Below are 57,671 nucleotides of genomic sequence, written 5' to 3'. Positions count from 1 at the left end.
TTGCGGTCGGTCAAGTCCTCGCAGGCGATGTCGACGCTGACGGCGTCCGACACCCTGTCCGCCTTCTCCACGATTCGCGGCACCACGCCGACGGTCGTGCCGCCGTGGTCGTGCGCGGCGCGGCCGACGGCTTCCATCAGTCCCAGGTTGCACCCGCCATAGACGAGCGTGTGGCCGTTCTCGGCCATCCAGCGGCCCAACTCCTCGGCGGCACGGAAGTATGCCGCGTCAATCCGGTTGTTGGCCGAACAAAATACACCTATGTTCATACGCTGAAATGTTGCAAGGCATGAAACCACCGATGGGTTTCATGCCTCGTATAAGACTTGTTTCCGCTTTATTTCTGTTTGGGTTTGCGACGTGCCCAGCCCTCTTCGCTGAAGTCGGGCTCCTCGCCCTTGAGCTTCATCGGCTGGCCGCCGATGAGCGAACGCCAGTCGGTCTGGTCTTCAAAGTCGTCCTTCCGGCGGCTGCTCCGCTTGGTTTCGCGCTGACGGCGACCCTCCGCGGGCCTGCCACCACGCCGCTCCGCCGTGCGGCCGCCGCGTCCTTCGCTCCTGCCGCCACGGCCCTGACGACCGCGGCCGCCCTCGTCGGCGTCGTTGCAGCGCACCTCGCGGCCCTTGTATTCCAGCCCGTTGAGGGCCCTCATCACCTTCTGGGCGTCCTGTTCGGGCACTTCGATGTAGGAGAACTTCTGCAACAGGTCGATGTGGCCCACCTCCTGGCGGCCCTGTACGTTCCTGTTGAGGAACTGCATGATTTCGCCCGGATAGAAACCGTCGGTCTTTCCCAGGTTGATGAACAGCCGTCGATAGCCTGCCTCGGCCCCGCGCTTGCGGCGTCCGCCCGACGCGCGGCCCTCGCCGCGGCTTCCCGAGCCTTCACCCCTGCGACCGCTGACCGGCTTTTCGATGACCGGCGCGTGCTTGTAGTAGTTGAGGAACTTGCCGAAAGTCACCGTCACCATCTTCTTGATGATGTCTTCCTTGTCGATATACTCGAACTGGCGCATGATCTCGGGCATGTACTGCTCGATCTGTTCCTCATCCACGTCGGTCTTCATGATGTCGTCCATCACCTTGTAGAGCTGCTTCTTGCAGATTTCTTCCGGCTTGGGCAGCTCGCCGTCGACGAACTCCTTGCCGATCTGCTTCTCGATTTGGCGCACCTTGAACTTCTCTTTGGTGTGGATGATGGATATCGACGTGCCCTTCTTTCCGGCTCTTCCGGTGCGGCCCGAGCGGTGGGTGTAGCTCTCGATGTCGTCGGGCAGGCCGTAGTTGATGACGTGTGTCAGGTCGTCTACGTCGAGTCCGCGCGCAGCCACGTCGGTGGCGACGAGGAACTGCACCGTGTGCTTGCGGAACTTCTGCATCGTCAGGTCGCGCTGTTGCTGACTAAGGTCGCCATGCAAGGCCTCGGCGTTGTAGCCGTCCTTGATGAGTTTGTCGGCAATCTCCTGCGTTTCGATCTTCGTGCGGCAGAAGATGATGGCGAAAATGTGCGGATAGAAGTCGACGACGCGCTTCAACGCCAGGTACTTGTCCCTGGAATGCACCATATAATAGATGTGGTTCACGTGCTCCGCGCCCTCGTTGCGCGAGCCGACGACAATCTCCTTGTAGTCGTGCAGGTAGTTTTTGGCGATGCGTTCCACCTCTTTGCTCATCGTGGCGGAGAAGAGCAGCGTGTTGTGGTCGTCCGGCAACTGCTCGAAAATGGCGTTGATACTCTCCGAAAAGCCCATGTTGAGCATTTCGTCGGCCTCGTCGAGCACGATGTTGTTCACGTTGTCGAGCAACGCCACGCCCCTGTTGATGAGGTCGACAAGGCGTCCCGGCGTAGCCACGATGATCTGGACGCCGTGGCGCAGCGTGCGTATCTGGCTGCCGATGTCGGTTCCGCCGTACACGGCCGCCACGTGCATGCCGCTGATGTACTTGGCAAACGCATTGAGGTCGTCGCATATCTGCAGGCAAAGCTCACGCGTGGGGCTGAGGATGACGGCCTGCGTCACGCGGTTGTCGGCCACGGTCTTCTGCAACACGGGCAGTCCGTAGGCCGCCGTCTTGCCCGTACCGGTCTGTGCCAGTGCGATGACGTCGTTCTTGTTGCCGAGCAAATACGGGATTACTGCTTCCTGGACGGGCATGGGATGCTCGAATCCAAGTTCTTCGATGGCGCGGCGAATGGTCTCGCTGACGCCCAATTCTTCAAATGTCTTCAAATTGATGATGTAAATAAAGCTGGAAGGAATACAGCCCTCCCAGCCATATCATTTGGGCATGAAGACCTTCCAATTGTGAATAAAAGGGTCACGGACAATGCGCCGTGACGTTAAAATCGCTGCAAAGGTATGCTTTTTATGATGACCGCCAAGCCTTTCGCCCATCAATTTATTCTTTTTTAAGACTTATTCCCTTTGACATAAGGACATGAGGGCATGTCTTTCTTGCTTTGGATTTAAAGACATAAAGACATAAGGACATATTCTCAGGCTGCAATGACAAAGACATAAGGGCCGCAAGCGGCCGAGAAAGACATAAGATGAAGGCGAAACAACTTATAAAGGTAAAAAGGTAAAAAAATAAAAAGGTAAAAAGGACAATGCCAAAGGGCTGTGATGGGAACGCAAAAGACCAGCTTTCGCAAAACCAAAGGCCTGCTTTTAGCTTGTAAAAAGATGGCTTTTGCAGGCCGAAAAGGCTGCTTTTGAAAAGCCGACGTCGCCCGTTTTCCAAAGACTTGTCCGCTCGCAAGGTCTGCCACGGCCCGTCCAAAGAGAGGGAACATTACACGTACAAGGGCAAATACGATTGGCGTGCGCATTGATTTGAAAGCGCGCTTTCCAAAAACGCCATGGTTTAAATGTAAAAAGACCAAGACCTTCGGCCTAGCTCCCCACCACCCAAGCTTAGGCAGGGTAGCTCGTTTCGCTCGCAACTCCGCCCTCTAAAAAGACCAACCGCCAAGGCGGTAGTGCGCACAATACATGCTGTTGCATGCACAATGCACCATGGCTATGCTCCCATGAACCGACCTGACACAGTTTACTTTACACGCTCGTTAGGCACTCCCCTTGAATGTGAAATGTGAAGTGAGCAATGTAAAGTGTGATATGTGAAGCATTCAGCTGTCTTTTGCCTATTTCCATCCGTCAGGTAAGCCCTCCCTATGTGGGGAGGGGTTGGGAGAGGCCACTTCTCCCCCCTCCCTTTGGAGGGTTTGGGAGAGGCTGCTGGGATAGGTTGTTGGCCGTCGGAGAGCCTTTTTAAGCTTATTTGTGACATGTATCTCCATGAATATCTACTTTTTATGCGTATCTTTGCATGGCTTACTATCAAGATATATCAACAGAACCTAAACCTCATGATGATTCGAAAGATTAAATCATTCTTATTCGCAGCAACATTTTCGTCGCTGACAATGGCCGCCATGGCCGCCGGCGACGCAGTGCGTTATGTCAATCCGATGATCGGGTCGGGCGGCCACGGCCACGTGTTCGTGGGTGCCAACGTGCCTTTCGGCTACGTGCAGCTGGGCCCCACGCAGACGACCCGCGGCTGGGACTGGTGCTCGGGCTACCACTACAGCGACTCGCTGCTCGTGGGCTTCGGCCATCAGCACCTCAGCGGCACGGGTATCGGCGACCTGGGCGACGTGGCCATCGTGCCGATGGCCTGCAAGTGCCAGAAGGAACTGAAGTTTTCGCATGCTTCCGAGACTGTTCGACCGGGCTATTATGCCGTGAAACTGCAACGTCCCAACGTGTTCGTTGAGCTGACGGCCACCAAGCGTGCGGGTTTCCATCGCTATACGTTCGGTGCCAACATGAAGAAAGCATTTGTAGCCATCAACCTGAATCAAGGTATCGGTTGGGATAAGATGACCAATTGTAAGTATAATCAGGAGGGAACTACCATCGTTACAGGCCATCGCATGTCGACAGGATGGGCTAAGGATCAAAGAACTTTCTTCGTAGCGGAGTTCTCTAAACCCGTGACGATGGAAAAGAAGAGCAACGACAGCGTTGCTATTTTCTCGTTCGACAATAGCGACGGCAAGCCATTGATGGTGAGAGTGGGCATGTCGGCCGTCAGCGTAGACAACGCACGGCAGAACCTCCGGGCCGAAATCAAAGACTGGAACTTCAACGGCGTGGTGGCGCAAGCCGAACAGGCATGGGCCGATGCCTTGGGTAAGATTGAGGTATCGACCACGGACAAGCGCTTGAAAACCATTTTCTACACGGCACTCTATCACACGATGACCGCTCCGTCGGTATTCAACGATGTCAACGGCGAGTATCGTGGAGCTGACGGTAAGGTATATAAGGGTGACTTTACGAACTATACCACTTTCTCGTTGTGGGACACTTATCGTACCGCACAGCCGCTTATGTCGCTCATTCATCGCGATATCCTGCCCGATATTGCCACTACTTTCATCAATATTTATCGTCAACAGGGCAAGCTTCCCGTATGGCATCTGATGGGAAATGAGACCGATTGCATGATAGGAAACCCGGGAGTCATTGTGCTGGGCGACCTTGTGTTGAAGGGATATGTGAAAGACCGTGAGGCAGCGTTCGAAGCCATGAAGCAGTCGGCTATGCTCGACGAGCGTGGTATGAACTCGTTGAAGAAGAATGGCTACGTGGCTTACAACGAAGATCCTACTTCTGAGACCGTGGCCAAGACGCTGGAATACGCCATTGCCGACGCCGCCATCGCCAAGGTGGCCAAGCTGCTGGGCAAGAAAGGCGACTATGCCTACTTCCTGAAGCGCAGTCAGTCGTATAAAAAGCTCTTCGATACCGAAACACAGTTTATGCGTGGTCTGAGTTCGGACGGCAAATTCCGTGTGCCTTTCAATCCTTTCCATGCCGTACACCGGCAGGACGACTACACCGAGGGCAACGCCTGGCAGTACACGTGGCTCGTGCCGCACGACGTGCATGGGCTGGTGAACCTCTTCCCGAGCGAGAGCAGTTTCGTCAACAAGCTCGATTCGCTCTTCATCGTCGAGGGTGACCTGGGCGAGGACGCGTCGCCCGACATCTCGGGACTCATCGGACAGTATGCGCACGGCAACGAACCGAGTCACCATATATTATATATGTACAACTACGTGGGCCAGCCCTGGAAGGCAGCCCGGCTGTTGCGCCGCACGATGGACGAGATGTACACCGACCGGTTCGACGGCCTGAGCGGCAACGAGGACGTGGGCCAGATGTCGGCTTGGTACATCATGTCGGCCATGGGCTTGTATCAGGTCGACCCGTCAGGCAGCCGTCTCGTCTTCGGAAGCCCCATCCTCGACGAGGCCAAGCTCAATGTGGGCGACGGCAAGACCTTCCGCATCGTGGCCAAGAACAACGGCAAGGACAACCTCTACATACAGAGCGTCAGGCTGAACGGCAAGAACTATACGAAGTCGTACATCGAATACGCCGACGTCATCAAGGGCGGCACGCTCGAATTCACCATGGGCGCGCAGCCGTCGAAGTTCGGCACGGCGAAGAAGGACAGGCCGTGAGTGGTGTTGTGGGGTTGTTGAGATGACGGGGTGACGAGATGACGGGATGACGGGATGACAGGATGACAGGATGAATAGTTTGTCAGTCTGCGTGATAGACAAAGTAATCATTCATCCCGTCATCCTCACACCCCAACAACCCCAACAACCCAACACCCCAACACCCTCACCTAAAAACAACAACGATGAAAAACCATACAACCCATCTTGCGGCGGCAGGTATCGGCCTGTTGCTGCTGGCCATGCCCGGCAAGGTCGCGGCACAGGCCAACCATACGCAGAAGGAATTCGGCAAGGAATACATCGACGCCATCGCCGTGAGCACACCCTACGTGTCGAAACGGCCGGCCGAAGCCGACCGGTTGTTTCGCTCGGAGGTGATCGAGAAGTACATCAAGGACATGAAGAAGAAGCTCAAGGACACGCCCTACCTGGCCTGGATGTTCGAAAACTGCTATCCCAACACCCTCGACACCACCGTCCACTACACCGAAGACGAGCAGGGCGAGCCCGACACCTTCGTCTACACGGGCGACATCCACGCCATGTGGGGCCGTGATTCGGGAGCGCAGGTCTATCCCTACGTGAAGTTCGCGTCGAAGGACAAGCACCTGAAACGCATGCTCGCAGGCGTCATCCGCCGCCAGTTCAAGAACATCGTGTTCGACCCCTACGCCAACGCCTTCAACCGTTATCCCGACGCCAAGGGCTACTGGATGACCGACGACACCGACATGAAACCCGAACTGCACGAGCGCAAGTATGAAATCGACTCGCTCTGCTATCCCATCCGGCTGGCTTACGAGTACTGGAAGGAGACAGGCGACACGAGCATCTTCGGCGACCTGTGGCTCCAGACCATCGAAAGCGTGCTCCGCACCTTCAAGGAACAGCAGCGCAAGGACGGCCTCGGGCCCTACCATTTCACCCGTGTGACCGACCGACAGCTCGACACCGTGTGCAACCGCGGCTGGGGAGCGCCCTGCAAACCGGTGGGCCTCATCGCCTCGGTGTTCCGTCCTTCCGACGACGCCACGACCTATCTCTTCCTCGTTCCGTCGAATTTCATGGCCGTGACGAGCCTGCGGAAGTCGGCCGAGATTCTCACCGCCGTCAACCACCGTGCCGACCTGGCCGACCAATGCACCGCGTTGGCCGACGAAGTGCATGCCGCCCTGATGAAATATGCCATCCATCAGCACCCCAAGTACGGCCCCATCTACGCCTTCGAGGTGGACGGCTTCGGCAACCAGCTCATCATGGACGACGCCAACGTGCCCAGTCTGCTGGCCATGCCCTATCTGGGTGACGTCGATGTCAACGACCCCATCTATCAGAACACCCGCCGTTTCGTGTGGAGCGAGGACAATCCTTACTTCTTCCGTGGCAAGGCGGGCGAGGGAATCGGCGGCCCCCACGTGGGACTCGACATGCCCTGGCCCATGAGTATCATGATGCGGGCCTTCACGTCGCAGGACGACAACGAGATCAAGGAGTGCATCCAAATGCTCATGAACACCGACGCGGGCACGGGCGTGATTCACGAATCGTTCCACAAGGACGACGCCAACAACTACACCCGCCCCTGGTTCGCCTGGCAGAACACCCTCTTCGGCGAACTCATCGCGAAGCTCGTGAGCGAAGGTAAAGTTTTAAAAGTAAAAAAGTAAAAAGGTAAAAGGAGAAAGAGAAACAAGAAAAGTAAAGCAAGAAAGGAAAAAGCAAGAAAGCCCTCTTGGCCTTTTTACTTTTTCACCCTTTTACCTTTTTACCATTCAAAGCTATGTCATTCAAAAACAACCCTTCCCCCGTAGCGTGGGTGCCCACGCTCTATTTCGCCATGGGAATGCCCTTTGTGGTGCTCAACATGGTATGTACACTGATGTATAAAGGCATGGGCGTGAGCGACAGCCAGATTGCTTTCTGGACCAGTCTCATCATGCTTCCGTGGACGCTGAAGCCCCTCTGGAGCCCGTTCCTCGAAATGTACAAGACCAAGAAGTTCTTCGTGGTGCTGACGCAGTTGCTCTCGGGCGTGATGTTCGCCCTCGTGGCGTTCGCCCTCAACCTGCCTTCGTTCTTCGCGGTGACCATCGCCATGCTGGCCGTCATCGCCCTCAGCGGAGCCACCCACGACATCGCGGCCGACGGAACCTACATGAGCGTGCTCTCCAACGAGGAGCAAGCGAAGTGGATTGGCTGGCAAGGCGCCTTCTACAACATCGCCAAGATTGCCGCCACAGGTGGCCTGGTGTATCTCGCCGGCACCTTCATCGACGCCTTCGGAGTCACCCGCGCCTGGGCAATCATCATGCTCATCATCGCCGTCATCATGCTTCTGGTAGGCGCCTACCACTTCTTCATCCTGCCCTGCGCCGACAAACCGGCCCAGGAGGGCAAGACGTTGCGCGAGTCGCTGCGCGAACTGTGGGGCGTGTTTGTGGACTTCTTCCACAAGAAACACATCGTCTACTATCTCTTCTTCATCATCCTCTACCGCTTTGCGGAGGGCTTCGTGATGAAGATCGTGCCCCTTTTCCTCAAGGCGCCACGCGCCGAACAGGGGCTGGGGCTGAGCGAACAGGAAATCGGACTGCTCTACGGCACCTTCGGCGCGGCCGCCTTCGTCCTGGGAAGCATCCTGGCGGGCTACTACATCGCCCATCGTGGGCTGAAGAAGAGCCTCTTCTCGCTGGCGTTGGTGTTCAACCTGCCCTTCGTCGCCTACACGTTGCTGGCCCTCTACCAGCCCGAGAGCCTCGTGCTCATCGGCAGCGGTATCGTGCTGGAGTACTTCGGCTACGGCTTCGGCTTCGTCGGTCTGACGCTGTTCATGATGCAGCAGATTGCGCCGGGCAAGCACCAGATGAGCCACTACGCCTTCGCCTCGGGTATCATGAACCTCGGTGTCATGCTCCCGGGCATGGTCAGCGGTCTGGCGAGCGACCTCTTGGGCTATCGCCACTTCTTCGTCTTCGTGCTCATCTGCACCATCCCAGCCCTGCTCATCACATGGTTCGTACCGTTCACGTATGAGGACAAGAGGTGATGGGTTGATGGGGTGTTGAGTTGATGGGATGAATAGTTTGCTTTTCATTCCTCACTTCACATTCCACATTCCACATTCCACATTCTACATTTCACATTCAAAAAATACTTATGACCAAACTGATTATCTCGGGCAATCCGTTGCCCAACATGCCTTGGGAAGAGCGTCCCGAAGGCGAAAGAAACGTAATGTGGCGCTGCTCCGCGAACCCCATCATTCCGCGCGACCTGCTGCCGACGAGCAACAGTATCTTCAACAGTGCCGTGGTGCCGTTCGGCGAAGGCTATGCCGGCGTGTTCCGCTGCGACGACACCAACCGCCGCATGGTGCTCCACGTGGGCTTCAGCAAGAACGGCGTGGACTGGAACATCAACGAGGAACCGCTGCGCTTCGAGTGCGACAACGCCGAAATCGGGCAGTGGGTGTACGGCTACGACCCGCGCGTGTGCTTCATCGAAGACCGCTACTACGTGACCTGGTGCAACGGCTACTACGGTCCGACCATCGGCATTGCCTGGACCAAGGACTTCAAGACGTTCCACCAGCTCGAAAACGCCTTCCTGCCCTACAACCGCAACGGCGTGCTCTTCCCCAAGAAGATCAACGGCAACTTCGCCATGATGTCGCGCCCGTCCGACACGGGCCACACGCCTTTCGGCGACATCTTCTACAGCGAAAGCCCCGACATGGAGTTCTGGGGTCGCCATCGCCACGTGATGAGCCCTGCTGCCTTCGAGGTAAGCGCATGGCAGTGCATGAAGATCGGCGCCGGCCCCGTACCCGTGGAGACCAGCGAAGGCTGGCTGCTCTTCTACCACGGCGTGCTGCGCTCCTGCAACGGCTACGTCTACAGCTTCGGCTCGGCCCTGCTCGACCTCGAACAGCCCTGGAAGCCCATCTATCGCTCCGGCCCCTACCTCATTTCGCCGCAGAAGCAGTATGAGCTGACGGGCGACGTGCCCAACGTCTGCTTCCCCTGCGCCGAGGTTCACGACCCCGAGAGCGGCCGCATCGCCGTCTACTACGGTTGCGCCGACACCGTGACGGGCCTCGCCTTCGGCTATATCCCCGAAATCATCGAGTGGACGCGGAAGAACAGTATCATCTAAAAATGATATTGCGCGAAGAGCGATAGATATATCCTTTATATCCATCCCCAAAGAACATAAGGTTTACAACGAGGAGAAAGTCCAGTTGTAAACCTTATGCTTTATAGTCATTCATCCGTTATTGAAAAAAATGCCACGGCTCACAAAAGATGAATGACCTCACGGCAATCCCTTCTTTTTGTAAAACCGCTCTCTTTTCCTTTTCCATTGATAGAACCAACAACTTCCGTCAAGCTTTTTCTTAAACCAAAATCGGCTCATGGGATGATTCGAGATGAAGATTTGCAGGCTCAATGCACCACGACCATCGCCCCATGAGCCGATTCGAGATGAAGATTTGCAGGCGCAATGCCAATGGCGATTTGGGTTAAAAATACTAAGAAAGGGATGGTCTTTGCGCGCTTTTGGCCCATTTCTTTGAAAAAATCATTACTTTTGCTTGCATTCAAGCTTGTAAAACATTTAATACATCTCTTTTTAAATCCTTCTCTATGAAGCTTTCCAATCTTTTCCTTTCCCTTTCACTATTCCTCTCGCTGCCCGCCGCGGCCCAGCAGCCTGTCGACTACGTGGACCCGTTCATCGGCACCACCAACTTCAGCGTGTGCAATCCCGGTGCGGTGCTGCCCCACGGCCTGATGTCGGTGGTGCCGTTCAACGTGATGGGCTCCGACCTGAACCAATACGACAAGGACGGACGCTGGTGGTCGGCTCCCTACGAGTATCATAACAAGTTTTTCACCGGTTTTGCTCATGTTACGATGAGTGGCGTGGGCTGTCCCGAACTGGGTTCGTTGCTCACGATGGCCACCACAGGGCCGCTCGACGTGGACTATCACAACTATGGTTCGGAGTATCAGGACGAAAAAGCTACGCCCGGTTACTATGCTCTGACGCTGAAGAAATACGGCGTTCGGGCCGAAACATCGGCTACCCTGCGCTCGGGTATTGAGCGATATACCTTCCCGAAGGGCCGCGCCAACATTCTGCTCAACGTGGGAGATGGGCTCAGCAACGAATCGGGGGGAATGGTGAAGCGGGTGAGCGACACCGAAATAGAGGGCTACCGACTGCTCGGAACCTTCTGTTACAACGCCCAAGCGGTATTTCCTATCTACTTCGTCATGCGGGTGAGCAAGCGTCCGCAGACCACGGGTTACTGGAAAAAGCAACCGAAGTTTACGGGTGTAAAGAGCCAGTGGGACAAGGATAACGGCCGCTACAAACTCTATGAGAACTACAACCGCGAGCTGGCGGGCAACGAGGTGGGTTATTACTTCAGCTATGACTGCCGCGAAGGCGAACAAATTGAGGTGCGCATGGGCGTATCGTTCGTGTCGATGGCCAACGCCCGCGAGAATCTCGACGCCGAACAGCAGGGACTTTCCTTTGCCGACATCCGGCAGAAGGCCCGCGATACGTGGGAGAAAACGCTGAGCCGCGTCACCGTAGAGGGTGGAACGGAGGCTCAGAAGCGCGTGTTCTACACGGCATTGTACCACAGTCAGCTACACCCGAACATCTTGCAGGACGTGAACGGACAGTATCCCGAAATGGAAAACGGCCGCACGGGGCACACCAAGGGCAACCGCTACACGGTGTTCTCGCTCTGGGACACGTATCGCAACGTGGGTCAGCTCGAAACATTGCTCTATCCCGACCGCCAACTCGATATGGTGCGCTCGATGGTCGACATGTATAAGGAATGGGGATGGATGCCGAAATGGGAACTCTTCGGTCGCGAAACGTGGACGATGGAGGGCGATCCGGCCATTCCGTTCATTACCGACACGTATCTGAAAGGCCTCCGCGACTTCGACATCAACACCGCCTACGAGGCTTTCACACGCTCGGCCAATCTGCCCGGCAAGGATAATAAGATGCGACCCGACAACGACCCGTATCTCGCCAAGGGCTATGTGCCGATGGGTGTGTACGCGGCCGACGAGTCGGGTGACAACAGTGTGTCGCACGCGCTGGAATATTACATTGCCGACTATGCGCTTGGACGCCTCGCCCATGCCCTCGATAAGACGGCGGACGCCAAGAAATACTACGCCCGTTCGTTGGGTTACAAAAACTATTACAGCAAGGAGACGGGCACGCTGCGCCCCTTGATGAAGGACGGCAGTTTCCTCAAGCCGTTCGATCCCGAAGCGGGGGCCGACTTCTCCAACGCGCCGGGCTTCCACGAGGGGTCTGCCTGGAACTACACCTTCTACGTGCCGCACGACGTGAAGGGACTGGCACGCCTGATGGGCGGCGACCGCAAGTTTGTGGACAAGCTGCAGATGGTGTTCGACAAGGGACTCTACGACCCGGCCAACGAACCCGATATCGCTTATCCTTACCTCTTCAGCTACTTCAAAGGCGAGGAATGGCGCACACAGAAGGAAGTGAGTCGCCTCTTGGCCAAATACTTTACCGACAAGCCCGACGGCATTCCGGGCAACGACGACTGCGGTACGATGTCGGCCTGGGCCATCTTCTCGATGATGGGTCTTTATCCCGACTGCCCCGGTTCGCCCCATTACACGCTGACCACGCCTACCTTCGACCGGGTGACTTTGCATCTCGACAAGCGCTATTATCCACAGGGCGACCTTGTAATCGAGGCCCGTCGCTCGGCTCCCGACCGCTCTATCATCAAGAAAATGACTTTGGGTGGCAAGCCGCTCAAGAGCTATCGCGTCAATCACGACGAACTGGTCAAGGGGAGGAGGCTGGTGATAGAATGAAGCCTCCCCCGACCCAACCCAACAACCCAACAGCCTCCCCCGACCCCTCCAAAGGGAGGGGAGTGCCTAACGAGCGTGTAAAGTAAACTCTCGACACAGTTGAAATTACACTACCTCTCACTTTTCATTTCTCATTTCACATTCCACACTTCACATTGCACATTTCTCATTTCACATTGCTCACTTCCCACTTCCCCAAAGCTATCCCATTGAATGCCAAGAGCAGGCCTTTCATCGTGTGAAAGGCCTGCTCTTGCCGTCTAATATGCCCTCTTTTTCAATCCAATGGGCACTCTTCTTGAATGTGAAATGTGAAGTGTGCAATGTGAAGTGTGGAATGTGAAGTGAGAAGTGTGCTATGTGAAGCCTTCAACTTTCTTTTGCCTGTTTCCATCCGTTAGGTACTCCCCTCCCTTTGGAGGGGTCGGGGGAGGCCGCTGGGCTGTTGGTCGGGGTAGGTCTATATCTCCACCCTGTCCCTTCCCTCCTCGAAGTCGGCGATGGTGCCGACGATGGCTTCCGACACGGCGGGCGACACGTAGCTCACGGGCCGACCTGTCTGTATGGAGCGCAGGAAGGAGACGAGTTCGTAGCGCAGGCCCTCGCCGTCGAGCTGGTAGAAGTAGCGCTTGTTGTCGGCCGGGTCTTCGTAGCGCACCTCGAAGTAGTCGGTCTTCCACCACGGCGCCGGCACGTAGATGTAGCCCTTGGTGCCCGAGATGACCAGTTCGCCCTCGCTCTTGACGCCCCGTCCCACCTTCATCGAGGCCACGGCGTGCGGGTAGACGAACGAAATCTTGGTGAAGAGGTCGAAGTCGGGATTGTCTTCGGCCAGGTGCGTGGCGATGGTCTTCGCGCTGTAGTCCGTCCCCAAGAGCTGGTAGATGGGCAGCAGGGCCGTCGGCCCCCAGGCGCAAATGCTGTTCCACTCGGGCAGCAGCTTGTCGCCCAGCCTGTAGGCGTCGAAGTTGAAGAGGCTGGTGCAGGTGGCGTCCACCGAATAGATGTCGCCGATGATGCCGCTCTTGGCCAGCAGCCGCAGCCGGTAGTAGGCCAGCGAGTAGGCCGTCTTGATACTGTCCATGAGCACCAGTCCCTGCCGGCGCGCGATGTCGGTCAGCTCCCGCCACTGCTCCACGCGCATGGCGATGGGCGACTCGCAGAGGATGTGCTTGCCCCGGAGCAGCGCCTGCTTGATTTGGTCGTAGTGCAACCGCGGTTCGGAGATGATGTAGAGGGCGTCGCTCTTCTCCATGAGCGCGTCGAAGGACAGCGTGGCCTTGGAGAGCAGCCGCAGCTTGTCGGGCAGACAGCTGTCGTTGATGGTGTAGACGCCGCCGATTTCCATGCCGTTGACGAAGCCGCTCTCGTGTGCTATCTTGCCCAGGATGGGCGACTCGCCCACCAGGCCGAGGCGCAGGGACCGCTTCTCGGCACGTATCTCGGTGCTCGAAACGCCTTCGGTGCGCTCCAGGTAGACCACCTGGCAGTATTCCCGCAGGTAGTCGAACTTGCCTTTCCAGTCGGAACCGACGGTGAAGATGTCCACGTTGTAGCGTCGGATGTCGTCGATTTTCTGTCCTTCGTATTCCTCGATGATGATTTCGTCGGCCAGTCCGGTGGCCCTGACGGCCTCGACGCGTTCCATCAGCGTCTGCTGCACGTTGATTTTGCCGCGTTCGCGGTCGAAGGTGTCGGCCGTGACGCCTACGATGAGGTGGTCGCCCAGGGCCTTGGCGCGCTTGAGCAGCCGGATGTGGCCGTAGTGAAGCAGGTCGTAGGTGCCGTAAGTGATGACTTTGATCATGGTTGTGGGGTTGGGGTTGTGGGGTTGTTGAGTTGATAGGGTGGGGGGATGAATGGTTACTTTGTCTATCACGCAGACTGACAAACTATTCATCCCCCCACCCTCACAACCCAACAACCCCAAAAATCAAAGCACTGCGGAAAGCGCTTCGACCAATGTTGTATTGTCTTCGGGCGTCAGCGCGCCGAGATGTCCCACGCGGAACACCTTTTCGGCCATGTCGCCGCCATTGGGGCAAATCCATATCCCGTATTCGTCCTTCAGCTTCAGGAAGATGTCATAGGCCGAACCGTGGAGCGGATGCAGCGGCGTCACGGCGTTGGAAAGACTTTCGGAGACGATTTCCAGAGGGAGGCCCTTGATCTTCTGTCGGAAGTCGGCAGCCAGCCGCGCGACCCGTTCGTTCTCCTTCTCCACGCCGCCGGCCCGCTCTATCTCTTTCAGCCGCGCGTGAATCTGGCGCAACGTGCCCACGGCGGGGGTGAAGGGCGTCTGCCCGCGCTCGCCGTTCTTCAGGGCGTCGCGCAGGTTCAGATACATCGTGCGGCACTCGCTGGCGTTGGCGCGCGCGACGGCACGGGGCGCCATCACGACGACCGATATGCCCGGAGGACATGCCAGGGCCTTCTGCGAACCCGTGATCATGACGTCCACGCCGAGCGCGGCCATGTCGAAGGGGTCTGCCAGGAACGAACTGATGGAGTCGACGGCCAGGAAAAGGCCGTTGCGGCGGCAGAAATCGCTGATCAATTGGATGTCGTAGAGCACGCCCGTAGACGTCTCGTCCAGGTTGACGAGGAAGCCCGTGTAGTCCTGTCCCTCATAGGGAGCCAGCTGCTCGGACCGCAACTGCCGCCCCATCTCCAGCTTGATTTCGGCGAAGGGAACGCGGTGGATGTCCAGGAGCTGTACGAAGCGGTGGCCGAAGCTGCCGCCGTTGACGACGATCACCTTGTCGCGGTCGGAAAAAAGATTCATCACGACGGCCTCCATCGAAGCCGTCCCCGACCCTGTGATGAACACGGCGCGCGAGCCTTGCGGGGCCTTGACGAAGCGCAGCATGAGCCGCTCGTTCTCCAGCATGGTCTCTGAGAACTCCGCCGTGCGGAAGTAGGGCACCTGCTGGCCCCCCACGGCCCTCACCGCGTCGCTCGACATGACCGGGCCGACCGTGAAATTCAACATATTGTCTAATGTCATGATAACGAACAATGGTTTATCATCTACAAAGATAGCACGTTTCTTTTGATAAGCCATGGGAAAAACGTATCTTTGCGCAAAATAGCAATGAATTCATGCGAATCGTCCTGTTCTGTGAAAACAAATACGCCATCGACATCCTGAAGCCCATTCAGGACGAGGCCGACCGCGAAGGTGGCAACGAAGTGCTGTGGTATGTGCATCAAAAGAAGATTCCCGACTTCCCGCTGCGGGCCGAAGTGCGGTGGACGGGCCTGATGCAGGAGGTCTACGACTTCGGTCCCGAGGCCATCTTCGTGCCCGGCAACATCGTGCCCTACTATCTGCCGGGCGTCAAGATTCAGGTGTTCCACGGCTACGCGGCCGAAAAGAAGGACCATTGGGTCATCCGCCGCTACTTCGACACCTACTTCACGCAAGGCCCCTATTTCACCAGCCACTTCGAAGAGCTGGCCCGCCGCTACGGCGATTTCGAGGTGTTGGAGACCGGTTGGCCGCGCCAGGACTGGATATTCCGCCATCGCCACGACTACGACGACGAGCGCAGGCGGCTGCTCCTGTCGAGCGGCAAGGAGCGGATCGTCCTCTACGCGCCCACCTTCTCGCCCAAGCTGACGTCGTTGCCGCGCGTCAAGCAGGCCCTCGTCAGCCTGACCCGGGAGCGTAGCGTGCAGCTGCTCATCAAGCTCCACCCCCTGACGCGCCCCGAATGGGTGGAGGAATACCGCCGGCTGGCCCGCGAGCACGACGCCGTCACCTTCGTCGAAGATTTCAGTCTGTCGAAATACACGCTCATGGCCGACATGATGGTGAGCGACACTTCGTCCACCGTCTACGAGATGTTGCTGCTCGACAAGCCCGTCGTGACGCTCGACACCATCGCCCGCGACATCTACTGGAAGGACATCCACCGTCCCGAAGAGCTCACGGAGGCCTACGACAGCGTCTTCACCGACGACGACCTGCGACGCCGACGCCGGTGGATCGTCGCCAACTACGACCCCCATCTCGACGGACAGGTGGCCCACCGCATGCTCGAAGGGGCACGCGACTACATCCGCCGTCATGGCGTGCCCCGCCGCCGACGCCTCAACCTCTGGCGAAAGTACACCGGCATCAAGACTTTCGGCAGGATAAAAACCGACTGACGAGGGCTGTCCGCCCGGGCGGAAGGCGTGGACAAGTCCGACGGAGCCGACTTTCCAAACTGCTGTAAACAAGTCATTTACAACAAACCAACGTAGTAATCAAGTAGTCCTTTTTTATGTAGAAGTAGACGAATCGTAGGCTTTTAGTTGCAAGAAGACCCGTTTGGAGGATATATTTGCAACGAGAAACTTAATTCTAAAACCCAAATTGTAATGAAAAGACTACTTTTATCTCTTCTTGCAGCCATGACGATGCAATTGTCGTGGGCGCAAGCACAGACCGTAAAGGGAACCGTTGTCGACCCGGCGGGCTTCCCCGTGATTGGCGCCACCGTGCAGGTGGCAGGCGGCAAAAACGCCACGGTCACCGACTTGGATGGCAATTTCACGCTGTCGAACGTGCCATCGGGCTCAAATGTCAGCATTTCCTATATCGGCATGAAGACCAAAACCGTGAAGGCGGCCACCACCATGAACATCCGTTTGGAGGACGACACGAGGATGTTGGACGAAGTGGTGGCCATCGGCTACGGCACGGCCAAGGCCAAGGACCTCACGTCGCCCATCTCGGTGGTGCGTGGCGAAGAGCTGGCCAACGTTCCATCGGCGTCGCCCATGACCGCCATGCAGGGTAGGGTGGCCGGCGTCAATGTCGTCAGCCACGGCACACCAGGCTCAGGCCCCACCGTCAGAATCCGCGGCAACGGTTCGTTCAGCAATTCCAACCCCCTGTATGTGGTCGACGGCATGTTCTATGACAACATCAACTTCCTCAACACCAGCGACATCAAGGACATGAGCGTGCTGAAGGACGCTTCGGCGGCGGCCATCTACGGCGTCCGCGCCGCCAACGGCGTGGTCATCATCACCACCCGCAAAGGCACGCGCAACCAGTCGGCGCAAATCAGCTACGACGGCTACGTGGGCGTACAGAAAGCCACCAACGTGCTGAAGATGGCCAACTCCAATCAGTACGGTCAAATGCTGATGGAGGCCAACTACGACACCTACAGCCCCTTCTTCAAGAAGAGCATCGACCGCTTCGGAGGCAGCTATGCCGACGCCGACTTCCACAAATGGACCTACGGAAGCGACACCGACTGGTACAACGAGCTGCTGCGCGAGGCCCTGATGACCAACCACGCCCTGACCGTGAGCGGCGGCGGGCAGAAGGCGGCCTACTCCATAGGCATGAACTACCTCTACCAGAACGGTATCATGGATGTGGACAACAGCTACAAACGCCTCAATTTCCGAGGCGCACTCGACTATGAAGCCACCGACTGGCTCAAGGTGGGCTTCAACTTCGTCTATTCCAAGGCCAACCAGGTCAATCCCAACGGCAGCGCCTGGCAACAGGCCTTCAACGCCCCAGGCATTTATCCCATCTACGACGAGGGCAACACCGACGCCACTCCCGTGAAATACGGCGCTCCATCTTCAGTAGGATACACCAACAACTTCTACAACCCCATCGCGACGGCCCACTACTTCAACAGCAAGAACAAGTCCGACCAGCTGCTGGCCAACTTCTATGCCGACTTCCAGCTTGTTCCCGAAAAGCTTCGCCTGAAAACAGCGGTCAGCTACGACCACTCCACCATCGAGGGATTCACCTATATTCCCAAATACTACATCAGCACCCAGCTCCAGAACGCCACCAGCACGTTGCACAAGAGCGTCACCACCTATAATAATTACATCTGGGACAACACGCTCGACTACGACGATTCCTTCGGCCGGCACAACTTCGGCGCCATGGCCGGCTACTCCATGCGGCAGGAAAGCTATCGCATCCTTTCGGGTTCGGCCTCTAACGTCCCCGACGGAAAGGAGGAATACTACTACATCGGACAGGGCGACGACGAGAGCCGCAAGGCCGGCGACGGCGGTTCCACCTATCGGGGCATGAGCTATTTCGCCCGTCTCAACTACAATTACGCCAACAAGTACTACCTCATGTTCACCTTCCGTGCCGATGGTTCTTCGAAGTATCAGGAGCACTGGGGCTACTTCCCGTCGGTAGGCGCCTCGTGGGTGGTGAGCGAAGAGCCGTTCATGAAGCGCGTCAAGGCCATCGACTATCTGAAGCTGCGGGCAAGCTGGGGCAAGCTCGGCAACGACCACGTGGCCGCCAGTGCCGGTTTCGCCTCCATCGCCACAGGCAACGGGGCCTCGGGCGTCTACGGCAACGCCACAATCGCGGGCTACCAGAACACGTCTTACTTCAGTTGGCTGAAGTGGGAGCTGGTCGACGAGACCAACGTGGGCGTCAACCTGGGTCTGTTCGACAGCCGGTTGAGCCTCGACGCCGACTACTTCCACCGCATGACGCGCGACGCCGTCATCAGCACCGCGCTGCCTTTCGACAACAAGACGCTGGCCGGAAACTACGGAAAGATTCTCAATCAGGGATTCGACATCGCCTTGACCTGGGCCGACCGCATCGGCAGAGATTTCAAGTATCATGCAGGCACGAACCTATCGTTCCTCTGGAATGAAGTGAAGGGCCTCAGCGGGGCCGCAATGGTCAACAACGGCAAGGTCTACAACATCGTGGGCAAGGAGATGAACTCCTTCTACGGCTACAAGGTCATCGGCATTTACCAGAACGAAGCCCAGGTCAAGGCCGACCCGATAGCCGTGGCCAACGGCTGCCAGCCCGGCGACTTCATCTACGAAGACCTCAACCACAACGGAAAGCTCGACGGCGAAGACCGACAGACGCTCGGATCCTATCTGCCCAACTTCACCTACAGCGTGAACCTGGGCTTCGCCTACCGCAACTTCGACTTCGAACTATCCACCTACGGCCAGGCCGGCGCGCAGATATACAACCGCAAACGGGCGCTGCGCTATGCACAGAGCACCTACAACTTCGACCTCGAACAGTTTGAAAACCGCTGGACCGGCGAAGGCTCCACCAACACCCATCCTTCGGCCAAGGCCCTCACGCGGGGCTGGAACGTGAGCGACCAGCGCGTCAACTCCTACTTTGTGGAGAGCGCCGACTTCTTCCGCATCCAGAACGTGACCCTCGGCTACAGCTTCAAGAAGCTCCGTCTGGGCGGCTACACCCTGCCGAGCCTCAGGCTGAGCCTCACCGCCGACCGGCCGCTGACACTCTTCTCAGCCAACACCTTCACACCCGAAATCAGCGACCCCGACGGATGGGACACCAATGTCTATCCGCTCACGGCCACCTACACTTTCGGCATTCAAATCACTTTCTAACCTTTACTTTACAATACCGACGTTTTATGAAACTCAAACGATATATCTATGGCATTGCCCTTGCAGCCGCAACCCTCACGCTGACGGCCTGCAGCGATTTTCTCGATAAAGACCCGGAGAACAGCGTGCCCGAAAAGAGCGTCGACTATACGGCGCTGGAAAACATGTACATGCCCGTTTCGGGCGTCTACGCCAAAATCCGCACCGGTGCCATGCACTGGGTCATCCTGCCTTTGAGCATCGTGCGCGACGACGACATGTGGTCGGGGCGCACCGACGACCAGCAGCTGCTCGTCAACTTCGGCAATTATCAGTACGACAACACCTTCTGGGGACTCAACGAAATGTGGAACCAGTATTATGGTATCATCAAGGTGGCCAACGCCGCGCTCACATCGCTCGACGAATACGCCGCCAACACCAAGGATGCCTCGCTTCTGGCCACCAACCGCGCCTACCAAGGCGAAGTGCGCATTCTGCGGGCTTACGCCTATTACCGGCTGACGCAGGCCTTCGGCGACGTGACGATCCTCACTTCCAACAGCCAGACCGACCTCACCCGCTCGACCAAGGCCCTGGTGGAGGACTACATGCTCGACGATCTGCAGTTCGCCATGGACAACTGTAGGAAAGTGAGGCCCAACGAGATGGAGCACGTCGGCGCCGTCACAGCCTACACGGCCCGGATGATGGCCGCCAAGATATGGCTGAACCGTGGCGACTACGCGCAGGTGGAGAAACTGACCGACGACATCATCGGCAGCAAGAAGTTCACGCTTTATCCCGATTTCTACGAACTCTTCAAGATACCCGGCAAACTCTGCGACGAGAGCCTCTTCGAATGCCAGTGCACCGACTTCGGACAGGCCACGGGCGACATGGTCGACGCCGGCCAGTGGTTCGTGTTCCAAGGCCCCGGCTCCATGGGTGGCTGGAACTTCATCCGCTACTACGCCGCTTTCGAGCAGTGGGCCAAGCAGCGGGGCGAAACCGTCCGGGCCACGACGACCTTCCTTCAGGGCGGCGGCACCGTGACACCCAGCGGCGACAACATCAAGGACGGCACGAAGAACGATTTCTTCAACGGCAAGGTGTATACGCCGAAGAGCGAAGTCACGCCCGGAAGGGAGTGGAAATACGGCGCGGGCAACAATGTGCGCATCTTCCGCTATGCCGATGTGTTGCTCATGAACGCCGAGGCCAAAGTACGCCAAGGCAAGAACGGCGACGCGCCGTTCAATGAAGTGCGCCTGCGGGCCGCCATGCCGAGCGTCAGCGGCGTCACCGTCGACCAGATTCTCGACGAGCGTCGCATGGAGTTGGCCGGCGAATGGGGCGAACGCTATGCCGACCTCGTGCGCACCGGCAAGGCCGCCGGCGTGTTGGGCGCAGCCGGATGGACTGCCGACAAGACCTATTATCCGCTTCCGTTCACGCAACTCTCCAACGTTCCCGCACTGAAGAACGCCCCCATCCAGAAATGAACTTGAAATATGTATGCCTCGGCTGCCTGTTCATGCTGACAACGACAGCCTGTAAATCGGGCGGACGCAGCGTGGGCAGCCACGAGTCGACGACTTCGCGCCCCACTGCGTTCGACAACGACGACGCCCTGCTCGATTATATCGAGCAGGTGCACCTCAATTACATGTGGGACGGGGCCGAACCCATATCGGGACTGGCCCGCGAACGCATCCATCTCGATGGGGTCTATCCCGAAAACGACCGGGATGTCGTGACCACGGGAGGCAGTGGTTTCGGTATTGCGGGTCTGTTGGTGGGCATCGACCGTGGTTTCATCGACCGCAGGCAGGGTGTCAACCGCCTCACACGCATCGTCGACTGGCTGGCCCGGGCCGACCGCTTCCACGGCGTATGGCCCCACTGGCTCCATGGCCCGACGGGCAAAGTGAAGCCCTTCGGCCCCAAGGACGACGGCGGCGACCTCGTGGAGAGCTGTTTCCTCATGCAGGGACTGCTGTGCGTGCGGCAGTATTTCAAGGATGGCAATGCGGCCGAGAAGGCACTGGCCGAGAAGATAGACGAACTGTGGCGCGCGATGGAGTTCGACTGGTACACCCGAGGCGGACGTGAAGTGCTCTACTGGCACTGGTCGCCCAACTACGGATGGGAGATGGATTTCCCGCTCGAAGGCTACAACGAGTGCCTCATTGCCTATATCCTGGCTGCCGCCTCGCCCACCCACAGCATACCGGCCGACTGCTACCATAAAGGATGGGCACGCTCGGGGGCCATCAGAACGACGGCGGCGCCCTACGGCTACAATCTGGAACTGAAGCACAACGGGGCGGAAGCCACGGGAGGACCGCTCTTCTGGGCCCACTACTCCTGGATAGGGCTCGACCCCCGCAGGCTCGCCGACCGCTACGCCAACTACTGGGACGTGGTGCGCCATCACGCGCTGAGCGACTATGCCTATTGCGTGGCCAACCCCAAGCGATTCAAGGGCTACGGCAAAGACTGCTGGGGGCTGACCGCCAGCTATTCCGTCGGCGGCTACAGCGCCCACGCGCCCGCCAACGACTTGGGCGTCATCACGCCCACGGCCGCCCTCTCGTCGTTTCCCTACACACCCACGGAATCGATGGCCGCGCTCAAGGGCTTTTACAAGAAAGGCACTTGGATTTGGGGCAAGTATGGATTCTACGACGCCTTCTCCGAGACGGCCGGATGGACGGTGAAGCGTTATCTGGCCATCGACCAGTGCACCATCGCGCCCATGATCGAAAACCACCGCACCGGACTGCTGTGGCGGCTTTTCATGAGTTGCCCCGAAGTGAGGCGGGGACTCGACAAACTGGGAATCAACCATTGACAATCAAACCGGTCAGGCTCGTCCGACCGATTCTATCAATCAAAAAACTCTTTCAAAATGACAAATTGCAAAAAGCTGTGGGCCGCCCTGGCAATGGGCCTCGCGCTGTCGCCCGCCGTGGCGCAACAGGCCGGCCCGACTAAAATGAATCGCTTCATCGACAACCTCATGGGCCGCATGACCTTGCAGGAGAAGTTGGGACAACTCAACCTGCCCGTCAGCGGCGACATCGTCACCGGACAGGCCAAGAGCAGCGGCGTGGCCGAAAAGATACGCAGGGGGGCCGTCGGAGGACTCTTCAACCTCAAGGGCGTCGAACAGATACGCGAGATGCAGAAGGTGGCCGTCGAACAGAGCCGGCTCAGGATTCCGCTCATCTTCGGCATGGATGTCATCCACGGCTACGAGACGGTGTTCCCCATTCCGCTGGCCATTTCGTGCACATGGGACATGCAGGCGGTGGAGAACGCGGCCCGCGTGGCTGCCGTGGAGGCCAGCGCCGACGGCATTTGCTGGACTTTCTCGCCGATGGTCGACATCTGCCGCGACCCGCGGTGGGGCCGCATGGCCGAAGGCAACGGCGAAGACCCCTTTCTCGGTTCGGCCATCGCACGGGCCATGGTGAAGGGTTATCAGGGCGACGACCTAAGCCTGAAGAACACCGTCATGGCTTGCGTGAAGCACTTCGCGCTGTATGGCGGGGCTGAGGCCGGACGCGACTACAACACCGTCGACATGAGTCGCTGGCGCATGTTCAACGAATATTTTCCGCCTTATGAGGCTGCCGCTAAGGCCGGCGCAGGCTCGTTCATGACGTCCTTCAACGTGGTGGACGGCATTCCCGCCACGGCCAACCGCTGGTTGCTGACCGACGTGCTGCGCAACCGATGGGGCTGGGACGGCTTCGTCGTGACCGACTACACGGCCATCTCCGAGATGACGGCCCACGGCATGGGCGACTTGCAGCAGGTTTCGGCCCTCGCGCTCAACGCCGGCACCGACATGGACATGGTGGCCGACGGCTTCATCGGCACGCTTGAGAAGAACCTGAAGGAAGGAAAGGTGACGATGGCGTCCATCGACAGGGCCTGTCGCCGCGTCCTGGAGGCCAAATACAAGCTGGGACTCTTCGACGACCCCTACCGCTATCTCGACAAGAAGCGGCCCGCGAAGGACATCTACACGCCCCAGCACCGGGCCGACGCACGCCGCGTGGCCGCCGAGAGTTTCGTATTGTTGAAGAACGACGACCTGACGCTGCCCCTCCGCAGACAAGGTAGGATAGCCCTCGTCGGCCCGTTGGGCGACACCCCCGCCAACATGCCGGGCACTTGGAGCGTGGCCGTGGCCTTCGACAAGTGCAAGAGCCTCTTCCAGGCCATGAAGGACGCCGTGAAGGGCAAGGCCATCGTGACCTACGCCAAGGGCAGCAACATCATGGACGACAAGCAGATAGAGGCCAACGGCTCGATGTTTGGCCGAGAGATACGCGACGAACGCACGGCGGAGCAAATGCTCGAAGAGGCCGTCGGCGTGGCCCGTGAGGCCGACGTCATCGTGGCGGCCGTCGGCGAGACATCGGAAATGAGCGGCGAGTGCGGCAGCCGCAGCGACCTGACACTGCCCGAGGCCCAGCGACGGCTGCTCCTTGCGCTGAAAGCCACGGGCAAACCCGTCGTGCTGGTCAACTTCTCGGGCCGGGCGACGGTCATGACGTGGGAGACGGAGCACTTCTCCACCATCCTCAACGTGTGGTTCGGCGGCTCCGAGGCGGGCGACGCCATCTGCGACGTGCTCTTCGGCGACCGCGTGCCGAGCGGCAAACTCACCGTCACCATGCCCAAGAGCGTGGGCCAGATTCCGCTCTACTACAACCACTTCAACACGGGACGCCCGCTGGAACCGGGCAAATGGTTCTCAAAGTTCCGCAGCAACTACCTCGACATCGACAACGAACCGCTCTTCCCCTTCGGCTACGGACTGAGCTACACGACGTTCAGGTATGCCAACCTGCGCCTTTCGGCCGACACCATGCAGGCCGACGGCACGCTGACGGCCACCGTCGACGTGACCAACACGGGCCGGCGCGACGCCGACGAAGTCGTGCAGCTCTACATCCGCGACCTCGTGGGCAGCGTCGTGCGGCCCGTGAAGGAACTGAAGGACTTCGAGCGCGTCCACCTGAAGCAGGGCGAAACCCGCGCCGTGAGCTTCACCATCGACGCCTCACTGTTGAAGTTCTACGACGCCAACCTCGACTTCGTCTGCGAACCCGGCGACTTTGAGGTCATGGTGGGGCCCAACAGCCGCGACGTGGAAACGAAGAGGTTTACAGTAACAGGCTTATAAAGCAGCTGGCCTCCCCAGAAAACTGGCCTCCCCCGCCCCCTCCAGAAGGAGGGGAGAACAACCTGCCACAGCGGCCTCTCCCAAATTCTCCCCCGTAGGGAGGGCTTTCCTGACGGGTTGAAACTGATAGTTCTCCCCTCCTTCTGGAGGGGCCGGGGGAGGCCAGCTATTCATCCGGCCATGGACAGGGCTTTCCGGTCGCTTTGACCGTAGGCCGCTGTCCATTGTTTTTACGGAGATAGCTGCCCAGTTCATGGGAAAGAGAGCGGACGATTTGCGGATGACGGGCGGCCAAATCGTTCTTCTCGCCGATGTCCTGCGGGATATTATACAATTCCTTCTTTCCCGTCTTGTAACTGTAGATGAGTTTCCAATCGTCCTTTCGGATGGCACAGTTCAGGCTGATGGCCGGTCCTGTGTTGCCCCACACGTTGGGATAGTTCCACACCAGACTGCGACCGCGCGACGGATCGCCCGTCCCCATCAGCAACGGCACGAAACTCCTGCCGTCCACCGTCTGCGGCACCTTGTAATTCCTGACGCCCGCCATCTCAAGGATAGTGGGGTAGAAGTCCTCTATCATCACATAGCGGTCGCACCGGCTGCCCGACACCACGCGCCCAGGCCACCGCACAATCATCGGCTCGCGGATTCCTCCCTCGTGGAGCGAACCCTTGCCACACTTCAACGGCGCATTCTGCGTGAACAACGGTTCGTCGCGCCACTGGCTGCCCGTGGCATAACCGCCGTTGTCGCTCATGAAAATCACGATTGTGCGCTCGGCTTCGTGGTTTCTTTCCAGCCAGTCGAGCACTTCGCCCAGGCTGTGGTCCATCCCTTCGACGAGCGAGGCGTAGGCCGCTTCCTTGTCCGAAAGCCCTTTTCGTATATATTTGGCATAATAGCGTTGGTCGCGATCTATGGGCACATGCACCGCGTAGTGCGACATGTAGAGATAGAAGGGCTGTCCGTAGGCCTTCGCCCGGTCGAGGGCGTGCAACGCCTCCCGCGTCAAGGCGTCGGTGAGAAACGTTCCCGTGCCCCAATAGCTGTCCAGTCCCGGCACGGCGAAACGCGACGTGGGCGTGCCGTCTTTCTTATGTCCGTAATTCCTTTCGCTGAGATAGGTGGCGGGGCCGCCGGCGGCATGTCCCGCAATGTTCACTTCGAAGCCGAAATGCGTGGGATTCTCGCCCGGCGTGTCGATGGCGCCCCAGTGCGCCTTGCCGCAATGGATGGTGTGGTAGCCGTTCTGCCGCAGGAGTTCGACGAACGACACCGCCCGATAGGCGTGGTCGACGCCCTCGGTCTGGCAGATGCCGTTGTAGTTCCAGTCGGGTGGCACGAGGCTGTCGTCCCTTTCGTCGGTCGTCGCCCCCTTTTCGAGCGTCCAGTTGGTCACCCGATGGCGCACGGCATTGGCCCCCGTCATCATGCTGCACCGGCTCGGCGAGCTGATGGGGCACGCATAGGCCTGCGTGAAGAGCATGCCCTGTGCTGCCAGCCGCTCCATGTTGGGCGTCTCATACCTTCTGTTCAGTTCGGTCGCCTGCGTCCAGAACGGCACCGACGTGTCCTGCCAGCCCATGTCGTCCACCATGAAGAGGATGATGTTGGGCCGTTCAGCCGGCTGTGGGTCGCCGGCCCCGCCCGCCGCCATGACAGAGGCGGCAGAGGCGGACGCCAACAGGAAAGAATAAAGTCTTGGATCGTTCATTGTCGTTATTTTGAGGTGAAACATCCGGCTCAGTTTCCGGCCTTCTCGTAGCCCGGATTCTGCCGCAGGTTCTTGTTGCCCTCCAGCTGTCGCAGTGGGATGGGGTAGAGCGTCTGGTATTCCTGCGCGTTCTTTCCCCTTGCCCTTGCGTTGGAAATCAGTTTCCCATGGCGTATGAGATCCTCCCTTCGCAAGCCTTCGGTATAGAATTCCCTTCCCCTCTCAGCCAAAATGAAGTCTCGAAGCTGCTCTTTTGCAGTGTAAAAGCTAAGCGATATGAGGCTCGTTTGCGCCCTTTTACGAACCAAGTTGATGAGTTTCACGCTCTCGTCGTTGGGCCCTTGCAATTCGTTCAAGGCCTCGGCCCTGCAAAGGAGGATGTCGGCATATCTGACGTACACGATGTCGTTGCCCATGTGTTCCCCAACGGCATTGGGGTCGGGCCAGTACTTGAAGCTACGGACATTGTTCAGCGCGTTGCCGCTGGCGTCACGCAGCAGTTCCACTTCATTGCCCGACTGGTTCGTGTAGTGCGTAATGAGCAGTTTCCGCCGCGCGTCGTCGGCCTCGAAGGTGTCGTAGAACGCGGTGTAGGTGCGGAACTGCGCGCCGAAGTTGGCCCAGTTGCTCTGAACGGGATAGTTGGGCGGGAAAGCGTGGGCCATGTAGTTGTTGGCATAGCCGCTCTGGGCCAGGCAGGGGGCCCTGTAGATGAACTCCCGGTTCGTTTCGCCCTCCACCGTAAAGAGCTTGGTATAGTCGTCATAAAGCGAATAATGGCCGAGGTCGACAATCTTCTGCGTGGTGGCCACCACCTTCTCCCAGTTCTTCTCGTGCATGTAGAGCTTGGTCAGCACGCCCAACGCGGCTCCTTTCGTGGCACTCCCGATGGGTTCCTCCTTCACCGGCAGATGTTCCGTCGCGAAAGCAAGGTCGTCCTCCATGTACTTCACCATCGCTTCGTGTGTCGCCCGCGGCGTGGAACGGCCTATCTCTTCTATCTCGTCGGGCGAGGCACCGTCCGGAATCTCGATGATGGGTACCGTTCCGAAGAGGTTGTACAGGAAATAATAGGACGAAGAGCGGATGAAACGGGCCTCGCCACAGATGGAGTTGAGCCTCTCTTCCGAAATGCCCGACAGGCCCGACGTGACGGCGAGCACCGAGTTGGCGCTCGAAATGGCAGAATACATCTTGGTCCAGAAACTGTTCAGCAGCTGGTCGTCCACCGACCAGGTGTAGTTGATGAACGGCGCCGCGTTGCGTTCCAGTCCACCGCCCGTCTCGAAGGCGACATCGGTGATGAACTCATTGAACAGATAGGTGTAGTTTCTGCTGTCATACTGCACGATTCTCGACCTCGAATAGGCTCCGGCCAGCAGGGCCGCAACGCCGTTCTGCTCCTTCAGGAGAGCCGACGGGTCGTATTCCGTATATACTTTCTCATCCAGAAAATCCTTGCAGCCCGACAACGACACGCAGAAAGACACGGCTAAAAGCGATAACAATAATTTTGAATGTCTCATAGTTGGCACATATTAAAAGGTCAGGTTCACTCCAAAGCGAATCGTTCTGGAGAGGGGATAGCTGTTGTAGTTGACTTTTGACACGCTGGAAGACCCTGTCACACTGGCGTCCGGATCGAACCCGTCGTAGCTCGTGAACGTATGCAGGTTGTCCACCGACACGTAGGCCTGCGCCGCCCACAGTATCTTGTGGCTCTTCAGGGGTATGTCGTAGGTGAGGTTGACGTTCTTGATTCGGAGGAAAGAGGCGTCCACCACCGTCAGGGAGTTGACCACATACTGCCCGCCGTAGTTCGTGGGGTTCACGCCGCTGGGATATCGGTTGGTGGGATTGTCCGCCGTCCACCTGTTCTTGTAGTACTTCGACAGGCGGTTGCGGTATTCATTGGTGGGATAGAGCGACTCCAGCACGTTCACGTCCAAGGTGCTGATGCCGTAAACGCCTTGCAGGAACACGCCCAACGTGAAGTTCTTGTACTTGAAGGTGTTCGTGATTCCGAACGTCACGTCGGGGAACGGCTTGCCGAGAATGGTGCGGTCTTCCGAAGTGATGGCGTTGTCGTCGTTGTAGTTGTGGAACTTCAGGTCGCCGGGGTGGGCATTGGGCTGGGCCGAATGGGCGATGTCGTCGCCTTTTTGGAATATTCCGTCCACCTTGAAACCGTAGAATGAATAGATGGGGTCGCCCACGCGCGTGATGTTGAAGCCCGAAACAAACGACGCGATGTCGCCCGTTATCAGCTGCGGCATATAGGCGGGCAGGCTCTTCACTTCATTCTTGAGCAACGAAAGATTGAACGACGTCTCCCAACCCAGCCGCTTTGAATGGACATTCACGGTGTTGAGGACGAGGTCAAGTCCAGAGTTTCTCACATTGCCCGCGTTGACTTTCACCGAATAGAAGCCGATGGCGGAGGGCAAGGGCTTGTCGAAGAGCTGGTCCTTGGTGTTTCTGACGAAGAAGTCGACACTGCCCGAAACGCGGTTGTTGAAGAAACCGAAGTCCACACCCACGTTGTATTCCTCCGTGGTCTCCCACCGCAGATTGGGATTTGGCAGCCTTGCGGGCACCAGTCCCTGCGAAAGCGAATTGCCAAAGACGGCCGACCCGCCCGCCACGAGGGTCTGGATGGTGGCGTAGTTGCCTATTCCCTGGTTGCCGAGGCGGCCGTATCCGAGACGCAGCTTCATGGAAGTCAAATGCTTCAGAGGCTTCATGAAGGGCTCTTCCGACACTCTCCAGGCAAGCGCCATGGAGGGGAAGAAGGCATACTTGTGGTTCTTGGAGAAACGAGAAGTGCCGTCGTAGCGGAAAGACGCCGTGAGCAGATACCTGTCGCGCAGGTTGTAGTTGAACCGACCGAGCAGTCCGTGCAGCCTGTTGCGGCTCTTGAAGGAATATACATCGTCACCGTTGAGCGTGTCGCCGCTGTGCATGTTGTTGTATCCCAGCACGTCCGACAGGAATCCCGAGGCGTTGCCCGTGACATATTCCGACTGGAACTGCTCGTAGGTGGTGCCGAACATGACGGAAAAGTCGTGGATTTCATGGAATGTACGGCTGTAGTTGAGCAGCATTTCGGCCAGCCACTGCGTGCTTTCGCCGCTCCGCTTGTTGGCCACGCCGCCCGAAGCCAGGCCGCTCATGGTCTCCCGCGAGCGATAGAAGTTGTTGATGTAGGAATTGACGGTGGCCCCGACCCGTGCCGTCAATACCAGATTCTTCAATGGCTCCACCTCCATGGACAGCGTTCCGTAGGCGTTGTTGGAATGGCGGTCGGTGTCTATGCCCTTCAAGATGGCCAGCGGATTGTCGAGAGAGATGTAGTCGTTTCTATAATAACGTCCTGTTTCCGGATTTCGTCCGACAGGCAAGGTGGGGTCGAACTGGATAGCGGAGTTGATGACGCCCGCATTCTCATTGACTCCGGCCCCCTCGAATATGGAAGTGCCGTCGTTGCGCGTGTAGTTCATGTTGAACTTGAAACGCAGGAAGGCGGTCGGCGTCAGGTCGAGGTTGGCCCTCACGTTGTATTTGGTCAGCTTCGACTGCTTCACCAGGCCCTGCTGGTCCATGACGCCCAGTCCCAGATAGAACGTGTGCTTCTCTCCGCCGCCCGCGAAGCCGAACTTGTAGTTCTGGACGGGTGCTCCGTTGCGGAATATCTCGTCCTGCCAGTCGGTTCCACGGCCCACGGAGTTGATCTGATTCTGCGAGTAGATGGCGCCGTCGGGATGGTTGGCTTCGGCCCGCAGGGCGTTCAGCGTCTCCATGTAGTCGCGTCCGTTCAACACCTTCATCCGTTTGGCCACCGACTGAAGGCCCATCTCCGCGCCGAACTTCACGCGCAGTGCCGATTTCGTGCCCGACTTCGTGGTTATCAGAACCACGCCGTTGGCGGCACGCGTCCCATAGATGGCCGCTGCCGAGGCGTCTTTGAGCACTTCGATGGATTTCACGTCGTCGGCATTGATGGACGACGGGTCTATGCCGGGCATGCCGTCCACCACGACAAGGGCGTCGTTGCTGCTGTTGATGGAGCCGGCACCGCGAATCTGTATCTTGGTGGACGCGCCCGGCGCGGAATTCGTCTGGCTGATGTTGACACCCGCCGCCTTGCCGTTGATCATCTGGAAGGCGTTGGTGGTGACTCCTTCCGCGAACTTCCCTTCGCCGACGGACACGACGGAGCCTGTCAGGTCGCTTTTCTTCACGGCGCCGTAGCCGATGACAACCACTTCGTTCAGCGATTCCGTGTCCTCTTGCATCCGGATGAGCGAACTTTCAGAGAGTCGCACCGTCCTCGGCTCGTAGCCGACGTAGCTGACATACAGCTTGGCGTTGCCGTCCGTCACGTAGAAGGTGTAGTTGCCGTCCATGTCGGTCACGGTCGCGTTCCGTGTCCCCTCCTTGACGGTGGCCCCGATGATGGGTTCGCCGGCGGCGTCGACGATTCTGCCGCTCACTTTCCTTTTGGCTCCCGTCGCAGCATTGTCCATGGGATTCTGCGGGCCATGGGCTTTGTTCACGACGATGTTCTTTCCCTTGATTTCATAGTTCACATGCTGGTTGACAAGAATCTGGTTGACAATCTGTGTCAGGTCGGCACGATCGGCCTTCACGCTGACCGTCCTGTCCACGTCGACATCTTCGGCATAGAAAACGAAGGAGTAACCGGTCTGTTTCTTCAATTGCGCCATCGCCTGCTTCACCGAGACGTTGTTCACGTTGAACGTCAGTCTTTGGGCAAACGACGTGACGCCTACAAGGAAGGTCAAGCATATGGTCAAGAGAAGTCTTTGGTCGAAACGATGCATTGTTTTTCTTTTCATAGACTGCTGGTGTTTTGATGGTTGTTGTTGATATATACTAATATAAGATGTATCTTCCCTTGTCCTTCCTGTAGCGTATCTGCCAGGTGTTCGACATCACGGCCAACACCTGTTCCAGCGTGTTCTCCCTGCGGTTGAACGACCCGTAGAACCGGCGGGCGGCCACTTCGGCGGCCACTTCGATCCTGACGCCGTAACTCCGCGACAGTTCCCGGGCTATTTCGGCCGCCGTGGCGTTCTCGAAGTTCAGTTCCATCATCTCACGGGCCACGCGCGCGTCCCTGTCGAGCGTAGTCTTGGTCAGCCGTCCGGTGCGCTTGTCCATGACGACGCGCTCGCCGGGCGCCATCTCGTGGCCCGTGGTGTGGGTCACCTCGTTGTCGAGGCTCACTTTCCCCGCAAAGAGATCCACACAGGCGAAGTCGTCCTGCCGGTAGCTTCTGAAGCTGAACGTCGTGCCAAGGTCATGGAGCACAAGCTCGCGGGTGTGGATGGCGAAAGGCAATCTGTCGTTGTGCATCACCTCGAAGTAGCCTTCCCCGTCGATGGTCACGGCCCGGTCGGTAATGCCGAAGCCTTGGGAATAGCGCAACGTCGACCCCGAATTGAGTCTCACCGTGGTGCCGTCGGGCAGTTTCAGGTTCAGCTGCGAACCTTCTGGGGCCTCCATCACCACGTCGGAGAAGTCGCTCTTGACGGCGCGGGTGCCCAGATAATAGCCCATCCACGGCAAGGCGACGCAGAGCAACGCCACGGCAGCCGCCCATCGCAGCCACCGATGCTTCGCTTTTGCTTCCGTCCGGCCCCGGCCGATGCGGTCGTGGAAACGCTTGATGGCCGCCTCGGAGTCGAAACGGGGTTCGCCATCGGCCGCACGGACGGCCATCAACACTTGGAGACGGCCGCGCACATACGAAGCATGTGCGTCCGACTCCCAAGTCCACGTCTTCAGCACTTGAAATTCCTCGTTGCCGATGGTTCCGTCCACAAACGAACCGATCAGGAGGTCGATGTCATGGTTTTGCTGTTTCATTGTTTTTCACCTTCATATAGTATGACCAAAAAAGACAGAGAAAGGGTAGTGGAAAGGCGAAGAACAATGAAAAAAATGCAATTTATCTGAGAAGCAGCAACAGAAGGAGATATTTGCCCAGCATTTCGGACAACAGCCGTATGGTCTTCTTCATGTGATACTTCACCGTATTGACCGAGATACCCAACTCCATGGCTATCTCGGCATATTTCTTTCCTTCCATCCGCTGCATCATGAACACCCTTCGGCTCTCCTCGGGCAGGCTGTCGACGATTCGCCTGAACTGCGCCTCCGTCTCCTTGCAAAGCAACTGCTCCAAAGGATGTTCGTCGTCGAACAGCGAAGAGAGGAAGTCCAGCCTGTCGTGCGTGTCGATTCGTCCGGTCATCTGCCGGCGGCGATGGGCGAGCGAGTTCATTTCGTTCAGGCTCTTGTTGCGCACCGCTTTCAGAAGATAGGCCTTCAATGACCGTATGTCTATTTCCGAACGCTGATTCCAGAGCGCGAAGAACACGTCGTCGACCACCTCCTCCGCCAATTCGGGACTGCGGAGCAGTTGCAAGGCAAACCGACACATCAACGGATAGTATTCCCGATAGACTGCGTCGAATGCCTTTTCGTCGCCTTGCTTGATTCGCCTGATGAGTGTTTCGTCCATCTCGTGAATCTACTATAGTTTTAGAAATCAGGAAGTTAAGCTCATACAACAATAAAGGGGGCTTCTTCTCTTGTCGAGAGGCCGCTGTGGCAGGTTGTTCCCCCTCCTCTTGTCAAGTTTTTTTTGGCAGGTTGTTTCCCACCCTCCTCTTGTCGAGTTTTTTTGGCAGGTTGTTCCCCCCCTCCTTCTGGAGGGGTCGGGGGAGGCCAGCTACAACTCAAGCATCCTTTCGATGGGCTTCACGGCGTCGGCGGCGATGGCGGGGTCCACCTCCACCGCAGGCCAGCCGTACTTCAGGGTGAGATACACCTTCCGGAGCGTGTTCTTCTTCATGTATTCGCACTCGTTGCAGCTGCATCCCAACCCCCCTTCCGACACTTCGGGCGGCACGGGATGGAAGCGGGCGGCGGGACAGGAGCGTTGCAGTTCGTGCAGAATGCCGGCCTCCGTGGCCACGATGTACTCGTCTACTTCGGGATGGGCCTGGGCATAGTCGAGCATGGCGGCCGTGGAACCCTTCACGTCGGCCAGGTCGAGGACGGGGCCGCGACATTCCAGGTGGGCCATGACGACGGCGTGGGGATGGAGCCGCCGGAGCTTCACGATTTCATCCACGCTGAACTTCTCGTGCACGTGGCAGCCGCCGTTCCACAGCAGCATGTCGCGCCCCGTGACGCTGTTGATGTAGTTGCCCAGGTTGCGGTCGGGGCCGAAAATGATCTTGGCGTCGGCGGGGAAGCTGTCGATCACCCGCTTGGCGTTGCCGCTCGTCACCACGCAGTCGGTCAGGGCCTTCACGGCCGCCGTGGTGTTGACGTAGCTCACCACCTGATAGCCCGGGTGCTCCTCCTTGAAGCGCCGCAGGTCTTCGGCCCGGCAGCTGTCGGCCAGCGAGCAGCCCGCCGTGAGGTCGGGGCAGAGCACCGTCTTCTCGGGCGACAGCAGCTTGCACGTCTCGGCCATGAAGTGGACGCCGCACATCACCATCACCCGTGCGTCGGTCTCGGCGGCCTTGCGTGCCAGTGCCAGCGAGTCGCCCACGAAGTCGGCCACGTCCTGTATGTCGCCCACCGTATAATAATGTGCCAGGATGACGGCGTTCTTCTCGCGGCACAGCCTGCGTATCTCCGCTTTCAAGTCCAGCGACCCGTCCACCGCTTCGTCGACGTAGCCCTTCTCTTTCCATTCTTGCTTGATGTCCATAACGTGTCTTTGTTTCTTTATATCATTTACTTTGTTTCCACATTTCATTTGCTTCGTTTCTTCATTCCATTTGCTTTGTTTCCGCATTCCATTCGTCGCCCCATTCGCTTTCCAAAGCAGCCTTGTCGGAAGCCAACCGCCGCCCTTTCACCTGCTAACCGCCATGCTTTCAACCTTTCATTTCCCATTCCCCACTTTCCATTCCTCATTTCATTATATTTTTATTTCTTTCTTTAAAGAGAAAAAAAAGAAAAAGAGTAAGATGATATGATGTGGATATGTTTATAACTTTCAGTCTGTTTATTTGCTTGTTTCGATATAAACGTTTCAGAGTATGCTGTCCACGTCTGCTCAAAATATCTTTGTTATGAGAATCAGTGGCTTGCGGATGATCTCCACAATGGGGCAACGTCACGTGCAAAGTTAATAAGTTTATATCTTTTATGCCTGAAAATTCGTTGAAAAGTTTTGGAAAGCGGTTGGATAAACCTGTGGATATCCACGCCCGACAGCCACCCGCCGTTTTGCTGTGGATATCCACCGAGTTTTCCACAGGGTTATCCAGAGGTTATACAAGGGTTATCAACAGGTTGTCGGATGATAATGATGAATCGGGAAAGACCAAGTTTTTTCATATTCTCAGATTCTGCTTTAGCTTTCATTCCACCATATAATGCTGATTATACCTGCACAAACTGCGCCGATACCAACGAATTACTTGAGGATGTGCCTATTTTGAACACCTTCCTTTTGTTAGGATGGACTACAAATTTCTGGTATTTCACCAATCATCCTGCGGCATGACCGAGTGTTGCGGAATGTTGAAGCCGGCGGCTTCAACGCCCGCAAGAAAGCCTCGGGTACCGGCACGCGAGCCAGGAGTATGGTGGCAAGGTAGTTCCATCATGTCTGTTTCTCCAGAGAGTGTAAAGTAAACAGTGCCAGGTCGGTTTATAGGAGCATAGCCATGGTGCATTGTGGATGCAACAACTCGCGGCAGCCGGCACAACAGGCGTTTCTTCTCGCCCTCACGCCCTTTCAACTCCTCCTTCATCCCAACACCTCTACACCCAACGACCCACCCCGGCCAGGGGGTGGCAGCCTATTCCAGTCTAAACCTCATTTTATGATTCAGCTTGTCCGACGCGGTGCCCACGAGCGCCTCGAAGTCGCCGGGCTCCGACGTCCATGCCTGGCGCGTGTCGTCGTAGAAGCTGAGGGCCGAGTTGTCGATGGTCAGCGTCACGTCGCAGCTTTCGCCCGGGCGCAGCGACACCTTCGTGAAGGCCTTCAGCTCCTTCACGGGACGAGGCAGGCTTGACTTCAGGTCGCTGATATACAGCTGAACCACCTCGGCGCCCGCGCGGCGCCCCGTGTTGGTCACGTTGACAGTGAACGTGAGCTTGCCGTCGCGCGTCATCACGGTCTTGTCAGCCCGCAGGTTGCCGATCTTGAACGTGGTGTAGCTCAGTCCGTGGCCGAAGGCGAAGAGCGGACGCGTCTTGTATCGGTCCACGCCACGGTAGCCCACGTAGAGTCCTTCCTTGTATTCCTCGTCGATGATCTGGCGGTCGGGCCGCCAGGTGCCCGGGAAGGCATTGAGCCTGTGGGCCGGAACGTCGTTGAGTGTGCGCGTCCAGGTGAACGGCAACTTGCCCGAAGGGTTGACACGGCCCGTCAGTATGTCGGCCAGACAGTGGCCGGCTTCCGAACCCACGTACCATCCTTGCACGATGGCGTCCACGCGGTCGGCCCACGGCATGGCCACGGCGTTGCCCGAGATGTTGACGACGACGAGGTTGCGGTTGGCCTTGGCCAGCGCTTCGATCACCCTGTCCTGGCCGTAGGGAAGCGCGTAGTCCTTGCGGTCGTGGCCCTCGCAGTCCTGATAGTCGCTCTTGTTGAGCCCTCCGAAGAAGACCACATAGTCGGCCTTGCGGGCCTTGGCCACGGCGTCGGCCACGAGCCGCTCGGCCGAGCGGCTCTCGCTGAGGTCCTGTCCGCTCGTCACGCCGTTGTAGGAGCCGTTGGTGTCGCCCACGTAGCCTCGTTCCCACACGATGTCGACGCCGCGGCCGGCCAACGCCTCGCGCAGTCCGTCGAGCGGCGACAGTTCGCGCTGCACCTTGAGCGACGACGAACCGCCGCCCACGGTCATCATCTTGACGGCATTCTCGCCCACCACAAGGATGTTGCGCACCTTCATTGTGTCGATGGGCAGCACGTTCCTTTCATTCTTCAGCACCACGATACCCTCGCCGCCGATTCGGCGGGCGGCGTCGTAGTGGCTCTCCGAGCAGAGGAAGCCCACCGGCCGTTGGCGGTTCATCGTCGTGCGGTAGAAGAGCCGGAGCACGCGGCGTACCTTGTCGTTGAGTTCGCGCTCGGTGTAGCGGCCCTCGCGGATGGCCCGTTTGTAGGCGTCGGCCAGGTAGTAGCTGTCGTAGGCGTTGGTCTTGCCCATCGTCAGGCCGTCGGTCCAGGTGCCGAACTCCATGTCGAGTCCGTTCCTGACGGCTTCGTCGGTGTCGTGGCAGCCGCCCCAGTCGCTCACGACCACGCCGTCGAAGGCCCAGTCGCGCTTCAGGATGCGGTTGAGCAGGATGTCGTTGTGGCAGTTGTGCTGGTTCTTGTAGAGGTTGTAGGCCCCCATCAGCCCCCACACCTTGCCTTCGGTGACGGCGGCCTTGAACGCCGGCAGGTAGATTTCGTGGAGCGCGCGGTCGCTTACGACGACGTTCACCTGGTGGCGGTATTCCTCATCGTTGTTGAGCGCGTAGTGCTTCACGCAGGCCGCCACGCCGTTGGCCTGCATCCCCTGGATGTAGGGCACCACCATGCGGCTCGCCAGATAGGGGTCTTCGCCCATGTATTCGAAGTTGCGGCCGCCCAGTGGCGTGCGGTAGATGTTGACGCCCGGCCCCAGAATCATGTCCTTGCCCCGGTAGAGCGCCTCCTCGCCCAGGCTGTGGCCGTAGAGGCGGGCCATGGCGGGGTTCCAGGTGGCGGCCAGACACGTCAGCGCGGGAAAGGCCACGCACGAGTCGTTGGTCTGCCCGGCCTGTTCCCACTCGTCCCAAAGCACGTCGGGGCGCACGCCGTGTGGGCCGTCGTCAGTCCAGAAGTCGGTGAATCCGAGTCGTTTCACGCCCGCCGACGAGAACTTGCTTTGCGCGTGAATTACGGCAATCTTCTCGTCGAGCGTCATTCGCCCGAGAGCGTCCTCGACGCGCTGCTCCACCGGTTTCGTTTCATCCAAATACACCGGCTTCTGGGCTTGCGCACCCAACGCCAGTGTCAGTGTATAGGTCAATAAAAGATATTTCATGTGTTGTTGGGTGATGGAAGTTGATGGTCGGACCGATTCGGGCAGTCCGACCATTCCTGTTTCATTTCTTGACAACGGTCAGCGTGGCGGGCTTCATGCCCTTGCTGCAGTCGATGGTGAAGACATAGGTGTCGCCCTCGACCAGTTCCGCGCCGTCGGCCAGATAGATGTTGCCGTTGTCATGGCCACCTGTTCCGTTGCCGATGAGGAAGGTGGGATTGTCGGTCGTGAGCAGGTGGTCGTGGTCCTTGCCCTTGAACTCTGTGCCCCAGCCGGCCTGTCCGAAGAACTTGAAGTTCACGCTCTTGCCGGCCTTGAGCTGCTTGCCCACGGTGAGCGTCACCTGATGGACCTTCGGCTTGACGGGCGCCAGGCAGAGCGCGTGGTCGGTGTCCGTCCACCAGCCCTGCGCGTCGGCCGTCGTCGGCTTGCCATAGACGGCGTCGCCGATGATCCAGATGGCGCCCGTGCCGTCGTCGGCCAACGCCGCGGGCTTCTTGCCGGCCTCATCCATGCGGTGGATGCGGAATCCCTTCTGCGCCCACACGGCCTTGACGGTGTAGTTGCCCGTCACAGCCTTGAAGATGTAGCTGCCGTCCTGGTTCTTGATGAAGAAGTCGCTGTCGTAGAACCAGTCGGCGGCACTCAGGGCGGCGTCGCCCGCAATCTGATAGAAGTGACCTTGGACGAAACGCCCCGTGTAGGTGGCGTTGGCCTGGGTGATCTCGATTGTCGGGTCGTCGCTCTTCTCCACCTTGAGCACGCCCTTGTCGCAACCCTGCGTCAGGTCGACGGTGAAGCGGAAGGTCTGTCCCTTCTTCAGAGTCACGCCGTCCTTCAGCTTGACGTTACCGCTGCCCGGGTCGATGGCGAACCATGGATTGTCCGTCGTGAGGGCGTGGTCGCCGCCGGCCTTGAACTCCGTGCCCCAGCCGGGCTGGCCGAAGAACTTGAAGTCGAAGTTCTTGCCGGGGTCTATCTGGCGTCCCACGGTGAGCGTGGCCTGGTACACCTTGTCGGTGACGGGCGCCATGCAGACGTTGTCGTCCACTCCCGTCCACCAGCTGTGGGCCGCCGCATAGGTGGGCTTGCCGAACATGTCGCCGCCGATGATCCACACGGCTCCGGTGCCGTCGGCGTTGAGCTTCGTGGGATTCTTTCCGTCGCCGGCGTAGATGCGGAAGCCTTGCTGTGCGAACACCGCCTTGATGGTGTAGGTGCCGGTGATGGCGTTGAAGAGATAGGTGCCGTCGGGGTTGCGGGTGAAGAAGTCGGTGTCGTAGAGCCAGTCGAGGCGTTGCACGGCATCGTCACCGACGAACTTGTAGCTCATGCCCTTGGTGAGGGTTCCCGTGTAGGTGTCGCGGCCGGCGGCGTTGCGGAACTCCAGCGGCTGGATGTTGAGCTCCTCCTGCGGGGCGAAGGTGAAGTCGCGTGTGTTGAACGTCACCGTGACCTTGCCCAGCTTGTTGCTCTGGAGCGACAGATAGCCCTGTCCGTTCTCCGCCACGTCGTTGTCGGCCCAGCCGAAGCGGTGCTTGCCGTCGGCCGTCTGGAAGTAGCCCTTGAAGGCGTTGTCGGCGATGTCGAGCAGACAGGCGTAGGTGTAGTCGTCGCCCTCGGCCATGGCCACCTTGTCGCCGTCGGCCGTGACGAACTGCAAGTCGGCGAAGTGCGGCCGCTCCACCTGGAGGTCTACGTTCTCGACGGTCTTCCGGGTGGTCACGTTCTGGAGGGTGAGTCGCACCTGCGCGGTGCCGTTGGGCACGAAGCGCAGGAACGGCACGTGCAGCCGCAGCCGGTAGTCGCCCGGCGTCGGGGTGCGCACGCTGACGGTCGTCACCGCCTCGTCGCCGTAGCACAGTTCGGCCGTGAGCGTGGACAGGTCGTAGCCTTCGGCGTCGGCGCAGTTGACGACGATGTCGATGGAGTCGCCCATCTCGGCCTTGCCCGGGGCCGTGGCCTTGACGACGGGCGTGCCCTTGGCGTCTATGTCATGATAGTCGAAGTCCTTGCAGGAGCTCATGCCCCACACGGACAGCGCCATGAGAATGGCTGAAAAGTATTTGATGGTCTTCATATCGGTTCGGTTTTATTTCCATGTTGTCGAAACCACGCCCTGGGCCGGAACGCTGACGGGGAAATGGCTGTTGCCGTCGCTGACGGTGACGTTGAGGTCGCTGTCGCCCGAGTTGAGCACAACGACCGCCTTGCTGCCGTCGGGATTGAGGAAGGCGGTGTAGAGCAGACTGCCGCTCGTGTAGCTGCGCAGGGCCGTGCCGATGCGCTTGGCGCCCGGACGGACGACGCTCGACAGATGGCAGATGATGTAGTAGTGGGAGTTGTAGCGCAGCGTCTGGTAGTTGTTGTAGATGTCGACCGCTCCGTAGCAGGTCTGGCAACCGCCGTCGAGGTTGGGTCCCATCTTCTCGTCGAGCATGAGGTTCCACACGAGCACGGCCTTGCACCACCGGTTCACCGTGCCGAGCGTCACGTTCTTCATGTCTTCCAGCAGACGCTTGCCGAGGTTGCGGCCGTCGTTCCACACGCCGATGCTGCTTTCGGAGAAGATCAGCTCCTTGTCGGCGGCCTGGCTGTGGATGTCGGTCAACTCGTCGTTGGTGCCGCCATAGTCGTGGTAGGCTGCGCCCACCACCAGTTCGGAACCTTCGTAGTCCTTGCCCAGCGCGTTGTAGACCTTGATGGGATAGTCGTTCTGCTCCTTGTCGTTGTCGTAGTTGTAGTTGTGGTCGAACACGTAGATCTTCGTGGCGACGTTGTTCTTCTTGAACGCGGCGGCCAGCTCCTTGACGAAGGCGGCCTGCTCGTCCCAAGGCATGTAGAGCGAGGCGCAGTTGGCCTTGTTGAGCGGTTCGTTCTGCGGGCTCACGGCGTAGATGTCGACACCTTCGGCCTTCATGGCCTGGATGAACTTCACGAAATAGGCGGCGTAGTCGGCGCGCATGTCGGGGTTGAGGTGTCCGTCGGTCCACGAGTCGAACACCTTCTTGGTCCTGACGTCCTTCACCTTCATCCACTTGGGGCACGTCCATGGCGCGGCGATGACCTTCAAGTCGGGGTTGATGGCCAGAATCTCCTTCAGGATGGGCAGCACATAGTCCTTCTCATCCTTGTAGAGGGCAAAGTTCTCCAGCCCCTTCGTGTCGCAGAGCGAGTACTCGGTGCTGCTGAAGTCGTTGCATCCGATGGAGATGCGCGCGTAGCTGACGCCGTAGCCCTGGGTCGGCGAGTAGGTCTGCTTGAGGAAGGCCGCGCGCGCCTCGGGCTCCATCTTGAGCAGGTTGTAGCACGTGGAATAGGTGATGGCGAAGCCGAAGCCGTCCATCGTCTGGTATTCCTTCGCGGGATCCACCTGGATGGTGGTCGGCGCCATCGTGTTTCCGGCGCGCAGGGCCGCGCTCCCCTGCCTGAGCATGGTGTAGCCGTTGGCCGTCGACGTAAAGGTGCGGGCCTCTCCGGCGGCGGGAACGGGGTTGGGCAATGTCTTGGTCGCTTCCTGTGGCTGGATGTCGAAGCCGCTGTCAACGCCACAGGCTGTGAAGGCCGACAGGGTCATGCTCAAAAGCAATGTCGTTATCATATCGTTATTTTTCATAAGGATGTTCGTTAATAAGTTGTTTGCGGATTCAATACCCCAGATTCTGCTGCAAGTTCTGGTTTTCGTCGAGCGCGGATTGCGGAATCGGCATGAGATACAGGTTCTTGTCGAACTGCCTCACGAGCGGCAGTCGGCCCGCGTCACGGCCGGCGAGGCTGTTGATCACCTCCTCCACCTTGCCGTAGCGGCATAGGTCGTACCAGCGTTCGCCCTCCATGGCCAGTTCGAGGCGGCGTTCGTGGAGCACGGCCTCCAGCATTCTGTCCTTGGATGCGGTCTTGTCGGCCGTGAGGTCGGCCAGTTTGGCCCGCCGGCGTATCATGTTGACCAGCTTGGCGCTGTTCTGCGTGTCGCCCTTGGCGGCGTAGGCCTCGGCTTCGAGCAGGATGATGTCGGCCAGGCGCACCACATACTCGTTGTTGTAGCCCGAGCGCAGCTTGTACATGAAGGCGTAGTGCGAGGCGGGATAGTAGTTGCTCCAGCCGCAGCTGTAGTAGACCACGGTCTCTTCGAGGCGCGTGACGTCGCCCTCGTCGGTGTATGCCTTGATGAGGTCGCGCGACGGCGTCACCCACTTGGCCCACGTGAAGGCGTTGTCATAGTCTTCGAGGCTGCGCCCGTACATCCAGCTCTCCCAGTTGCCGCCGCCCGGGAGCCACTGCACTTCGAGCAGTCCCTCGGTGGTGTTGCGCTTGAGGCAGTCCTTCTTGGCGTCGTCCCAGCCCCAGAGTGTCTTGAAGTCGGGCTCCAGCGCCACGCCCGCCGTGCCGCGCACCTTCCGGGCATAGGCGATCACCTTGTCGTAGTCCTGCACGGCCTTCTCGGCATAGACCTTGCAGAGCAGGGCCTGGGCCACGGTCTTCGACATGACGGTGCGGTCGGTGGCCGAAATGTCGGGCGCGTTCTGCTCGGCATACTCCAGGTCGCCGATGATCTGGCGGTAGCATTGCTCCGTGGTGGAGCGTGGCGGGAAGTAGGTGGGGTAGACGTCCTTGATGTTCTCCGACGTGATGGTCTTGGCCACCTGGGTGATGATGGGCAGCGAGCCCCACATGCGCACCATGCGGAACATCATCAAGGCGCGGAATATCTGGCCCTCGGCGCGCCACCGGCGGTAGTCGGCGTCGCCGACGAGACCCTTCTCCTTCAGCTGCTCCACGCCGTTGATGAGCACGTTGGCCTTGGCGATGTCCTCCAGGTAGCGGCTCCAGTCGCGGGCCAGCGTGCCGGTGGTGGCGTCGAGCGCGTTGGTTTCGAGCGGGATGGTCTCCTGCCCCGTCGTGCCGGCGTATGCGTTGTCGGCGTGGGTCTCGCCCAGCAGCACGTAGTCGAGGTGCATGTGTTCCTGCCGGTTCTTGAACAGTTGGTAGAGTGCCGTGCGCTGGCTGACGGCGGCGTCGCGGTCTTTCAACACGGCGGTGGCCGTGTCGGTCTGCCGTCCTTCCGTCAGTTCGGAGGGCGACGAGATGGGCTGGGTGTCGAGGGAGCAGGCCGCCATCGACGTGGCCACGGCTCCCATCACCATGAATCGGATGTATTTCGTTTTCATATCGGAATCTGTTAATGATGAAAAGGTTAGAACTCCACTTTCAGGCCTACGACGAACGAGCGGTTCAACGGATAGGTTCCCCAGTCGATTCCCTGCACGGCTCCGCTGTCGCCATGCTGGTTCACTTCGGGGTCGCGGCCGCTGTAGTTGGTGAAGGTCAGCAGGTTGCTGAGCGAGATGTAGGGCATGAGTCGGGTGAGGCCCATCTTCTTCAGCATGTTCCGAGGTACGTTGTAGGCCAGCGTGATGTCCTTCACGCGCAGATAGCTGCCGTCCTCCAGATAGTAGGTGGAGTTCTGCTGGTTGAATCCCACGCGGGGCACGTCGGTCTTCTGGCCCGGCACGCGCCAGCGTTCGAGCACGCGGGTGGACTGGTTGCGGCCGTCGAACATGCCTTCGCTGTCCATGCGCGACACATTGTATATGTCGTTGCCCACGCTGCCTTGCAGGAGTACGCTCAAGTCGAAGCCCTTGTAGGAGAACGTGTTGGTCAGACCGAAGGTGAAGTCGGGGTTGGGGTCGCCGATGTAGGTGCGGTCTCCGGCCGAGACGAGGCCGTTCTCGTTCACGTCCTTGTAGAGAAGGTCGCCCGTCTCGGGGTCGACGCCCTCGGAAACGTAGCCGTAGAAGGCGCCGAGCGGATGGCCCACGGCGTTGCGCACCACGCTCTGGCCCACCTTGCCGCCCGTGGTGGCGTTCCAGTAGACGGACACCAGGTCGAGCTTCTCCACCTTGTTGCGGTTGAAGGAGATGTTGAAGTCGGTGTTCCACTTGAGCTTGCCGGTCAGGTTCTTGGAGCTGACGGCCAGTTCGAGGCCCTTGTTCACAATCTCGCCACCGTTGTAGGTGAGGTTTCGGGCGGGCGCGCTGCCGGCTGGCAGCGTGACGGAGATGAGCAGGTCGCTGGTCTTCTTGTAGTAGACGTCGAAGTAGAAGGTCAGCCGGTTGCGCAGGACGGTGAGGTCGAAGCCCAGGTTTGTCTGGCTGGTGGTCTCCCAAGTGAGTTCTGGATTGCTCAGGCTCGACTGCGTCCGGGTGGCGGTGGCGTGCTCCTGGCCGGGCTTCCACCACTCGACGCGGCCGAAGCCGTACATGGCCAGGTAGCCGTAATCGCCCAGTCCGCTCTGGTTTCCGGTCTGTCCCCAGCCGCCGCGTATCTTCAGGTCGTCGATCCAGGCGACGTTCTTCATGAACTTTTCGCTCGACACGCGCCAGGCGCCGGAGAACGAGGGGAAGCAGCCCCAGCGATGGCCGGGGGCCAGGCGCGAACTGCCGTCGGCGCGGAGGTTGGCCGTGAGCATGTAGGTGTCGTTCCAGTTGTATTGCAGGCGGCCGAAGAAGGAGAGGATGGCCCAGTCGGAGGCCGACGAGCCGGTGCCCGTCCAGCTGATCTTGTTGGCGGCGTTGAGCGTCCGTATGTCGTCGTTGGCATAGTCGGAGCCGTTGATGTAGTTCTGGCTCCAGTCGCTGTGTGTCCACGACGAGCCGGCCATGGCGTCGAGGCCGTGGCGGCCGAGGTTCCTCTTCCAGTTCACGACGTTGTCGAACGTCCACACGGTGCCGGTCGAGCGGCTGTCGTAGCCTGTGCCGTGCTGGTTGCGCCCCTCGCGGGTGAGCCATGGGTCGAGGAAGTTGGTGATGGTCGCGCTGCTGCGGTCGAACGAGAGGGTGGACGTCCAGGTGAGCCGGGGCATGAGACGCACGGTGGCCTTGCCCGACGCCAACAGCTTGTTGTACTGGCTCTTGTTGTCCTTGGTGCGGGCGATGTTCTCCAGCGGTCCGTCGACGTTGACGCCGTAGAAGTCGGAATAGTACTGTCCGGGATGTTCCTCGTCCCACACGGGGCCGAAGGACGGCGTGGTCAGGATGGCCGGCACCACGCCGCCCCGGTCGCTGCCGGTGCCCGAGATGATGCCCGTCCCTTTATAGGTGTAGTCCGAATAGGCCACGCTGGCGTTGATGGTGAGCCACTTGTTGATGTCGTTCTCGATGGTTCCGCGCACGTTGTAGCGCTTGAAGTTGGAATGTACGATGACGCCGTTCTCGCCCGTGAAGCCGCCCGAGAGGAAATAGCGCAGCTTGTCGGTGCCGTTGGTGACGGAGAGCTGGTAGTCCTGCACGTTGCCGGTGCGGTACACTTCCTTCTTCCAGTCGGTGCGGTCGACGAGATTGTCGGGCAGAGCGAGCTTCAGGACGCCCTTCTCGTTCATGTCGTCGATGAGGTCCCTGTATTGCCGGGCGTTGAGCGGGTTCTGGTTGTCGCGAACGGTGTTGAAGGCGTAGTGGGCGTTGAGGCTCACCTTGGCCACGCCGGCCTTTCCCTGCTTCGTGCCGATGATGACCACGCCGTTGGCTGCACGGCTGCCGTAGATGGCCGCGCCGGAGGCGTCCTTGAGAATCTGGATGTTGTCGATGTCGTCGGCAGAGAGGTAGTCGATGTTGTCCACGGGCACGCCGTCGACCACATAGAGGGGATTGTTGGAGCCGTTGAGCGACGTGGTTCCGCGCACGCGGATGGTGGGCGCGGCGCCCGGCTGTCCGTTGGCCTGGCTGATCTGCAGCCCGGCGGCCTTGCCCTGCATGCCCTGCACGGCGCTGACGATGGGCCGGGTGTCGAGGTCGGCGGTGGAGACGCTCGACACGGCGGTGGTCACGTCCTTGCGCTTCACCGAGCCGTAGCCGATGGTCACCACCTCGTCGAGCATGTTGGCCTCGTCCTCCAGCACCACCTTCATGTTGTCGGCGGCCTTCACGTTCCTGGTCTTGCAGCCGATGTAGGAAATGCGCAACGTGGCGTTGCGGTCCACCTGGATGGTGAAACGGCCGTCCAGGTCGGTGGCCACGCCATTGGATGTGCCCTGTTCGAGTACGGAGGCACCGATGATCGGCTCGTTGCGGCTGTCGGTGACGGTGCCGCGCACGCTCACCTTCTGGGCGAAGGCCGCGAGCGAAGCGCACAGCACCAGCAGCGACACGGCAAGCCGCCTCATCGTGGATGGATGGTTGTTTGCTTTCATTGTGGTTGGATTAGAATTTAGTTACATTATTATTAGGTTGACTTCATGCCTGCATCGCCGCAGGTGGAGCGGAGGCCTGCGGCCGTCTCGTTTCGGGAAGACCTCTGAATGCAAAGTTAGCCCTTTTTCAACCCCATGGTTTCGACATCAAGCAAAAAATATAGACTTTTGTAGCTATACGAAAAACATAAAAAGCTGACAATCAGCATGATATGTCTTGTCAAAGATGGCTTTCAATATAGATTCAAGCGTAAAAAATATAGATGAAAAGGCGGCTTTTCGGACTGCGCCATTTGGAAGGAGGGGAAAGATTGCTTATCTTTGTATAAGATAAAAACTACTGCCAATGATGAAACAAGCCCTCCTTCAGACCGCCTTCGCGCTGCTGCCGCTCACAGGCGCGGCCCAGCGGGCGAACCTCGACTCGCTCTACCGCTGCCTCGACAGCGAGATAGGAAAGTCGGAGAGCTACGTCCGACAGCGCCAAGACCGCATCGACGACATCCACCGCAGGTATCTCGCGGCGCGCGAACCGATGGCGCGCCACCGACTTGCATGGCAGCTGGCCGGCCATTACGGCTCTTTCATGAACGATTCGGCCATCCATTACCTTGAGATATGTGGCCTTTTGGCGCGTCAAATGGGGCTGATTGAACTGCAACAGAGCAGCTATATCGCGCTGACCCACCAGTATGCGGCCACGGGCTTCTATCCCGAGGCCCTCGCCTACCGCGACAAGATCGACCGAAGGCTGCTCCGCGGATGGCAGCTCGTGGACTACTACGACTGCCTGCACCACCTCTACGGCGAGATGAGCTACTACTCCAAGGACGAAGCCATGCGCCGCGAGAGCACCAAGCTGGCCAACCTGTACCGCGACTCGCTGTGCAGCCTGCTGCCGCCCAACGACAACCTCTACCTGTGGCGCAGGATAGGACTGCTCAACACGGCTCGACGCTACAGGGACGCCCTGCGCCTGTCGGACTTGTGGCTCGCGCAGGTGGAGGACGACACCCCGGAGTTCGCCAACATGGCGTTCTTCCGATCGGAAATCTACAAGGCCATGGGCGACGAAACCATGCGCAAGTACTGGCTGGCAAGGTCGGCCCTGAGCGACATCCGCAACGCCGTGATGGACCAGGCCTCGCTGTGGAGCCTGGCGGGGCTGCTGAGCCGCGAGGGAAGGCTGGAACGCTCCAACCGATACATCGAATATTCATGGAACTGCACGCAACGCTACAACACGCACCTGCGCGCGTGGCTGGTGTCGCCCGTGCTGGGCGTCATCGGTGACACCTACAAGGCCAACCTGCGCACGGCCAACCGACAACTGCGGTGGCTCATCGGAGCGGTCAGCCTGATGTCGGCCTTCCTCCTGGCCTCGTTCATCTACGTGTGGCGCAAGAAGAAGCAGCTCTCCATCGCACGGAACGACCTGAGGAGAACCAACCGACAGCTGTCGGAACTCAACGAAAGGCTGAGCACGAACAACCTGGAACTGGAGAAACTCAACGGAAAACTGAGCGAAACGAACAAGGTGAAGGACGAATATATCGGAAAATTCCTGAGCACATGCTCGGAATACATCGACAAGCTCGACGCCTATCGCATGCGGGTGAACCGTAAACTGAGGGCCGGCCAACTGACCGACCTCATGAAGATGGCGAGTTCGGAACAGCTGAAAGAGGACGAGTTACAGGAGCTGTTCAACAACTTCGACGCCGTCTTCCTGAACCTCTTCCCCAACTTCGTGGCCGACTTCAACGCGCTGCTGCAGCCCGACAGCCGCATCCAGCCGGCGTCGAAGAACCGGCTCACCACCGACCTGCGCATCTTCGCCCTCATCCGGCTGGGCATTGAGGAGAGTTCGCGCATCGCCGAGTTCCTGCGCTATTCGTCCAACTCCATCTACAGCTATCGTTCACGCATCAAGAACATGGCCCTCTGCCCGCGCCACGAGTTTGAACAGCGGGTGAAGGAAATCGGAATGTGACCCCTCGTCACTCCACCTTGTAGCCCATCTTCCGCAATCCTTCGAGCACGCCCCTGTCGCCCGGCAGATGGCCGGCGCCCACCACGAAGAGCGTGGGGCGCGCCTGCATGATGGCGGGCATGAGCCGCAGCCAGTCGGCGTTGCGGTTGTAGATGAGGGCGGCTTCCTCGTCGGGCGTGGCGTCGCACCGGTCGCCCATCCTGATGTCCATGGCGGCCTTGAGGGCCTTGAGGTCCTGGGCATGGTAGGCCTTGGCCATCGTTTCGGTCAATTCAATATAGTGGTCGGCGTGGTCGACGAGGCACATCAGGTCTTCAATCTGGCGGGCCATCGGCTTGCTGTCGAACAGCAGGTGGGCCTGGAAGTCGAGCGTTTCGAGGCCGCCCACAGGTTTCGAAGCCGCCTTGGCCTGCTTCTGGAAGTAGTGGTCGAGCTGGTCGGCGGGGTCGAACTCGCCCGGATGGCGCATCATGTACATGAGGATGGTGAGCTGCGTCGTGAGGGCTTCGGGCTTTATGCGGCCGAACTGCGCCTCCAGCTGCGGATTGCTCATGCCCGTGCCTATCGTCCTGACGAGGAAGGCGTCGAGCTTCCCATACTGTTCGGGCGTCAGCAGCGTCTTGAGCGACTGCCCTTCGGGCAGCATCATGGCGGTCTGCATCAGCTGGATGGAGCTGGGGGCGAGCATGTCGTCGAACGACAGCTCGCCGTAGACCTGCTCCGTCTGGGCCATGGCATCCTTCACGCCGGCAATCTTGTCGGCGAACGCGCTGCCGGTCAGCGGGTGGAACGTGCCGATGATGTACGAGGGCTTGGCCAGCCCCTTGCCCGAAATCCTATACAGCAGTTGGGCGTCGGCTCCGAAGGCGAACAGGCACATCAGGAGCAGCGAGGTGATGGTTTTCTTCATCATGTTTCTTTGGTTTGAAGGGTTGATTGTATGCGTTGTACGCACGGCGGGATTGGAAAACTACACGGGAAGGAGGAAAAAGTTGACGGGGTGTCAGTGGCTGGGTCGAACAAGTTGGCCGCTTGCCTATTCGTCCACTTGCTTCAGAATCCAGTTGCGCAGCACGACGGCGTGGTTGCACTGTTCGTCCTTGGCGCCGTAAAGCAGCGTGACGTTGTCCCTCTTCATCAGTTCGAAACACTGTTCGGCAAAGGCCGGCGCGTCGGGGTTGGCGTCGAGTTCGGCGATGTATCTGTCGGTGAATGTCGGGAAGTTCTCGCGCTTGTGGCCGAACCACTGGCGCAGGCTCACCGTGGGCGCGATTTCCTTGGCCCACTGGTCGATGGCGGCCTTGCTCTTGGGCACGCCGCGAGGCCACAACCTGTCGGTCAGAATGCGGTAGCCGTCGTCCTTTTCGGCCGCCGCATATATCCGTTTGATTCGCAGTTGGTGCATTGTGAATAAAATTTTAGTTTGAATTTCCGTGTGGTGAGAAGCTGCATGATGGCAAGACTTCTCCATGTTCCTTTGACAAAATATCATTGCCATGCACAACTTCATTGCAAAATTCCGAAAAAAACTTGAAATCTGCAAGCGATATGCAGGAAATCAAGTGTACCATGACCGTGTTCCACCACCCGATTTGGGATAAGGATACCGCCCGATGTGGGATAAAGATTTGTGCGGTTGCAGGCGGAGTACAAGCGGTAGTGTGCACAGTACGGCATGACCACCGTCCAAAGAACGCTTTGGGATAAAAAAGACCAAGACCTTCGGCCTAGTATTCTCTCGTCTTGGGCCAGGCAGGGTAGCTCGCTTCGCTCGCACCCCTGCTCTCTAAAAGAACCAACCGCTACGCGGTTGCATGCACAGAATAAACGGTTGGATGCACAATGCACCATGATTATCTCCCCATGAACCGGTTTGGTATCAAGAGATGCCTGTCGCAGGCTGCGCAGGAGGTGAAGCCGGAGGCTTCATCGCTCGATAACCCCTGGTCATCTCTGCGAAGCGGAGTGACCAGGGGATAGAAGACCAAGCGGAAATCGACCCTGTAAGGGTCGCCCAAAGACAGCCGTGATGACCGTGGGCGACCCCTCCAGGGTCGACAGACGGGTGGCGGGCACACCACCCCCCGGTCATCCTGCGGCATGACCGGGGTTACGGAGAGGTGAAGCCGCCGGCTTCAACACCCGCAGGAAAGCCTCGGGGGCGGCATGCGAGTCTCCCCGCCCGCGTAGGAAATCCTCAGGTGCCGGCACGCGGGCCAAGAGCATGGTGGCAAGGTCGTTCCATCATGTCTGTTTCTTCAAGAAGAATTGCTCCCGTTCCGGCAGCGGTGGCCATGTATGGATATAATCATTTTCTATTCCAAACTTCTCTATATATAATAAAGTGTATGTCTCTCACGGCAGCAGACGATGACTGATGAAACTCGTTTGTCATCAACAAACAGCCAACCGACAACGAATCGTCACCACCCATCAACCCCATCCGCCTAACTTTTCCTCCTTTTTATTTTTTCCTATGCCTTTTTTTATTATCTTTGCCCTTAGTTCAAATTTGTTACTACACATTCCGTAAAAACACAAGAAAGATGGCTGAAGAGCTTGAAGTAAAAGAACTGGAGCAAGTCGTAGTAAGATTCTCCGGTGACTCCGGCGACGGCATGCAGCTGGCCGGCAACATTTTCTCAACGGTTTCCGCAACCGTCGGAAACGGTATCTCCACTTTTCCGGACTATCCCGCCGACATCCGCGCCCCGCAAGGGTCGCTCACGGGCGTATCGGGATTCCAGGTGCACATCGGACAGGGCCGCGTCTACACGCCGGGCGACAAGTGCGACGTGCTCGTGGCCATGAACGCCGCGGCGCTCAAGACGCAGTACAAGTATGCCAAGCCGCAGGCCACCATCATCATCGACACCGACAGCTTCGGACCCAACGATCTGCGCAAGGCCGAGTTCCACAGCGACGACTACCTCGGAGAGATGGGCATAGACCAGGACTGCGTCGTGGCGTGCCCCATCACGCAGATGGTGAAGGCGTGTCTGGCCGACAGCGGCATGGACAACAAGTCCATCCTGAAATGCCGCAACATGTTCGCCCTGGGCATTGTCTGCTGGCTCTTCAATCGCGACCTGGCGTTGGTGGAGAATTTCCTGCGCGACAAGTTCGCCAAGAAGCCGCAGGTAGCCGAGAACAACATCAAGGTGGTGAACGCCGGCTACGACTACGGCCACAACGTACACGCCAGCGTGCCCGCCACCTACCGCATCGACAGCAAGACCAAGGTAGCCGGCCGCTACATGGATATCACGGGCAACAAGGCCACGGCCTACGGACTCATCGCCGCCGCCGAGCGGGCCGGGCTGAAGCTTTACCTGGGTTCCTATCCCATCACGCCGGCTACGGACATCCTCCACGAACTGGCCAAGCACAAGTCGTGCGGCGTCATCACGGTGCAGTGCGAGGACGAGATATCGGGCTGCGCCAGTGCCGTGGGAGCCGCCTTCGCGGGTGCCCTGGCCGCCACGTCCACCTCGGGACCGGGCATTTGCCTGAAGAGCGAGGCCATCAACCTGGCCGTCATCGACGAGTTGCCGCTCGTCATCATTGACGTGCAGCGCGGCGGGCCGTCGACCGGACTGCCCACCAAGAGCGAGCAGACCGACCTGCTGCAGGTGCTCTACGGCCGCAACGGCGAGAGCCCCATGCCCGTTGTCGCCGCCACCAGCCCCACCGACTGCTTCGACGCGGCCTTCATGGCGGCCAAGATGGCCCTGGAACACCTGACGCCCGTGGTGCTGTTGACCGACGCCTTCATCGCCAACGGCTCGTCGGCATGGCGCCTGCCCGACATCAACGACCTGCCCGAGATCCATCCCCACTACGTCACCAAGGAACAGAAATACAAATACACGCCCTATCAGCGCGACTCCAAGACGCAGGTGCGCTACTGGGCACGCCCCGGACAGGAGGGCTACACCCACATCCTGGGCGGACTGGAGAAGGACGGCGAGACCGGTTCCATCTCCACCGAGCCCGAGAACCACGACCGCATGGACCGACTGCGCTTCGAGAAGGTGGCCAAGATCGAGGTGCCCGACTTGGAGGTGCAGGGAGACAAGGACGACGCCGACCTGCTCATCGTGGGCTTCGGCTCCACCTACGGCCATCTCTTTACGGCCATGGAGCAAATGCGCCGCGAGGGTTATAAGGTGGCTTTGGCACAGTTCAAGTATGTGAACCCGTTGCCCCGCAACGCGCCCAAGGTGCTGACAAGCTACAAGAAGGTGGTGGTGGCCGAGCAGAACCTGGGCCAGTTTGCCGCCCTGCTCCGCATCCGCGTCAACGGTTTCGTGCCCTACCAGTACAATCAGGTGAAAGGTCAGCCCTTCAACGTGAGCGAACTGGTGTGCGGTTTCAAGAAAATCATCAAATCCAAGGAAGAACCCCACACGGGCGGCACCTTCGAGGAGCGCGTCGTCTATTGAGTGGCCGGTCCTTTCCCGCGGTGGGGAAGGACTGCCGTAAACAATCCATTCCAGTCACTTAGAAATGAGAAAACCATGAGCGAATTTACAGCACAAGATTATAAAAAGGGTCAGCCGCGCTGGTGTCCGGGCTGTGGCGACCACTTCTTCCTGGCCAGTCTTCAGAAGGCGATGGCCGAAATCGGCGTTGCTCCCTACGAGACGGCCGTCATCAGCGGTATCGGTTGTTCGAGCCGACTGCCCTATTATGTCAACACCTACGCCATGCAGACCATCCATGGGCGCGCGGCTTCCGTAGCCACGGGCGTGAAGGTGGTGAACCCCAAGCTCTGCGTGTGGCAGGTGAGCGGCGACGGCGACGGCCTGGCCATCGGCGGCAACCACTTCATCCACGCCATGCGGCGCAACATCGACATCAACATCATCCTGCTCAACAACCGCATCTACGGCCTGACGAAGGGACAGTACAGCCCCACCAGCCCGCGCGGCTTCGTGTCGAAGTCGAGTCCCTACGGCACGGTGGAAGACCCGTTCCGCCCCGCCGAACTCTGCTTCGGTGCCCGCGGCCGCTTCTTCGCCCGCTCCGTAGCCACCGACGGCAAGGAGACCGAGCGCATTCTGAAGGCCGCCCAGCAGCACAAGGGGGCTGCGGTGTGCGAGATTTTGCAGAACTGCGTCATCTTCAACAACGGCTGCTACGACCCCATCTACACGAAGGAGGGCCGCCGCAAGAACGCCATCTACGTGGAGCACGGCAAGCCGTTGGTCTTCGGCGAGAACGAGGAGTACGGCCTGATGCAGGAAGGTTTCGGCCTGAAAGTGGTGAAGATAGGCGAGAACGGCGTCACCCTTGCCGACATTCTCATCCACGACACCCACGCCACTGACGACACCCTGCAGCTCAAGCTGGCCATGATGGACAACGAACACGGCTTCCCCGTAGCCCTCGGTATCATCCGTGACGTCGAGGCACCCACCTACGACGAGGCCGTCAACGCTCAGATAGAAGAGGTGAAAGGCAAGAAGCCCTATCACAACTTCATGGAACTGCTCGAAACCAACGACATCTGGGAGGTGAAGGAATAATCCTTCTCTTTCTTTAAAGCCATAAGCCCGACATGCCCGATGAGTCTGACACGCTCGTCGAGCCTGTCGGGCTTTTTGGTTTATGGCCCTTCAATCGTCAAAAAGCATTAAATGCTTGGGCGATTTGTCATTTTTCCGTACTTTTGTTGATTCACAATACCGTTTATTTCAATAGGCTATGGCTAAGAATGACAAGGGTCTGACACCCATGATGAAACAGTTTTTCTCGATGAAGGACCAACATCCCGACGCCATCCTGCTGTTTCGTTGCGGCGACTTCTACGAGACCTACGGTCATGACGCCGTCGTTGCGGCCAACATCCTGGGCATTACGCTCACCAAACGCAACAACGGCGGACTCAGCGGCGAAACGGAAATGGCCGGCTTTCCCCACCACGCACTCGACACCTACCTGCCCAAACTCATCAGGGCGGGCCGGCGCGTGGCCGTATGCGACCAGCTGGAAGACCCGAAGAAGAAGCGGCAGGAGATGAAAGGCAAGCGGGGGCTGACCGAGATGGACAAGATGGTGAAGCGGGGCATAACCGAACTCGTGACGCCGGGCGTGGCCATGAACGACAACGTGCTCAACTACAAGGAAAACAACTTCCTGGCAGCGGTGCATTTCGGCAAGGGCAGTTGCGGTATCAGTCTGCTCGACATATCCACGGGCGAGTTTCTGACGGGCGAGGGCACCATCGACTATGTGGAAAAGCTACTGGGCAACTTCATGCCCAAGGAGGTGCTGTACGAGCGGAGCCGCCGCCAGGACTTCCAAAAGAGTTTCGGCCAGCGCCATTGCGTATTCGAAATGGACGACTGGGCCTTCACCGAGCAGAACTCGCGGCAGAAGCTGCTGAAGCATTTCGGCACCAAATCGCTGAAGGGCTTCGGCGTGGAACACCTGCACAACGGCGTCGTCGCCAGTGGCGCCATCCTGCAATATCTCGAACTGACGCAGCACACCCACATCAACCATATCACTTCGTTGGCGCGCATCGAGGAAGAGAAATACGTGCGATTGGACAAGTTCACCATCCGTTCGCTCGAACTCCTGCACACCATGCAGGACGGCGGGGCCTCGCTCCTGAGCGTCATCGACCGCACCGCCACGCCCATGGGAGGGCGCATGCTCAGGCGTTGGGTCGTCTTTCCGCTGAAGGACGTGAAGCCCATCGAGGAGCGGCTCGACGTGGTGGAGTATTTCTTCCGCCATCCCGACTTCCGCCGGGAGCTGGACGAAGCCTTCCACCGCGTGGGCGACCTGGAGCGCATCATCTCGAAAGTGGCCGTGGGTCGCGTGTCGCCGCGCGAGGTGGTGCAACTCAAGCGGGCCTTGCAAGCCCTGCAGCCGGTCAAGGCGGCGTGTCTCGGGGCCGAGGACGCGACGCTGAGGCGCATCGGCGAACGGCTCGAACTGTGCGAGACGCTGAGCGACCGCATCGAAAAGGAGATACAACCCGACCCGCCGCAGCTCGCCAGCAAGGGCGATGTCATTGCCGATGGCTACAATGCCGAGCTCGACGACCTGCGCGCCATCAGCCGCCACGGCAAGGACTATCTGCTCCAGATACAGCAGAAGGAGGTGGAGCGCACCGGCATTACGAGTCTGAAGGTGGGGTTCAACAACGTGTTCGGCTACTATCTGGAAGTGCGCAACACGTTCAAGGACCGCGTGCCGGCCGAGTGGATCCGCAAGCAGACGCTGGCCCAGGCCGAACGCTACATCACTCAGGAACTGAAGGAATATGAGGAGAAGATTCTGGGGGCCGACGAGAAGATTCTGGCACTCGAAGGCAGCCTCTTCATGGAACTGATTCAGGCCATGCAGGCGTTCATTCCGCAGATTCAGACCGACGCCAACCTCGTGGCGCGGCTCGACTGCCTGCTGTCGTTTGCCAAGACGTCGGAGGAGAACAGATACGTGCGGCCTGTCGTCGACGACACCAACGTGCTCGACATCCGCCAGGGCCGCCACCCCGTCATCGAGACCCAGTTGCCCGTGGGCGAGCGTTATGTGCCCAACAACGTGTATCTCGACACCGAGAAGCAGCAGGTCATGATGATCACCGGACCCAACATGGCGGGCAAGTCGGCTCTCTTGCGCCAGACGGCCCTCATCGTGTTGATGGCGCAGGTGGGCTGTTTCGTGCCGGCCGAGAGCGCCCGTGTGGGCCTGGTCGACAAGATATTCACCCGCGTGGGGGCCAGCGACAACATCTCGTTGGGCGAGTCCACGTTCATGGTGGAGATGACCGAGGCGGCCAACATCCTCAACAACGTGTCGCCCAAGAGCCTCGTGCTCTTCGACGAACTGGGTCGCGGCACGAGCACCTACGACGGTATCAGCATTGCCTGGGCCATCGTGGAATATCTGCACGAGCATGCCAGGGCCGCCGCACGCACGCTCTTCGCCACCCACTACCACGAGTTGAACGAAATGGAAAAGAACTTTCCGCGCGTCAAGAACTACAACGTGAGCGTGAAGGAACTCGACGGCAAGGTCATCTTCCTGCGCAAACTCATGCGGGGAGGCAGCGAGCACAGCTTCGGCATTCACGTGGCTGAGATTGCGGGCATGCCGCGTTCCATTGTGAAGCGGGCCAACATCATCCTGCATGAGCTGGAGGCGGACAATGCGGGCGTGGGCCGTGCGGGTCGTCCCGACACGACGAAGATCAAGGAGCACAGCGAGGGCCTGCAACTGAGTTTCTTCCAACTCGACGACCCGGTGCTGGCGCAGATTCGCGACGAGCTCCTGGGTCTCGACGTCGATCGCCTGACGCCGCTCGAAGCCCTCAACAAACTGAATGAAATCAAGAAGATATTGGGTGATTTTTAGGGGGATAGCTTTTTTCTATCGCCCGATAATTATTATCTGTTGTATCGTCTTCCATCAAGATGTACCTTTGCATCAGAAAAAGAAACAATCATTTAAAAAAGAAAGGACATCATTATGAAGACTTTAGATTATCTGCATCTCGACGAGAACAAGGCTGCCGCCACTGTCAACGCGCTGAGCCAACTGCTGGCCGACTTCCAAGTGTATTACGCCAACCTGCGCGGACTCCACTGGAACGTGAAGGGCAAGGGATTCTTCAACCTTCACGAGGCCTATGAGAAATTCTACAACGACGCTGCCGCCAAGGTGGACGAGATAGCCGAACGCATCCTGCAGCTGGGCGCACGCCCCGAGAACCGCTACAGCGAATATCTGAAAGTGGCGCGCTTGCAGGAAGACGGCTTCGAGCCGACAGGCCACGAAGGCATGCGCAAGGTGCTCGAAACGCTGTCGCTGCTGATAGAAGAGGAGCGCGAAGTGCTCGCACTGGCCCAAGAGGGTGGCGACGAGGTGACGACGGCGCTCATGAGCGACTACCTGAAGTCGCAGGAGAAGACCGTATGGATGATCGTATCCTTCCTCGGTCAGCGTCCGGCCAACCACGAATAAACCAACCACAAATAAGCCAACACAAGATTAAGCCAACACAAGATTAATATAAAGACATAATTTGAAGACGGAGAGGGCATGTCAGTTGTTTTGACATGTCCTCTTTTCGTGCTATTTATCCCAAATCGGTTCATTAGGATTCAAAACGCAAATCTTTTATCCCAAAGCGTTCGTTGGACGATGGGCATGCTGCATTGCGCCTGCAACCGTTTTTGCTGCGCCTGCAACCGCACAAATCTTTATTCCAAATTGGCGGTGGAATACAGTCATGCTGCATTGCGCCAGCTACCGCCTTGGCGGTTGGTCTTTTTAGAGTAATCTATGTTTCCTGCCAAACTTTTTTGGGTGAAAGTTCTTTAATTTATGTTGCATTCCCTTGTTGCTGGCCGGTAATGCAAACAATAATCCTCGTCCTTTCTGATGAGTCCGACAATGATGTGTACCAGCTTGTTCTTCACGTTGTTGAGTGCCAGCGGGCTTGGCTTGCCTCTCATGATGAGTCGTGTGTAATATGCCTTGATGTCGGGGTTGTGCCTGACGGCGCTCAAGGCGGCTTGGGTGAGCAGGGGCTTGAAGTTGTGGTTGCAGAGACGGCTGACGTGCGTCCCCCGTCGAACGCTCGTTCCCGACTCGTACTTGAAGGGTGCCACGCCGACGTGGCAGGCCAGTTTGCCCGCATCCAGGGGGAACTTCATGAAGTCG

General features: G+C 58.7%; 34 protein-coding genes (1 of these 34 running past the window's edge). 15 read left to right on the top strand and 19 right to left on the bottom strand.

The window, feature by feature from the left end:
* Positions 1 to 269, bottom strand: partial view of an LOG family protein gene (locus K334_RS0110885; RefSeq protein WP_025882304.1) — the 5' portion only. Its footprint begins 262 nt before the window's first position; 269 of the gene's 531 nt are visible here — the first part of the coding sequence; it begins with the start codon at positions 267 to 269; its stop codon lies off the left edge, out of view.
* A 68-nt stretch (positions 270 to 337) separates the two neighbouring features.
* On the bottom strand, positions 338 to 2,230 hold the full coding sequence (locus K334_RS0110880) for a DEAD/DEAH box helicase (RefSeq protein WP_021590742.1): 1,893 nt from the start codon (positions 2,228 to 2,230) through the stop codon (positions 338 to 340).
* A 1,142-nt stretch (positions 2,231 to 3,372) separates the two neighbouring features.
* Here K334_RS0110880 and K334_RS0110870 point away from each other — a divergent pair.
* From K334_RS0110870 to K334_RS0110855, 4 genes are all read left to right on the top strand, one after another.
* Complete coding sequence (locus K334_RS0110870) at positions 3,373 to 5,541, top strand: GH92 family glycosyl hydrolase (RefSeq protein WP_081658089.1); 2,169 nt, start codon at positions 3,373 to 3,375, stop codon at positions 5,539 to 5,541.
* Between the two features lie 185 nt (positions 5,542 to 5,726).
* Positions 5,727 to 7,211 carry a glycoside hydrolase family 125 protein gene (locus K334_RS0110865; RefSeq protein WP_027444957.1) on the top strand — a complete coding sequence of 495 codons (1,485 nt, stop codon included), beginning with the start codon at positions 5,727 to 5,729 and terminating at the stop codon, positions 7,209 to 7,211.
* 113 nt (positions 7,212 to 7,324) lie between these two features.
* Entirely contained in the window at positions 7,325 to 8,590 is a 1,266-nt protein-coding gene (locus tag K334_RS0110860) for an MFS transporter (protein ID WP_027444956.1), read from the top strand.
* A 110-nt stretch (positions 8,591 to 8,700) separates the two neighbouring features.
* The gene (locus tag K334_RS0110855; protein ID WP_027444955.1) at positions 8,701 to 9,699 is read left to right on the top strand and encodes a glycoside hydrolase family 130 protein; all 999 of its coding nucleotides are present in this window, start codon (positions 8,701 to 8,703) and stop codon (positions 9,697 to 9,699) included.
* Between the two features lie 290 nt (positions 9,700 to 9,989).
* Here K334_RS0110855 and K334_RS15185 read toward each other — a convergent pair whose 3' ends face one another.
* Complete coding sequence (locus K334_RS15185; protein ID WP_154655602.1) at positions 9,990 to 10,148, bottom strand: hypothetical protein; 159 nt, start codon at positions 10,146 to 10,148, stop codon at positions 9,990 to 9,992.
* A 42-nt stretch (positions 10,149 to 10,190) separates the two neighbouring features.
* Between K334_RS15185 and K334_RS0110845 the strand changes: the two genes are divergently transcribed.
* The gene (locus K334_RS0110845; protein ID WP_025881763.1) at positions 10,191 to 12,437 is read left to right on the top strand and encodes a GH92 family glycosyl hydrolase; all 2,247 of its coding nucleotides are present in this window, start codon (positions 10,191 to 10,193) and stop codon (positions 12,435 to 12,437) included.
* 460 nt (positions 12,438 to 12,897) lie between these two features.
* Here the strand turns inward: K334_RS0110845 and K334_RS0110840 are convergent, their stop codons facing one another.
* On the bottom strand, positions 12,898 to 14,244 hold the full coding sequence (locus K334_RS0110840) for an adenylyltransferase/cytidyltransferase family protein (protein ID WP_027444954.1): 1,347 nt from the start codon (positions 14,242 to 14,244) through the stop codon (positions 12,898 to 12,900).
* Positions 14,245 to 14,370: 126 nt separating this feature from the next.
* Positions 14,371 to 15,444: a pyridoxal-phosphate-dependent aminotransferase family protein gene (locus K334_RS0110835; protein ID WP_036890364.1), complete on the bottom strand. Its 1,074-nt coding sequence runs from the start codon at positions 15,442 to 15,444 to the stop codon at positions 14,371 to 14,373.
* Positions 15,445 to 15,539: 95 nt separating this feature from the next.
* On the opposite strand from K334_RS0110835, the gene K334_RS0110830 reads away from it, so the two are divergent.
* The 5 genes from K334_RS0110830 to bglX all read left to right on the top strand — a co-directional run bounded on the left by K334_RS0110830 (position 15,540) and on the right by bglX (position 25,011).
* Entirely contained in the window at positions 15,540 to 16,592 is a 1,053-nt protein-coding gene (locus tag K334_RS0110830) for a CDP-glycerol glycerophosphotransferase family protein (RefSeq protein ID WP_027444952.1), read from the top strand.
* Positions 16,593 to 16,805: 213 nt separating this feature from the next.
* On the top strand, positions 16,806 to 19,826 hold the full coding sequence (locus tag K334_RS0110825) for a SusC/RagA family TonB-linked outer membrane protein (RefSeq protein WP_025881764.1): 3,021 nt from the start codon (positions 16,806 to 16,808) through the stop codon (positions 19,824 to 19,826).
* 26 nt (positions 19,827 to 19,852) lie between these two features.
* Positions 19,853 to 21,310, top strand: a complete 1,458-nt coding sequence (locus K334_RS0110820) for a RagB/SusD family nutrient uptake outer membrane protein (RefSeq protein ID WP_027444951.1) — start codon at positions 19,853 to 19,855, stop codon at positions 21,308 to 21,310.
* Between the two features lie 32 nt (positions 21,311 to 21,342).
* Positions 21,343 to 22,662 (top strand): glucoamylase family protein, encoded by a 1,320-nt coding sequence (locus K334_RS0110815; RefSeq protein ID WP_404828101.1) that lies wholly within the window; start codon positions 21,343 to 21,345, stop codon positions 22,660 to 22,662.
* A 57-nt stretch (positions 22,663 to 22,719) separates the two neighbouring features.
* The gene (bglX, locus tag K334_RS0110810; protein WP_025881765.1) at positions 22,720 to 25,011 is read left to right on the top strand and encodes a beta-glucosidase BglX; all 2,292 of its coding nucleotides are present in this window, start codon (positions 22,720 to 22,722) and stop codon (positions 25,009 to 25,011) included.
* 166 nt (positions 25,012 to 25,177) lie between these two features.
* Here the strand turns inward: bglX and K334_RS0110805 are convergent, their stop codons facing one another.
* The 11 genes from K334_RS0110805 to K334_RS0110755 all read right to left on the bottom strand — a co-directional run bounded on the left by K334_RS0110805 (position 25,178) and on the right by K334_RS0110755 (position 45,994).
* Positions 25,178 to 26,728, bottom strand: a complete 1,551-nt coding sequence (locus K334_RS0110805) for a sulfatase (RefSeq protein WP_025881767.1) — start codon at positions 26,726 to 26,728, stop codon at positions 25,178 to 25,180.
* Positions 26,729 to 26,757: 29 nt separating this feature from the next.
* Complete coding sequence (locus tag K334_RS0110800; protein WP_248623519.1) at positions 26,758 to 28,236, bottom strand: RagB/SusD family nutrient uptake outer membrane protein; 1,479 nt, start codon at positions 28,234 to 28,236, stop codon at positions 26,758 to 26,760.
* Positions 28,237 to 28,266: 30 nt separating this feature from the next.
* The gene (locus K334_RS0110795) at positions 28,267 to 31,587 is read right to left on the bottom strand and encodes a TonB-dependent receptor (RefSeq protein WP_027444948.1); all 3,321 of its coding nucleotides are present in this window, start codon (positions 31,585 to 31,587) and stop codon (positions 28,267 to 28,269) included.
* A gap of 37 nt (positions 31,588 to 31,624) precedes the next feature.
* The gene (locus tag K334_RS0110790; RefSeq protein WP_021590799.1) at positions 31,625 to 32,620 is read right to left on the bottom strand and encodes a FecR family protein; all 996 of its coding nucleotides are present in this window, start codon (positions 32,618 to 32,620) and stop codon (positions 31,625 to 31,627) included.
* Between the two features lie 82 nt (positions 32,621 to 32,702).
* Positions 32,703 to 33,278 carry an RNA polymerase sigma-70 factor gene (locus K334_RS0110785; protein ID WP_025881768.1) on the bottom strand — a complete coding sequence of 192 codons (576 nt, stop codon included), beginning with the start codon at positions 33,276 to 33,278 and terminating at the stop codon, positions 32,703 to 32,705.
* A gap of 210 nt (positions 33,279 to 33,488) precedes the next feature.
* Positions 33,489 to 34,481, bottom strand: a complete 993-nt coding sequence (gene nadA / locus K334_RS0110780; protein WP_027444947.1) for a quinolinate synthase NadA — start codon at positions 34,479 to 34,481, stop codon at positions 33,489 to 33,491.
* Positions 34,482 to 35,583: 1,102 nt separating this feature from the next.
* Positions 35,584 to 37,809 (bottom strand): glycoside hydrolase family 3 C-terminal domain-containing protein, encoded by a 2,226-nt coding sequence (locus tag K334_RS0110775; RefSeq protein ID WP_027444946.1) that lies wholly within the window; start codon positions 37,807 to 37,809, stop codon positions 35,584 to 35,586.
* 61 nt (positions 37,810 to 37,870) lie between these two features.
* Positions 37,871 to 39,889: a DUF5121 domain-containing protein gene (locus K334_RS15300; RefSeq protein WP_248623518.1), complete on the bottom strand. Its 2,019-nt coding sequence runs from the start codon at positions 39,887 to 39,889 to the stop codon at positions 37,871 to 37,873.
* A 12-nt stretch (positions 39,890 to 39,901) separates the two neighbouring features.
* Positions 39,902 to 41,410, bottom strand: coding sequence for an endo-1,6-beta-glucanase (locus K334_RS0110765; protein WP_027444945.1), 1,509 nt, complete (start codon positions 41,408 to 41,410; stop codon positions 39,902 to 39,904).
* 46 nt (positions 41,411 to 41,456) lie between these two features.
* The gene (locus K334_RS0110760; RefSeq protein WP_027444944.1) at positions 41,457 to 42,977 is read right to left on the bottom strand and encodes a RagB/SusD family nutrient uptake outer membrane protein; all 1,521 of its coding nucleotides are present in this window, start codon (positions 42,975 to 42,977) and stop codon (positions 41,457 to 41,459) included.
* A gap of 26 nt (positions 42,978 to 43,003) precedes the next feature.
* On the bottom strand, positions 43,004 to 45,994 hold the full coding sequence (locus tag K334_RS0110755) for a SusC/RagA family TonB-linked outer membrane protein (RefSeq protein ID WP_027444943.1): 2,991 nt from the start codon (positions 45,992 to 45,994) through the stop codon (positions 43,004 to 43,006).
* A 346-nt stretch (positions 45,995 to 46,340) separates the two neighbouring features.
* Between K334_RS0110755 and K334_RS15295 the strand changes: the two genes are divergently transcribed.
* Entirely contained in the window at positions 46,341 to 47,987 is a 1,647-nt protein-coding gene (locus K334_RS15295; protein WP_025882393.1) for a SusR family glycan utilization regulator, read from the top strand.
* 7 nt (positions 47,988 to 47,994) lie between these two features.
* Here K334_RS15295 and K334_RS0110745 read toward each other — a convergent pair whose 3' ends face one another.
* Together K334_RS0110745 and K334_RS0110740 are read right to left on the bottom strand one after the other, a co-directional pair.
* Entirely contained in the window at positions 47,995 to 48,900 is a 906-nt protein-coding gene (locus tag K334_RS0110745; RefSeq protein WP_248623517.1) for a TraB/GumN family protein, read from the bottom strand.
* A gap of 123 nt (positions 48,901 to 49,023) precedes the next feature.
* On the bottom strand, positions 49,024 to 49,392 hold the full coding sequence (locus K334_RS0110740) for a DUF488 domain-containing protein (protein WP_021589372.1): 369 nt from the start codon (positions 49,390 to 49,392) through the stop codon (positions 49,024 to 49,026).
* A 1,141-nt stretch (positions 49,393 to 50,533) separates the two neighbouring features.
* Here K334_RS0110740 and K334_RS0110735 point away from each other — a divergent pair.
* The 4 genes from K334_RS0110735 to K334_RS0110720 all read left to right on the top strand — a co-directional run bounded on the left by K334_RS0110735 (position 50,534) and on the right by K334_RS0110720 (position 56,969).
* The gene (locus K334_RS0110735) at positions 50,534 to 52,432 is read left to right on the top strand and encodes a 2-oxoacid:acceptor oxidoreductase subunit alpha (protein ID WP_025882310.1); all 1,899 of its coding nucleotides are present in this window, start codon (positions 50,534 to 50,536) and stop codon (positions 52,430 to 52,432) included.
* 75 nt (positions 52,433 to 52,507) lie between these two features.
* Positions 52,508 to 53,518, top strand: coding sequence for a 2-oxoacid:ferredoxin oxidoreductase subunit beta (locus K334_RS0110730; RefSeq protein ID WP_025882308.1), 1,011 nt, complete (start codon positions 52,508 to 52,510; stop codon positions 53,516 to 53,518).
* A 178-nt stretch (positions 53,519 to 53,696) separates the two neighbouring features.
* Positions 53,697 to 56,360, top strand: a complete 2,664-nt coding sequence (gene mutS / locus K334_RS0110725) for a DNA mismatch repair protein MutS (protein ID WP_027444941.1) — start codon at positions 53,697 to 53,699, stop codon at positions 56,358 to 56,360.
* 114 nt (positions 56,361 to 56,474) lie between these two features.
* Positions 56,475 to 56,969 carry a Dps family protein gene (locus tag K334_RS0110720; protein ID WP_025882306.1) on the top strand — a complete coding sequence of 165 codons (495 nt, stop codon included), beginning with the start codon at positions 56,475 to 56,477 and terminating at the stop codon, positions 56,967 to 56,969.
* Between the two features lie 356 nt (positions 56,970 to 57,325).
* On the opposite strand, the gene K334_RS0110715 is transcribed toward K334_RS0110720, so the two are convergent.
* Positions 57,326 to 57,671, bottom strand: a 346-nt coding sequence (locus K334_RS0110715) for a transposase (protein WP_027444940.1), incomplete at its 5' end; no start/stop codon positions are given.

The sequence above is a fragment of the Segatella baroniae DSM 16972 = JCM 13447 genome (genome assembly GCF_000426585.1).
GTDB classification, from domain to species: domain Bacteria; phylum Bacteroidota; class Bacteroidia; order Bacteroidales; family Bacteroidaceae; genus Prevotella; species Prevotella baroniae.
This window is presented reverse-complemented; position numbering and strand designations above follow the sequence as displayed.

What these genes read in the sequence shown, in the direction of transcription:
- K334_RS0110870 (WP_081658089.1), top strand. Translation starts at nt 3,373, where the DNA reads ATGATGATTCGAAAGATTAAATCATTCTTATTCGCAGCAACATTTTCG.
- K334_RS0110865 (WP_027444957.1), top strand. Translation starts at nt 5,727, where the DNA reads ATGAAAAACCATACAACCCATCTTGCGGCGGCAGGTATCGGCCTGTTG.
- K334_RS0110860 (WP_027444956.1), top strand. Translation starts at nt 7,325, where the DNA reads ATGTCATTCAAAAACAACCCTTCCCCCGTAGCGTGGGTGCCCACGCTC.
- K334_RS0110855 (WP_027444955.1), top strand. Translation starts at nt 8,701, where the DNA reads ATGACCAAACTGATTATCTCGGGCAATCCGTTGCCCAACATGCCTTGG.
- K334_RS0110845 (WP_025881763.1), top strand. Translation starts at nt 10,191, where the DNA reads ATGAAGCTTTCCAATCTTTTCCTTTCCCTTTCACTATTCCTCTCGCTG.
- K334_RS0110840 (WP_027444954.1), bottom strand. Translation starts at nt 14,244, where the DNA reads ATGATCAAAGTCATCACTTACGGCACCTACGACCTGCTTCACTACGGC.
- K334_RS0110835 (WP_036890364.1), bottom strand. Translation starts at nt 15,444, where the DNA reads ATGACATTAGACAATATGTTGAATTTCACGGTCGGCCCGGTCATGTCG.
- K334_RS0110830 (WP_027444952.1), top strand. Translation starts at nt 15,540, where the DNA reads ATGCGAATCGTCCTGTTCTGTGAAAACAAATACGCCATCGACATCCTG.
- K334_RS0110825 (WP_025881764.1), top strand. Translation starts at nt 16,806, where the DNA reads ATGAAAAGACTACTTTTATCTCTTCTTGCAGCCATGACGATGCAATTG.
- K334_RS0110820 (WP_027444951.1), top strand. Translation starts at nt 19,853, where the DNA reads ATGAAACTCAAACGATATATCTATGGCATTGCCCTTGCAGCCGCAACC.
- K334_RS0110815 (WP_404828101.1), top strand. Translation starts at nt 21,343, where the DNA reads ATGCTGACAACGACAGCCTGTAAATCGGGCGGACGCAGCGTGGGCAGC.
- bglX (WP_025881765.1), top strand. Translation starts at nt 22,720, where the DNA reads ATGACAAATTGCAAAAAGCTGTGGGCCGCCCTGGCAATGGGCCTCGCG.
- K334_RS0110805 (WP_025881767.1), bottom strand. Translation starts at nt 26,728, where the DNA reads ATGAACGATCCAAGACTTTATTCTTTCCTGTTGGCGTCCGCCTCTGCC.
- K334_RS0110795 (WP_027444948.1), bottom strand. Translation starts at nt 31,587, where the DNA reads ATGAAAAGAAAAACAATGCATCGTTTCGACCAAAGACTTCTCTTGACC.
- K334_RS0110790 (WP_021590799.1), bottom strand. Translation starts at nt 32,620, where the DNA reads ATGAAACAGCAAAACCATGACATCGACCTCCTGATCGGTTCGTTTGTG.
- K334_RS0110785 (WP_025881768.1), bottom strand. Translation starts at nt 33,278, where the DNA reads ATGGACGAAACACTCATCAGGCGAATCAAGCAAGGCGACGAAAAGGCA.
- nadA (WP_027444947.1), bottom strand. Translation starts at nt 34,481, where the DNA reads ATGGACATCAAGCAAGAATGGAAAGAGAAGGGCTACGTCGACGAAGCG.
- K334_RS0110775 (WP_027444946.1), bottom strand. Translation starts at nt 37,809, where the DNA reads ATGAAATATCTTTTATTGACCTATACACTGACACTGGCGTTGGGTGCG.
- K334_RS15300 (WP_248623518.1), bottom strand. Translation starts at nt 39,889, where the DNA reads ATGAAGACCATCAAATACTTTTCAGCCATTCTCATGGCGCTGTCCGTG.
- K334_RS0110765 (WP_027444945.1), bottom strand. Translation starts at nt 41,410, where the DNA reads ATGATAACGACATTGCTTTTGAGCATGACCCTGTCGGCCTTCACAGCC.
- K334_RS0110760 (WP_027444944.1), bottom strand. Translation starts at nt 42,977, where the DNA reads ATGAAAACGAAATACATCCGATTCATGGTGATGGGAGCCGTGGCCACG.
- K334_RS0110755 (WP_027444943.1), bottom strand. Translation starts at nt 45,994, where the DNA reads ATGAAAGCAAACAACCATCCATCCACGATGAGGCGGCTTGCCGTGTCG.
- K334_RS15295 (WP_025882393.1), top strand. Translation starts at nt 46,341, where the DNA reads ATGATGAAACAAGCCCTCCTTCAGACCGCCTTCGCGCTGCTGCCGCTC.
- K334_RS0110745 (WP_248623517.1), bottom strand. Translation starts at nt 48,900, where the DNA reads ATGATGAAGAAAACCATCACCTCGCTGCTCCTGATGTGCCTGTTCGCC.
- K334_RS0110740 (WP_021589372.1), bottom strand. Translation starts at nt 49,392, where the DNA reads ATGCACCAACTGCGAATCAAACGGATATATGCGGCGGCCGAAAAGGAC.
- K334_RS0110735 (WP_025882310.1), top strand. Translation starts at nt 50,534, where the DNA reads ATGGCTGAAGAGCTTGAAGTAAAAGAACTGGAGCAAGTCGTAGTAAGA.
- K334_RS0110730 (WP_025882308.1), top strand. Translation starts at nt 52,508, where the DNA reads ATGAGCGAATTTACAGCACAAGATTATAAAAAGGGTCAGCCGCGCTGG.
- mutS (WP_027444941.1), top strand. Translation starts at nt 53,697, where the DNA reads ATGGCTAAGAATGACAAGGGTCTGACACCCATGATGAAACAGTTTTTC.
- K334_RS0110720 (WP_025882306.1), top strand. Translation starts at nt 56,475, where the DNA reads ATGAAGACTTTAGATTATCTGCATCTCGACGAGAACAAGGCTGCCGCC.